This window comes from Vibrio sp. QJM3NY_39 (genome assembly GCF_057785895.1).
In genome coordinates this window covers 230,686-288,356 of the sequence record NZ_CM173505.1, presented here as the reverse complement: position 1 = coordinate 288,356, position 57,671 = coordinate 230,686, and the positions used below count along the sequence as shown (strand labels likewise).

53 protein-coding genes (1 of these 53 running past the window's edge) are annotated in these 57,671 nt (G+C 45.6%); 23 read left to right on the top strand and 30 right to left on the bottom strand.

The annotated features are described in order from the left end of the window. Positions 1-38: 38 nt before the first annotated feature. From trpS to pilM, 12 genes are all read right to left on the bottom strand, one after another. Positions 39-1,055 (bottom strand): tryptophan--tRNA ligase, encoded by a 1,017-nt coding sequence (gene trpS, locus AC3CHU_RS01295; RefSeq protein ID WP_017103608.1) that lies wholly within the window; start codon positions 1,053-1,055, stop codon positions 39-41. Between the two features lie 176 nt (positions 1,056-1,231). Beyond that, the gene (locus AC3CHU_RS01290; RefSeq protein WP_488524964.1) at positions 1,232-1,918 is read right to left on the bottom strand and encodes a phosphoglycolate phosphatase; all 687 of its coding nucleotides are present in this window, start codon (positions 1,916-1,918) and stop codon (positions 1,232-1,234) included. A 102-nt stretch (positions 1,919-2,020) separates the two neighbouring features. After that, positions 2,021-2,695 (bottom strand): ribulose-phosphate 3-epimerase, encoded by a 675-nt coding sequence (gene rpe, locus AC3CHU_RS01285; protein WP_029222055.1) that lies wholly within the window; start codon positions 2,693-2,695, stop codon positions 2,021-2,023. Positions 2,696-2,895: 200 nt separating this feature from the next. Then, on the bottom strand, positions 2,896-3,744 hold the full coding sequence (locus tag AC3CHU_RS01280) for a Dam family site-specific DNA-(adenine-N6)-methyltransferase (protein WP_488524963.1): 849 nt from the start codon (positions 3,742-3,744) through the stop codon (positions 2,896-2,898). Between the two features lie 69 nt (positions 3,745-3,813). Next, positions 3,814-5,331, bottom strand: a complete 1,518-nt coding sequence (locus AC3CHU_RS01275; protein ID WP_488524962.1) for an AAA family ATPase — start codon at positions 5,329-5,331, stop codon at positions 3,814-3,816. A gap of 79 nt (positions 5,332-5,410) precedes the next feature. Beyond that, positions 5,411-6,499 carry a 3-dehydroquinate synthase gene (gene aroB / locus AC3CHU_RS01270; RefSeq protein ID WP_004729663.1) on the bottom strand — a complete coding sequence of 363 codons (1,089 nt, stop codon included), beginning with the start codon at positions 6,497-6,499 and terminating at the stop codon, positions 5,411-5,413. 25 nt (positions 6,500-6,524) lie between these two features. Next, entirely contained in the window at positions 6,525-7,043 is a 519-nt protein-coding gene (gene aroK / locus AC3CHU_RS01265; protein ID WP_004729664.1) for a shikimate kinase AroK, read from the bottom strand. Between the two features lie 176 nt (positions 7,044-7,219). After that, positions 7,220-8,914, bottom strand: a complete 1,695-nt coding sequence (locus tag AC3CHU_RS01260) for a type IV pilus secretin PilQ (protein WP_371706764.1) — start codon at positions 8,912-8,914, stop codon at positions 7,220-7,222. A 59-nt stretch (positions 8,915-8,973) separates the two neighbouring features. Further along, on the bottom strand, positions 8,974-9,495 hold the full coding sequence (locus AC3CHU_RS01255; RefSeq protein ID WP_488524961.1) for a pilus assembly protein PilP: 522 nt from the start codon (positions 9,493-9,495) through the stop codon (positions 8,974-8,976). Further along, entirely contained in the window at positions 9,479-10,108 is a 630-nt protein-coding gene (locus AC3CHU_RS01250) for a type IV pilus inner membrane component PilO (RefSeq protein WP_488524960.1), read from the bottom strand. The genes AC3CHU_RS01255 and AC3CHU_RS01250 overlap by 17 nt, the downstream gene beginning before the upstream one ends. Beyond that, positions 10,101-10,715 carry a PilN domain-containing protein gene (locus tag AC3CHU_RS01245; RefSeq protein ID WP_488524959.1) on the bottom strand — a complete coding sequence of 205 codons (615 nt, stop codon included), beginning with the start codon at positions 10,713-10,715 and terminating at the stop codon, positions 10,101-10,103. Before AC3CHU_RS01245 ends, AC3CHU_RS01250 begins: the two co-directional genes overlap by 8 nt. After that, positions 10,699-11,724, bottom strand: coding sequence for a type IV pilus assembly protein PilM (gene pilM / locus AC3CHU_RS01240; protein WP_102481611.1), 1,026 nt, complete (start codon positions 11,722-11,724; stop codon positions 10,699-10,701). The genes AC3CHU_RS01245 and pilM overlap by 17 nt, the downstream gene beginning before the upstream one ends. A 151-nt stretch (positions 11,725-11,875) precedes the next feature. Here pilM and AC3CHU_RS01235 point away from each other — a divergent pair, with 151 nt between their 5' ends. Then, positions 11,876-14,437 carry a penicillin-binding protein 1A gene (locus AC3CHU_RS01235; RefSeq protein WP_488524958.1) on the top strand — a complete coding sequence of 854 codons (2,562 nt, stop codon included), beginning with the start codon at positions 11,876-11,878 and terminating at the stop codon, positions 14,435-14,437. A 112-nt stretch (positions 14,438-14,549) separates the two neighbouring features. Here the strand turns inward: AC3CHU_RS01235 and oxyR are convergent, their stop codons facing one another. Then, complete coding sequence (oxyR, locus tag AC3CHU_RS01230) at positions 14,550-15,443, bottom strand: DNA-binding transcriptional regulator OxyR (RefSeq protein ID WP_017080198.1); 894 nt, start codon at positions 15,441-15,443, stop codon at positions 14,550-14,552. Positions 15,444-15,646: 203 nt separating this feature from the next. Here oxyR and AC3CHU_RS01225 point away from each other — a divergent pair, with 203 nt between their 5' ends. Both AC3CHU_RS01225 and AC3CHU_RS01220 read left to right on the top strand, forming a co-directional pair. Next, positions 15,647-16,375 (top strand): glutathione peroxidase, encoded by a 729-nt coding sequence (locus tag AC3CHU_RS01225; RefSeq protein WP_004729672.1) that lies wholly within the window; start codon positions 15,647-15,649, stop codon positions 16,373-16,375. A gap of 324 nt (positions 16,376-16,699) precedes the next feature. Beyond that, positions 16,700-18,166, top strand: a complete 1,467-nt coding sequence (locus tag AC3CHU_RS01220) for a dihydrolipoyl dehydrogenase (protein ID WP_372244119.1) — start codon at positions 16,700-16,702, stop codon at positions 18,164-18,166. A gap of 157 nt (positions 18,167-18,323) precedes the next feature. Here AC3CHU_RS01220 and AC3CHU_RS01215 read toward each other — a convergent pair whose 3' ends face one another. Then, a complete protein-coding gene (locus AC3CHU_RS01215) occupies positions 18,324-18,671 on the bottom strand; it encodes a RidA family protein (RefSeq protein WP_004729674.1) in 348 nt (115 codons plus the stop codon). 87 nt (positions 18,672-18,758) lie between these two features. On the opposite strand from AC3CHU_RS01215, the gene AC3CHU_RS01210 reads away from it, so the two are divergent. Continuing rightward, on the top strand, positions 18,759-19,007 hold the full coding sequence (locus AC3CHU_RS01210) for a DUF3624 family protein (RefSeq protein WP_372244120.1): 249 nt from the start codon (positions 18,759-18,761) through the stop codon (positions 19,005-19,007). A 243-nt stretch (positions 19,008-19,250) separates the two neighbouring features. Here the strand turns inward: AC3CHU_RS01210 and argH are convergent, their stop codons facing one another. The 4 genes from argH to argC all read right to left on the bottom strand — a co-directional run bounded on the left by argH (position 19,251) and on the right by argC (position 24,604). Next, on the bottom strand, positions 19,251-21,125 hold the full coding sequence (gene argH / locus AC3CHU_RS01205) for an argininosuccinate lyase (RefSeq protein WP_004729676.1): 1,875 nt from the start codon (positions 21,123-21,125) through the stop codon (positions 19,251-19,253). 347 nt (positions 21,126-21,472) lie between these two features. After that, positions 21,473-22,684, bottom strand: coding sequence for an argininosuccinate synthase (locus AC3CHU_RS01200; protein WP_009848894.1), 1,212 nt, complete (start codon positions 22,682-22,684; stop codon positions 21,473-21,475). Between the two features lie 114 nt (positions 22,685-22,798). Further along, on the bottom strand, positions 22,799-23,587 hold the full coding sequence (argB, locus tag AC3CHU_RS01195; protein WP_102498696.1) for an acetylglutamate kinase: 789 nt from the start codon (positions 23,585-23,587) through the stop codon (positions 22,799-22,801). A 12-nt stretch (positions 23,588-23,599) separates the two neighbouring features. Then, positions 23,600-24,604 carry an N-acetyl-gamma-glutamyl-phosphate reductase gene (gene argC / locus AC3CHU_RS01190; RefSeq protein ID WP_372244121.1) on the bottom strand — a complete coding sequence of 335 codons (1,005 nt, stop codon included), beginning with the start codon at positions 24,602-24,604 and terminating at the stop codon, positions 23,600-23,602. Between the two features lie 153 nt (positions 24,605-24,757). Here argC and argE point away from each other — a divergent pair, with 153 nt between their 5' ends. From argE to AC3CHU_RS01175, 3 genes are all read left to right on the top strand, one after another. After that, positions 24,758-25,894 (top strand): acetylornithine deacetylase, encoded by a 1,137-nt coding sequence (argE, locus tag AC3CHU_RS01185; protein ID WP_372232576.1) that lies wholly within the window; start codon positions 24,758-24,760, stop codon positions 25,892-25,894. Positions 25,895-26,145: 251 nt separating this feature from the next. Beyond that, positions 26,146-28,782, top strand: a complete 2,637-nt coding sequence (gene ppc, locus AC3CHU_RS01180; protein WP_488524957.1) for a phosphoenolpyruvate carboxylase — start codon at positions 26,146-26,148, stop codon at positions 28,780-28,782. A 373-nt stretch (positions 28,783-29,155) separates the two neighbouring features. Then, entirely contained in the window at positions 29,156-29,695 is a 540-nt protein-coding gene (locus AC3CHU_RS01175; protein ID WP_065207413.1) for a PadR family transcriptional regulator, read from the top strand. 115 nt (positions 29,696-29,810) lie between these two features. On the opposite strand, the gene metF is transcribed toward AC3CHU_RS01175, so the two are convergent. The 3 genes from metF to AC3CHU_RS01160 all read right to left on the bottom strand — a co-directional run bounded on the left by metF (position 29,811) and on the right by AC3CHU_RS01160 (position 34,581). Continuing rightward, positions 29,811-30,710 carry a methylenetetrahydrofolate reductase gene (gene metF / locus AC3CHU_RS01170; protein WP_004729683.1) on the bottom strand — a complete coding sequence of 300 codons (900 nt, stop codon included), beginning with the start codon at positions 30,708-30,710 and terminating at the stop codon, positions 29,811-29,813. Between the two features lie 275 nt (positions 30,711-30,985). Next, positions 30,986-33,397, bottom strand: coding sequence for a bifunctional aspartate kinase/homoserine dehydrogenase II (locus AC3CHU_RS01165; protein ID WP_473576382.1), 2,412 nt, complete (start codon positions 33,395-33,397; stop codon positions 30,986-30,988). A 2-nt stretch (positions 33,398-33,399) separates the two neighbouring features. Then, the gene (locus tag AC3CHU_RS01160; protein ID WP_029224093.1) at positions 33,400-34,581 is read right to left on the bottom strand and encodes an O-succinylhomoserine (thiol)-lyase; all 1,182 of its coding nucleotides are present in this window, start codon (positions 34,579-34,581) and stop codon (positions 33,400-33,402) included. Positions 34,582-34,789: 208 nt separating this feature from the next. Between AC3CHU_RS01160 and metJ the strand changes: the two genes are divergently transcribed. Beyond that, positions 34,790-35,110, top strand: a complete 321-nt coding sequence (metJ, locus tag AC3CHU_RS01155; protein WP_004729686.1) for a met regulon transcriptional regulator MetJ — start codon at positions 34,790-34,792, stop codon at positions 35,108-35,110. Positions 35,111-35,309: 199 nt separating this feature from the next. On the opposite strand, the gene AC3CHU_RS01150 is transcribed toward metJ, so the two are convergent. Both AC3CHU_RS01150 and rpmE read right to left on the bottom strand, forming a co-directional pair. After that, positions 35,310-36,599, bottom strand: a complete 1,290-nt coding sequence (locus tag AC3CHU_RS01150; RefSeq protein ID WP_054548226.1) for a malic enzyme-like NAD(P)-binding protein — start codon at positions 36,597-36,599, stop codon at positions 35,310-35,312. 332 nt (positions 36,600-36,931) lie between these two features. Continuing rightward, on the bottom strand, positions 36,932-37,150 hold the full coding sequence (gene rpmE, locus AC3CHU_RS01145) for a 50S ribosomal protein L31 (protein ID WP_004729688.1): 219 nt from the start codon (positions 37,148-37,150) through the stop codon (positions 36,932-36,934). Between the two features lie 332 nt (positions 37,151-37,482). Between rpmE and priA the strand changes: the two genes are divergently transcribed. The 7 genes from priA to rraA all read left to right on the top strand — a co-directional run bounded on the left by priA (position 37,483) and on the right by rraA (position 45,410). After that, positions 37,483-39,684 (top strand): primosomal protein N', encoded by a 2,202-nt coding sequence (gene priA / locus AC3CHU_RS01140; protein ID WP_054548227.1) that lies wholly within the window; start codon positions 37,483-37,485, stop codon positions 39,682-39,684. 240 nt (positions 39,685-39,924) lie between these two features. Next, positions 39,925-40,929 (top strand): DNA-binding transcriptional regulator CytR, encoded by a 1,005-nt coding sequence (gene cytR, locus AC3CHU_RS01135; protein WP_488524956.1) that lies wholly within the window; start codon positions 39,925-39,927, stop codon positions 40,927-40,929. Between the two features lie 122 nt (positions 40,930-41,051). After that, positions 41,052-41,585, top strand: coding sequence for a cell division protein FtsN (ftsN, locus tag AC3CHU_RS01130; RefSeq protein WP_065207417.1), 534 nt, complete (start codon positions 41,052-41,054; stop codon positions 41,583-41,585). A 215-nt stretch (positions 41,586-41,800) separates the two neighbouring features. Beyond that, positions 41,801-42,349 (top strand): ATP-dependent protease subunit HslV, encoded by a 549-nt coding sequence (hslV, locus tag AC3CHU_RS01125; RefSeq protein WP_004729692.1) that lies wholly within the window; start codon positions 41,801-41,803, stop codon positions 42,347-42,349. A gap of 58 nt (positions 42,350-42,407) precedes the next feature. Further along, on the top strand, positions 42,408-43,748 hold the full coding sequence (hslU, locus tag AC3CHU_RS01120) for an ATP-dependent protease ATPase subunit HslU (RefSeq protein ID WP_171316653.1): 1,341 nt from the start codon (positions 42,408-42,410) through the stop codon (positions 43,746-43,748). A gap of 155 nt (positions 43,749-43,903) precedes the next feature. Then, on the top strand, positions 43,904-44,821 hold the full coding sequence (locus AC3CHU_RS01115; protein WP_479278376.1) for a 1,4-dihydroxy-2-naphthoate polyprenyltransferase: 918 nt from the start codon (positions 43,904-43,906) through the stop codon (positions 44,819-44,821). A 73-nt stretch (positions 44,822-44,894) separates the two neighbouring features. Beyond that, a complete protein-coding gene (rraA, locus tag AC3CHU_RS01110) occupies positions 44,895-45,410 on the top strand; it encodes a ribonuclease E activity regulator RraA (protein WP_102569462.1) in 516 nt (171 codons plus the stop codon). A 112-nt stretch (positions 45,411-45,522) separates the two neighbouring features. Here the strand turns inward: rraA and zapB are convergent, their stop codons facing one another. After that, on the bottom strand, positions 45,523-45,765 hold the full coding sequence (gene zapB, locus AC3CHU_RS01105) for a cell division protein ZapB (RefSeq protein ID WP_004729696.1): 243 nt from the start codon (positions 45,763-45,765) through the stop codon (positions 45,523-45,525). A 324-nt stretch (positions 45,766-46,089) separates the two neighbouring features. Here zapB and glpX point away from each other — a divergent pair, with 324 nt between their 5' ends. The 3 genes from glpX (at position 46,090) to AC3CHU_RS01090 (ending at position 48,330) form a co-directional block, all read left to right on the top strand. After that, complete coding sequence (glpX, locus tag AC3CHU_RS01100) at positions 46,090-47,097, top strand: class II fructose-bisphosphatase (protein WP_004729697.1); 1,008 nt, start codon at positions 46,090-46,092, stop codon at positions 47,095-47,097. A gap of 162 nt (positions 47,098-47,259) precedes the next feature. After that, a complete protein-coding gene (locus AC3CHU_RS01095) occupies positions 47,260-47,880 on the top strand; it encodes a helix-turn-helix transcriptional regulator (RefSeq protein ID WP_488524955.1) in 621 nt (206 codons plus the stop codon). Positions 47,881-47,982: 102 nt separating this feature from the next. Then, positions 47,983-48,330 (top strand): DUF3135 domain-containing protein, encoded by a 348-nt coding sequence (locus AC3CHU_RS01090; protein ID WP_488524954.1) that lies wholly within the window; start codon positions 47,983-47,985, stop codon positions 48,328-48,330. A 116-nt stretch (positions 48,331-48,446) separates the two neighbouring features. Here AC3CHU_RS01090 and AC3CHU_RS01085 read toward each other — a convergent pair whose 3' ends face one another. Together AC3CHU_RS01085 and AC3CHU_RS01080 are read right to left on the bottom strand one after the other, a co-directional pair. Further along, the gene (locus AC3CHU_RS01085) at positions 48,447-48,869 is read right to left on the bottom strand and encodes a DUF805 domain-containing protein (protein WP_010435371.1); all 423 of its coding nucleotides are present in this window, start codon (positions 48,867-48,869) and stop codon (positions 48,447-48,449) included. An 86-nt stretch (positions 48,870-48,955) separates the two neighbouring features. Beyond that, entirely contained in the window at positions 48,956-49,303 is a 348-nt protein-coding gene (locus tag AC3CHU_RS01080; protein ID WP_017077592.1) for a 5-carboxymethyl-2-hydroxymuconate Delta-isomerase, read from the bottom strand. Between the two features lie 249 nt (positions 49,304-49,552). On the opposite strand from AC3CHU_RS01080, the gene tpiA reads away from it, so the two are divergent. Together tpiA and AC3CHU_RS01070 are read left to right on the top strand one after the other, a co-directional pair. Beyond that, positions 49,553-50,323 carry a triose-phosphate isomerase gene (gene tpiA, locus AC3CHU_RS01075; RefSeq protein WP_004729704.1) on the top strand — a complete coding sequence of 257 codons (771 nt, stop codon included), beginning with the start codon at positions 49,553-49,555 and terminating at the stop codon, positions 50,321-50,323. A gap of 151 nt (positions 50,324-50,474) precedes the next feature. Next, on the top strand, positions 50,475-51,668 hold the full coding sequence (locus AC3CHU_RS01070) for an ISL3 family transposase (RefSeq protein ID WP_488524348.1): 1,194 nt from the start codon (positions 50,475-50,477) through the stop codon (positions 51,666-51,668). A 64-nt stretch (positions 51,669-51,732) separates the two neighbouring features. Here the strand turns inward: AC3CHU_RS01070 and AC3CHU_RS01065 are convergent, their stop codons facing one another. Both AC3CHU_RS01065 and AC3CHU_RS01060 read right to left on the bottom strand, forming a co-directional pair. Continuing rightward, positions 51,733-52,326 (bottom strand): uracil-DNA glycosylase family protein, encoded by a 594-nt coding sequence (locus AC3CHU_RS01065; RefSeq protein ID WP_488524953.1) that lies wholly within the window; start codon positions 52,324-52,326, stop codon positions 51,733-51,735. After that, a complete protein-coding gene (locus tag AC3CHU_RS01060) occupies positions 52,326-53,252 on the bottom strand; it encodes a D-2-hydroxyacid dehydrogenase (protein ID WP_488524952.1) in 927 nt (308 codons plus the stop codon). Before AC3CHU_RS01060 ends, AC3CHU_RS01065 begins: the two co-directional genes overlap by 1 nt. Before the next feature lie 71 nt (positions 53,253-53,323). Here AC3CHU_RS01060 and AC3CHU_RS01055 point away from each other — a divergent pair, with 71 nt between their 5' ends. Then, entirely contained in the window at positions 53,324-53,911 is a 588-nt protein-coding gene (locus AC3CHU_RS01055) for a YjaG family protein (RefSeq protein WP_054548251.1), read from the top strand. A gap of 80 nt (positions 53,912-53,991) precedes the next feature. On the opposite strand, the gene AC3CHU_RS01050 is transcribed toward AC3CHU_RS01055, so the two are convergent. Continuing rightward, complete coding sequence (locus tag AC3CHU_RS01050) at positions 53,992-55,143, bottom strand: CNNM domain-containing protein (RefSeq protein WP_017077566.1); 1,152 nt, start codon at positions 55,141-55,143, stop codon at positions 53,992-53,994. Between the two features lie 270 nt (positions 55,144-55,413). On the opposite strand from AC3CHU_RS01050, the gene hupA reads away from it, so the two are divergent. Beyond that, complete coding sequence (hupA, locus tag AC3CHU_RS01045; protein ID WP_004729753.1) at positions 55,414-55,686, top strand: nucleoid-associated protein HU-alpha; 273 nt, start codon at positions 55,414-55,416, stop codon at positions 55,684-55,686. Between the two features lie 47 nt (positions 55,687-55,733). Continuing rightward, the gene (locus AC3CHU_RS01040; protein WP_054548250.1) at positions 55,734-56,432 is read left to right on the top strand and encodes a DUF1481 domain-containing protein; all 699 of its coding nucleotides are present in this window, start codon (positions 55,734-55,736) and stop codon (positions 56,430-56,432) included. A 170-nt stretch (positions 56,433-56,602) separates the two neighbouring features. Here the strand turns inward: AC3CHU_RS01040 and purD are convergent, their stop codons facing one another. Then, positions 56,603-57,671, bottom strand: partial view of a phosphoribosylamine--glycine ligase gene (purD, locus tag AC3CHU_RS01035; protein ID WP_488524951.1) — the 3' portion only. It continues 221 nt past the right edge of the window; the window shows 1,069 of its 1,290 coding nt (coding positions 222-1,290); its start codon lies beyond the right edge, outside the window; it ends in the stop codon at positions 56,603-56,605.

The window sequence follows — 57,671 nt, the reverse complement described above, 5'->3', positions numbered from 1 at the left end:
TTGGGCTTAAATTCTGAAACGAGTGGCTTTAGCTCACCCTACGGGCGAGTAACAAAACCGACTGCTTCGTATGCTTTTTTCAGTGTCACGGCTGCGCGCTCAGAGGCTTTTTCAGCACCCGCTTTCATTACTGCATCCATATAAGCACGGTCAGCACGGATACGGTGGTATTCAGATTGAATCGGCTCAAGCATCTCAACCAATGCTGCGCCTACATCTTTCTTAAATGGACCGTACATTTCAACGCCTTGGTATTGCGCTTCGATCTCTTCGAACGTTTTACCCGTCGCTGCAGAGTACAGACCCATTAGGTTAGAGATACCCGCTTTGTTTTCCCAATCGTGAGCAATACGTGGTGGTGTTTCTGCGTCAGTCTGCGCTTTGTTGATCTTCTTGATGATCGACTTAGGCTCTTCTAGCAGAGTAATCACGTTCTTACGGTTATCATCAGATTTAGACATCTTCTTAGTCGCATCTTGCAGGCTCATCACACGTGCATTCACTGTTGGAATGTAAGGTTCTGGTACTTGGAAGATTGGCGTTTCAGGGCCGTAGATGTTGTTAAAGCGATTTGCGATATCACGAGCTAGCTCTAGATGTTGTTTCTGGTCGCTACCTACTGGCACTTGGTGAGCACCGTAAAGCAGGATATCTGCAGCCATCAACACTGGGTAGTCGTATAGGCCTACGTTTACGTCATTTGAGTGACGTGCAGACTTATCTTTAAACTGAGTCATACGGCTCAGTTCACCCATTTGTGTGTAACAGTTAAGAAGCCAACCAAGTTGAGCATGCTCTGGTACGTGTGACTGAACAAATAGCGTGCTCTTCTTTGGATCAACACCGACAGCAAGACAGATTGCTAATGCGTCTAGAGTCGCTTCATGCAGTGCTTTCGGATCTTGGCGAACCGTAATTGCGTGAAGGTCTACAACACAGTATTGGCAATCGTAATCATCTTGCATCTGTTGCCATTGACGTAGAGCACCCAAGTAGTTACCGATACTTAGTTCACCAGATGGTTGAACACCACTCAATACGATGGGCTTGCTCATGGTTTTAATTCCTTTGCTTGTTCGCTAAGCTCGTTAACTTAGTTTCTTAACGTAGTATCTGAAAAACTTAGCTTCTTAACTTTAAAATAGAAAAGCCGCACAGCTCTTCTGTACGGCTCATCCAGTGTACTCATTGATAAGTATTTTGCTAGTAGGTTAGCTAACTTTTGTCCGCTTTATGCTGAAACTAGAACGACATCTAGTAATTGTGCAATGTTGTCTGCGACATAGTCAGGGTTTGATACTGAAATCGGCTCACCGTGGTTATAACCGTAAGTCAGACCAAACGAGTGGCAGCCTGCGTTCTTAGCCGCTTTGATGTCGTTGCTTGAATCGCCTACCATCAGCATCTCTTCAGCCTTCACATTATGCTTTTCCAGCAACCAGTTCAGCGCTACTGGGTTCGGTTTCTTCTCTGGGAAAGAGTCGCCACCCAACACATCAACAAAGTACTTATCGATACCGTGCTGCGCCAGAACATCTGGTACAAATTTCGAAGGCTTGTTGGTGACAAGAGCCATGGTGAAGCCCGCTTTGTCTAGCTCAGCTAACGTCTCTTTAACCGATGGATAAAGGTGACTCAGCTTATGGCCGCCCTGCTCGTAGAAATCATCAAACAGGATACGCGCTTTCTTCAAAAGATCAGGCTCAAGGCTTGGATCAACCGTAAGATTACGGCTCAATGAACGTCCAATAAGAACATCAGCACCATTACCCACATAGTCGCGAACTTGTTCTTCGCTTACTGAAGAAAAACCCAGTTCCTGACAAGCTTGGTCAGCGGCGATAGCCAAATCAGGCACGCTATCTAACAAGGTTCCATCCAAATCAAAGGCAATCAGTTTTATTGAGCTTAATGACATCTTACTTTCCTATTTATTATGTTCGTCTTATGAGTTGAGCTCCAAGACGTAAAAAAGGGGCCAATGAGCCCCTTAATATTCAATCTATCTGTAGTTTTACGATTATGCGTTTACTTTTGCAAGCTCTGCGCGCATCTCATCAATCACTTCTTTGTAATCTGGTTGATTGAAGATAGCTGAACCGGCAACGAACATATCTGCGCCCGCTTCTGCGATTTCACGGATATTATCTACCTTCACGCCGCCATCAATCTCTAGGCGGATATCACGGCCTGATTCATCAATAAGTTTACGAACAGCGCGCAGCTTATCAAGAGTATGAGGAATGAAAGATTGACCGCCAAAGCCAGGGTTCACTGACATCAGTAGAATCATGTCGACTTTGTCTAGGATGTAATCAAGGCAAGAAAGTGGCGTTGCTGGGTTCAATACTACGCCTGCTTTACAGCCGTGTTCTTTAATTAGCTGTAGAGTACGATCAACGTGCTCAGACGCTTCAACGTGGAAGGTAATCATTGATGCACCGGCTTTAGCAAACTCAGGTACGATGCTGTCTACTGGCTTAACCATTAGGTGAACATCGATTGGAGCTGTGATGCCGTAGTCTCGCAGCGCTTTACAGATCGGTGCACCAAAAGTCAGGTTGGGTACGTAGTGGTTATCCATCACATCGAAGTGCACAACATCGGCACCGGCTGCGAGTACTTTTTCTACGTCTTCACCAAGACGAGCAAAATCTGCAGACAAAATCGATGGAGCGATTAGAAAATCTTTCATACCAAACCTCTTAAGAGTGAGTAAATTGCGAATATCACCGCCTTGTGACATCTCGTACACGAATACAAGACTCAATCCCAAGACTATTTGGTGTGCAATTCTACCTAAGCACCTAAGCAGATTCTAGCAGTTCGAAAGATTAGTTTATGAAAGTACCCGTTGGTCACTCAATTTAATGAGTTTGGGGATTATGCTGACGACTACAATTCTGTTGGAACGTGTTGCTGGTTTTTCTCTTTATGAAAAAGTGCCAGTAACTCATCAACTTTATTACGCCCTGCGCCATTACGGCTAATGGTGCGCTTAACTTTGACCACGTTCAGTTCCGCACCATGGTATAAACGGCGCGTTAAGGTCGTATCATGGTTTGAAATCAAGACAGGAATGCCTCGTTCCATTGCCGCTCTTTCTGCAACATCAGCCAAGGCCGCTTGATCATCTAAGCTGAAGCCATTACCCGCATAAGAGGTAAAGTTAGCAGTACTAGACAATGGCGCATAAGGAGGATCACAATAAACCACACAGCCTTTACGGGCGCGGCTAAAGGTCTCGCTATACCCTTCACAAACAAACGTCGCTTTCTTCGCTTTCTCAGCAAAAAACTCCAACTCAGCTTCTGGAAAGTAAGGTTTTTTATAAGAACCAAATGGAACGTTAAAACCGCCCTTCTTGTTGTAACGACACAGGCCATTGAAGCCAAATCGGTTCATGTACAAGAAAGCTAACGAGCGATACATGACGTTATCTGTACCATTGAACTCAGCGCGAACATCTAAGAACACCTCTCTACGGTTATTCTCCGGACAGAACCAACGCTTCGCTTCAGTGATATAGGTTTCAGGATCGGTTTTAAGTAGATTGTATAGGTTGATAAGATCGGGATTGATATCTGCAAGCAGGTACTGTTCAAAATCAGTATTCAGAAATACTGAGCCGGCACCGACAAACGGTTCTACCAATTTACGAGCAGGTGGCAGGTGACGTTGGATGTCTTCAACTAGGCCATATTTACCACCAGCCCATTTTAGAAAGGCACGCTGCTTTTTCATTTACTGCTCTATCTATCAACTCAAAAATAAGGCTGCGGAATGTAACATATTTTGAGGCTAAGCTCAGGGTTATTTCGCACGTTCTATCTCTCGATGCACTTGATTCATCGATTTTGCCCAAGGTTCCAACTGCTGAAGTGGTTTTGATAACGCACTTACAGCATCTCGCGCGACTTGAATCGTAGGATAATCTTGATAAGTGATAATAAACCACTTGGTGTCATTGCGAAGTGTTGGGTAAATACGAACCTTGTCCTCGACGTCATATTCTTCAATAAAAGACTGAACATCTTCTAATGACGTCATCGCGCTCAGCTGTAAGGTATAAGCGCGTGGCGAGATAGCTTGTAACTCTTCACGAGCAAATGAGAAGGTGATCTTTTTCGTCGGCGGTGTTGATTCCGTTAGGTCAGTATCTTCATCAACTGAAGCTTGTGACTCGTTTTTCGCCGCATCAGGTTGCGCGCTAACCGCGGCACCTGTGTTTTCTTCTACGGCAGCATCAATCGCACTGGTATCGGCACTTTTCGGCTTGTCATCAAGCAAGGCATCAACCACATCAGAAGTAATCACAACACGTTGCTGCTCTTGTTTCACCTCGCCAACACTGGCTGTACCTTCCACCACAACCGGTGGTAATGATGAACTGTCATCGTCAGCACCTTGATAGCTCATGTCAGCTTCGGCTTGAGAATCTGAAGATCCGTCGACTCCGGCTTGCTCGGTACCACTTTCCACTTCAAACGTTGGGATAGCTGTTTGTTCAATGGGAGCGATAAGTGATTGCGCTTTATCGTCAGGGGTTGGTTGACTGAACATCCACCAATAGCCACCACCAATTAAAACCAACAACAAGGCCACCACCATCGCGATATTGATGGGTGAGCCAATGATTGAGCGAATAATAATCCTTTTTTCCACTTTCAATTCTCCTAAAGCCATTAACTCACCGGGCAAAGGTTGTGCTTTATTAAACGCACGTCGCACGCGAGTTTCAGACTCATCATCAACATATCGAATCACTAGGGATTCAAAGAAATGTTCCGCTTCTGGTTGAGAAAGATCATCGATCTCGAGGTCGATAGGCTTGTGTGGTTGCCCGTAACTAAGACGTGTTAGTAGCGTGTCTAGATGGCCAATTTCCGAGAAGAGAACGATATTGATCGTCCATTGAGGGTTTGATTGAGCTTCAAGTACCAACATCCATAATTCGGATACCAATAGCTCAGACAGTCGATGGGCATCATCTACAACGATAACCACATTACACGACTCTCCATCCAGTAGCCTTGCAAGGCTATCTGATAAAGAATCATGTTGATTAAACAGGGGATCAGAAACAATTTGGCTAAGAATAAGCACGCGACGTTGTTGATCGTCTTGGCTTGGGTGACAAAGCAGTAAACACTGATTTTTTTCTGTCGACCATGCTTCAAGGTAACGTTGAGCCAACCAAGATCGGCCAGAGCCAGCTTTGCCCGCAACCGTTACAAGGTTTGAACCAAAGTTAGTCAAAAGCTGTAAGCGCTCTAGCAGCTCAACTTGAGATTCTAACTCTAATACTCTTAATTCATGAGCCAAACTCATTGGGGATCCCTACTGATAAGATCGATCAGTAAAACGCTTCAGCTGCCTAGAGTTTAGCTAGGCAACCTCACAACCAAATTTAAAGAGTACGGCAGAAATCAATCGCTTGTTTTATGATGTCTTGAGGCACATCAGCGACCACTTCAGCGGTACCAATACTTGTTGGTAATACCAAACGTAACTGACCAGACAGCACTTTTTTATCACGCATCATGTGCTTCATAAAGTCTTCAAAAGACATGCTTTCTGGCGTATGGATTGGCAGTTTCGCATTCTTGAGTATAGAAATAATTCGCTCAAGCTGCTGCTGAGAGATCAGTCCCTGTAATTGAGCGGTTTTCGCTGCCATTACAGTGCCTGACGACACAGCTTCACCATGTAGCCAATTACCATAGCCTAGTTCTGCTTCGATCGCATGACCAAATGTATGACCTAGGTTCAATAACGCTCTGATTCCTGACTCTTTTTCATCTATAGCAACCACTTCAGCCTTAATTGCACAACAACGAGCAATCGCGGTAATCAGTGCATCTTCATCAAGTTGATAAAGTTTCTCTAGATTCTGTTCCAACCAATCAAAGAAGACTTCATCGTAAATGATGCCGTATTTGATCACCTCAGCAATGCCCGCTGCGAACTCACGCTCAGGAAGCGTTGATAGGCAGTTAGTATCGATGATGACAGATTTTGGTTGGTAAAAAGCGCCGATCATATTCTTGCCAAGGGGATGGTTCACTGCAGTTTTACCACCTACAGAGGAGTCCACTTGAGAAAGAAGGGTCGTCGGGATTTGAATGAAATCAATACCGCGCTGGTAGCAAGAGGCAGCAAAACCGACCAAATCACCGATAACACCACCACCCAAAGCAATCACCACCACATCGCGGCTGTAATTTCCTTCAAGCATGTAGCTCATCACTGAGTTGAACGTTTCAAGTGTTTTGTATTGCTCACCGTCTGGCAACTCTAAAAGAGAAGTTTGACAGCCTACTTGATCCAACAACGATAAAATTTTATCGGCATAAAGAGGCGCTACTGTCACATTACTGATAACAACAACTTTCTGTTTACCTGATAAAAAAGAAAGGTACGCCGGGTCTTCAAATAACCCGGCGCCAATAGAGATAGGGTAGCTACGCTCAGCTAGATTGACCGTAATCCGTTCCATGGGTTTGCTCTCCGAAAAAATGAACTTAACGTTCTTCTAGCATTTTTACGATCTGGTTGGCTACCACTTTTGCACTTTGATCGTCGGTACGAACTGTGTAGTCCGCCACTTCGTCGTATAGTGCGTTGCGAGATACAGCTAGATCTTCTAGCACATCACGCGGGTTGTCTGTTTGAAGTAGAGGGCGTTTCTTGTCGCGGTTAGTGCGAGCAAGTTGCTTTTCAATTGTTGTTTCTAGGTATACAACAATGCCTCGTGCAGATAGACGGTTACGGTTTTCTTTGCTCAGCACTGAACCACCGCCTGTCGCAAGAACAATACCTTGTTCTTCTGTCAGATCGTTGATTACAGATTCTTCGCGCTTACGGAAACCATCTTCGCCCTCAACATCAAAAACCCATGCGATGTCTGCGCCAGTGCGCTCTTCGATCACAGTGTCAGAGTCTAGAAACTCCATATGAAGTTGGGAAGCTAGGTGTCTACCAATTGTACTTTTGCCGGCGCCCATTGGGCCAACAAGAAAAATATTGCGTTTCTCAGCCATGTTTTTAGCAGTAATTTACAACGTTAATTCAATGACATCGCCACAAGGTAGGTCAGTACAAGTACTGAAATTAAAAGGCCCGTGGCACCGATTCCTCACAGATAATTCGTGATAAGACCCGAAATTATCAAGGTTAGGTGCCACTAATGCAACTTTATTTTTAATCTAATTGTTCATTACTGAATCACAACTTTGGGTGTAACAAAAATAAGTAGTTCACTTTTACCCACATTTTCATAGCTACGACGGAATAATGCACCCAAAACTGGCAGGTCTCCTAACAGAGGAACTTTGTCCACTGTACTGCTCACACTGTGCTGGAATATCCCGCCAAGTACGACTGTTTCACCATTATTAACAAGCACTTGCGTCCCTATGCGTTGAGTGTCAATGGCAACAGCCTCACCCGTTCCCGTTTTCACTACTTGCCCTGGCCTATCTTGCGTCACGCTTAAATCCAATACCAAACGATTGTCGGGCGTGATTTGTGGTGTCACCTTAAGACTCAACACTGCTTTCTTAAATGCGACCGAAGTAGCACCACTTGAAGACGACTCTAAATAAGGAATTTCAGTACCTTGCTCAATATAAGCGGGCTTTTTATTGGTGGTGATTAAACGTGGGCTGGAAATAATCTCAGCTTTTGACTCTTGTTGTAATGCCGACAATTCAAGATCAAGCAAGGTATCTGAACCCAGTTTGGCCACCTGAAACGCAATGCTTGATGCATTAGGAGATGTCGCCCCTAGATTAACGTTGAGGAAATCGTCAATCGCACTATTCCCACCATTATCGTCATACGGCGTAATTTGCGATGGGTGGTTGCCCTCTATCGATCCGCCAACTTTAAAGCTACCGTTGGTGGAAGAAACACCCCAACGCACCCCTAACTCATCAAGGTTACCCTCGGTAACGGTTACGATGCGCGCCTCTATCTGGACTTGCTTCACGGGGATGTCCAAAGATTCAATGATGCCTCGTATCACGGCAATGTTTTCTTCCAGCTCACGAATCAATAGGGAATTGGTGCGTTCATCAATGGTGATCGAGCCACGATCGGACAACATGCTCACCGCCCCTTCACCGCCAATCATGTCGGCAATGTCGGTGGCTTTAGCAAAATTAATCTTGATGATTTCCGACTTAAGCTCTCCTAACTCCTCTTCCAAGCGAGATTTCTCTAACGCTTGTTGCTCTCGAAGATCGAGTTCTGCTTTTGGCGCCACCAAAATAACATTGCCATCAACGCGCTTATCTAGTCCTTTAACTTGCAAGATAATGTCGAGAACTTGCTGCCAAGGTACGCCATCTAAACGTAAAGTTAGGTTACCAGCTACCGAGTCAGACACGACGAGATTGAAATCGTTGTAGTCAGCAATCAGCTGAAGGACATTTCGTACCGGGATATCTTGGAAGTTAATCGATATCAGTTTGCCCTCTTTTTCTAAAACGCTTTTCTCTTTGGTCGCTTCATTGATAACAGGCTTGCTGATCACCACCTCTATGAAACGACCTTTTAGGTTATATTCATACTGATAGTCACCAGCGATCGTCGCCAACAATCGTGTGCTGGGCGTCTCTTTATAGACTTCAATACCTTCCACTAGGGTCGCGAAATCCTTCACATCCAAAAGATAAAGCTTATCGTCATTAACTTGAGTATTGAGTAATTCGATACTTAACCCTTCCTGAGCACGTTGAACATCCACCACAGCGGTGCTGGTTGCCAGCTCAATAATAATGACGGCGTCTTTATCCTTATTTACCCTAAAATCAATATTCTCTAATTTATTTGGTAGGCTTTCTGCATAACTGAATACGCTAAAAACCAACATCACAGACACAGCAAAACCTTGTAGAGCCTTGCTCACTAATCTACTTATTCCTTTAATCATATTTACATCTCATATCCACATCATGTGACATTGGTTTACTTCAGAGCCAGTCTAACGTTGCGCTTATGCCAACAACCTAAGCCATCTGGAAGAGTTTCATTAACCTGAACGTACTGGCTCGTCACTTTAGTAACTCGGCCATTGTTTAAGCCGATAAACTGGCCTTTTTTGACGTTTACCACGTTCCCTTTGGGTGTTTGCACTAACCCAAACACACTTGTGCCGCTTCCCATGAAGCCTCTTAAACGAAGCTTACTCAACGGGTACTTCTCTAATTTCCCATTACGAGAACGCGCGCTAGGTTGCCAACAGTCTTTCTTAACTAAAGGCTGATTTTGCACGATGGCTTCTTTAGGCAGTTCAAACGGAGGACGAAAGGCGCGGCGCTGATAAGTAGCGGCCAAAAATTCAGTCGCAGGAACCAGTTGTTCCACCTCTTTTCTCGCTTTGGCCTCAACTTGCACTACAAAGTCTTCTAACGAATCTTCATTCGCTTTACAGCCCGTGAGCACAAGCAATAGTAATGTTGAATAAAACACGCTATTGGGTTTCATCATTGACCTCCGATTTAAATTGGTAGGTATAAGCTCGAACCCTGAAGTGCAGCGTGCTACTTTCTTGACTGACTCGCTGCCAATTCACGTCATCAAAGCTGATGATGCACGGCAGCTTAGCAATGGCCGCAGAGAAATCACCAATCTCGTGGTAGTCACCCGTCAGCTCGATGTTGAGCGGTAAACGATAGAGAAACTCTTTGTTCTGCTTCTGCCCCCAGTCAATTCGCGTAAATGTCAGCTTATTATCCAATCCAAGCTCGTTCACAGAGGCCAACATACTGGCTAGCTCTTTTTGAACGGGCAATTGCTCCAATAGATAGTCATAACGGCTAGTTAGCTCATCCAGCTGGCTCTGAAGCTTAGGTAAGGCCGCAACCTTATTGGCCTTTATTCTCAAGGTCGCTTTTAAGGTCTGCTCTTGTTGCTTCATCTGCTGTAGCTCATCGTCCAAAGGCAGCACATACAACCAAGTGCCCACTCCTTGAATAAGTATCACCAACACTAGAATCACCAGTAATTGAGGCAGTAACGGCCATTCGGTGATCTCATCAACATCAAGATCTTGCAAGCTCATCCTATTTTGCCAACTAATCCGATTTTGAACGTTAGCCATGATTCGCCCCCTTCTCTTTTATGTTCGCAGTTGTGCTCTCTGCGGTCGTGTTTTCTAAAGAAATAGGGCTAAACACAAAAGAGACCTTGAAGGTCTGAAACTCTTTATTGAAGCGCTTGCGGTTATGAACGATGGAGTGCATCTCGACCCCTTCCAGAGAATCAGAACGCTCTAGATTGTCCAACATGGTGGCGAGACGAGCGGTGCTGTCGCTGATGCCCGACATTTCAATCTCCTGACCATTCATCTTTATTTTGTCGACATACACACCCTCAGGAATAAGCTTCGGCATCAGGTTCATAAAGTCGGTGGTCTTGTTGCGACCAAGCTGCAATGATTCGACTACATCAAGCCTGCTCAGAATCGCTTTATGCTCCTGCTCCGCGACCTTTAATGACTGAATTTGTCGGTCGAGCTCGGTAATATATCGATTGAGGTAACTAAGACGTGCTTGCTGCTTGGCTTGTTGGTCGTAAAAATAGTGACCAACCGCCCATTGCCCTGCAAGCGCGATGATGACACCAAGAATGACCAGATGAATAAAGCGCTTTTTGTGCTGAGCGCGAATATCATCACGCCACGGCAGCAGATTAATTTGATGCAACATGCTTTTCTCCCTGCCACTTGAGTCCACTCATCGCCATACCCGCCGCAATACCGAAATGTTGCCAGTTCGTTGGTAATCGACGTCGCTTCGCCACCTTATTCTCAAATAGAGACAAAGGGTTCAGTGACTCGCAACTCATCTGAAAATGACGTTCTAGCTCTTCGGTTACCATAGGAATGCTGGCGCCCTCGCCCATCAGCCAGATCCCTGAGATAGGTTGCTGCGCATTTCCCGAGGAATAGAGCTGCAATTGACGCTTGAGCTTCTCAATCAGGTTAACAATGAATTGATGTGTATCTTCAGTGGTGGCGAACACACTCTCGATATCACTTGCCGCACCATTGCTGCGAAGATCTTTGGTACCAAAAGCGATATCTTTATAAAACGGTGCCAAACCTTGTGGAATAATGCCTAACGACGTTTGGTCGATTCCCACATCCACCAGCAGCCAGTTTTTCTTTTCGGGGTACAGGCGCGATGCCATTTGCCAGATGTTAAGCAACCCATGCGCCTGCGTGTCTACCACCACAGGTTTAAAACCAGCTTTGGTCAAAGCATCCGCTCGGCTATCCACCACTTCTTTACGAGTGGCGTATACCTGATAACTGCTTGTCGAACCTTTACCAAATCGTTTGTCTTCTAGCTTTACAAAATCTAAACTCAGCTCCTCTATCGGAAAGGGAGATTGATGAGCAAAGGTTTGATAGATCGAAAACTCTTTTTCTCTGTCTTCTAACTCACTCTCTATTTGCAGTACTTTGCTGATCACCGTGTTATCAGGTACTGAAATGGCGACGTTGCAACAGCCAAAAGGCAGCCCTTTCCTAAGTTCTTTAAGTTTCTTAACAGTTTTCTGATACTCCAAAGTATGGTTAGCTGTAAAAATGTCGTCCGAAATCGGCAGCTCTTTGTATCCCACTAGGGCATACAACTCCCCCACGGGTTTTAGTACCACGGCTTTGATGCTGTGATGATTTATATCTATACCTGTAATTAATGATGAACCCATGTGACCTAGCTCCTGAAGTGCCAAGCATTTCGTTGATTATCTAGGGGTTGTGATTATTAGTTAAATAAGCGTTAATAAACGAAAGCTAAGTTTTTAGCCTAGAGTACAAGGGTTTGCTGCTTATCAGCCTTAACTAATCAGGGATTATCCGGTGAAGTTCATAAAGCGATTATTCATATTTACATTGATTTGCATGATTCTTGGAGTCAGTACAATTTTTGGGTTTTATTATTACGTAAAACCAGAGTTGCCTGATGTTGCCACTTTGCGTGACGTGAAGCTCCAAACGCCAATGCAAGTCTTCAGTCAAGACGGTAAGTTGATCTCTCAATTTGGCGAAAAGCGTCGTAACCCAGTGACTTATGACGAGATCCCTCGCCACTTAGTTGAAGCTCTGATTGCCACCGAAGATAGCCGTTTTTACGAACACCCAGGTATTGACCCAATCGGTATCACCCGTGCAGCGCTCGTCGTTGCAATGTCGGGTTCAGCCAAACAAGGGGCGAGTACCATTACTCAGCAGCTTGCGCGTAACTTCTTCTTATCTAATGAGAAAAAGATAATGCGTAAGATCAAAGAGATCTTCATTGCGATCCATATCGAGCAACTGCTTAGCAAAGAAGAGATCATGGAGCTTTATGTAAATAAGATCTTCCTTGGTCACCGCTCGTACGGTTTTGGCGCGGCAGCGCGTGTTTATTTCGGTAAAGATCTCCCCGAGCTCACCCTGAGTGAAATTGCTACGCTAGCGGGTATGCCGAAAGCACCATCCACGATGAACCCTATCTATTCGATTGAGCGCGCGACTCACCGTCGTAACGTGGTATTACGTCGAATGTTAGACGAGAAATACATCACTCAAGCAGAGTTCGATGAAGCTCGTAGCGAGACATTGATATCGAAATACCACGGTGCAGAGATTGAACTGAGCGCGCCGTATGTTGCTGAAGTAGCACGTGCTTGGATGGTTGAACGCTATGGCGAAGCCGCTTACACATCAGGAATGAAGGTTTACACGACCGTTGATTCAAAACTGCAAAAAGCAGCGAACCAAGCGGCGATTAAGAACCTACTTGGCTACGATGAGCGTCACGGCTACCGTGGTGCAGAAAAAGTATTATGGCAGACGGCACAATCAGCTTGGGATCAGGAACAAATCGTTAAACACCTTAAGTCTCAACCAACCTATGGTGACTTAGTCCCTGCTGTTGTTACCGCGGTTGATTCGAAAAGCGCTCAAGTTTGGGTTAAAAACCAAGGCGAAGGTACTATTGAGTGGCAAGGCATGAACTGGGCGCGTAAATTCTTAACGGATAATCGCCAAGGACCAGCACCCTCTCAAGCGAAAGAGATTCTTGCTGTTGGTGAGCAAGTTTGGGTTCGCCATGAAGTAATTACAGGAGACGAAGTATCTGAAGAACCGACAGAAGAGTCAGCAGAGGCGAAGTCAGAAACACCTGTTGAATGGCGACTAAGCCAAGTACCCAATGCGAATACTGCTTTTGTTGCAATGAACCCGAACAACGGCGCGGTATTGTCGATGGTGGGTGGCTTTAACTTTGTTCACAACAAATTCAACCGTGCGACGCAATCTATTCGTCAGGTGGGTTCTGGTATCAAACCATTTATCTACTCAGCGGCCATTGATAAAGGCTTAACGTTAGCATCACTGATCAACGATGCGCCTATCAATCAATGGGATAAGAGCCAAGGTACCGCATGGCGACCAAAGAACTCACCACCGACCTACGTGGGTCCTACGCGTTTACGTATTGGCTTAGCTCAATCTAAAAACGTAATGGCTGTGCGTGTGCTGCGTGAAGTTGGCTTAGATGATACTCGTAACTACCTAACTCGTTTTGGTTTTGATATTGACGAAGTACCTCGTTCTGAAACTATTGCTCTAGGTGCGGGTAGCTTAACGCCAATGAAGGTAGCTCAAGGTTACTCAGTATTCGCTAATGGCGGCTACTACGTTGAACCTTTCTACATCAGCCGTATTGAAACGCCATTTGGTGAGACTGAATTCGAAGCGACACCGAAAGTGGTTTGTAAGGACAATTGCGATCATAAGGTTGCCACAGACCCAATGGCCGATGAGTTTGCAGAGCAAGATGTGGATGCCAAAGTACAATACGCACCTCAAGTCATCTCTGAGCAGAACGCATTCCTTGTTCGTGAAATGATGTACAGCAACATCTGGGGCGGCGGTGACTGGAGTGCTGGCACAGGTTGGAATGGTACAGGTTGGCGAGCTCAGCCGTTGAAGCGTCGTGACATTGGCGGTAAAACCGGTACAACCAATGACTCGAAAGATACATGGTACAGCGGCTACGGCCCTGGCATGGTGGCAACGGTATGGGTTGGTTTTGATAACCACAACCGTAACCTAGGTCGAACTAAAGCGAACTCTAACCTTGGCAAGAGCCAGATTACCGGTGCCGAAGCGGGCGCTAAAACGGCAGAGCCTGCATGGGTTGATTTCATGGGTACGGCGTTAGCGGGCGTTCCTGCTGAGCGTAAAGAGATTCCGGAGAACATCGTTCGTGTTCGTATCGACCGTGAAACTGGCTTACTGACTAATAAGTTCGATAGCTCATCAATGTTCGAGTACTTCGAGAAAGGCACAGAGCCAACTGAGTACATCACTGAACGTTTCAATGATGACATCTACTCAACGTCATCAGGCGAAGCAGTAGAAGAGCTATTCTAGCTAGGGTTTGTTGAACTTAGTAAGATGAACCAACAAAAAAGGGTTGATATGAATTCATATCAACCCTTTTTTTATATCTACATCTGAACAAACTCCACTCTAAACTCGAGTGCTAAGCCGTTTTTTCCAATTGAGTTCGGATAGCCTCAGCCAGTTGTTCAAAACGCCCCTTTAGCGGAGAGCCCGGTCGGTAGGCAACAACAATGCGACGTGAAGGTGTTGGATTCACCGCTGGCACGTAACACACACCATCTTTTTGTTTTTCCTTTGGAACCGATAACTGAGGTAACAAGGTAATGCCCGCCCCTGCCGCTACCATGTTACGCAGCGTTTCTAAGCTGGTCGCTTTAAAGCGCTCATCATCTTTTGCACCCGCAGCAAAACAGAAGCCCAAGGCTTGGTCTCGTAAGCAGTGACCATCGCCCAGTGCAAGCACGGTTTGTCCATTTAATTGCAACATATCGACAGCGTCCTGCTGTGCCCATTCATGATCACACGGTACGGCAACGCTTAATGGTTCGTCATAGACATCAATCTCTTTGAACGCAGCCGTTTCATCTACCGCAGCCAGCACCAAGCAATCAAGCTTGCCATCTTCTAACTGGCTCACTAACTGATGTGTCTGCGCTTCGTGCAGATAAAGCTCAAGGTCTGGGAAACTCTCTTTTAGATAAGGAATGATCTTAGGCAAAATGTACGGGCCAACGGTCGGGATAAAACCAATGTGCATCGGCCCCGTCATCGCTTCACCGTGTCCACTTGCCATATCTTTAAACGTCTTTACCTCGTTGAGAATGCGCTTGGCTTGCTCAACAAGTTGTAAACCTGATTCTGTAAATATTACCTTCCTTGGGCTACGCTCGGTTAACTGAAGTCCAATTTCATCTTCCAGTTTGCGTATTTGACCGCTCAATGTCGGCTGACTTACAAAGCACGCTTCTGCTGCTTTTCGAAAATGTTTGTGCTCAGCGAGCGCCACCAAGTATTCAAAGTCACGAATGTTCATGCTCAGTCTCTTACCTCAGGTTTTAATAGAAACATTTAAAAGAAAAATGCTCTTGATAGAATTTACCTATCAAAACCATAACATCAAACGATTAGAGCTATCAAAGGATTTATCTAATAATGGGCTCAACGAAACGAAACAGAGCAAAGAAAAACGTTAAGCTCTGATAGAACAAAATTAAAATACTATTTAAGGAAATCAATATGTTTGCATCTAAAGAAGGTCAATCAATCCCTCAAGTAACATTCCCAACTCGCCAAGGTGATGCATGGGTTAACGTAACGACGGAAGAGCTATTCAAAGACAAGACAGTTATTGTATTCAGCCTACCAGGTGCGTTTACACCAACATGTTCTTCAAGCCACCTACCTCGTTACAACGAACTGCACTCAGTGTTCAAAGAAAACGGCGTTGATGACATCCTTTGTGTTTCTGTAAACGACACGTTCGTAATGAACGCGTGGAAAGCAGACCAAGAAGCTGAAAAAATCACATTCATCCCAGATGGCAACGGTGATTTCACAGACGGCATGGGTATGCTAGTTGAGAAAAACGACATCGGCTTTGGCAAACGTTCATGGCGCTACAGCATGCTGGTTAAAAACGGCGTGGTAGAAAAAATGTTCATCGAAGAAGACGTACCAGGCGACCCGTTCAAGGTTTCTGATGCTGATACTATGCTTAACTACCTTGCTCCTGAACACAAAGAGCAAGAGTCAATCACAGTATTCACTAAGCCAGGCTGTCCTTTCTGTATGAAAGCGAAACAGAACCTAATCGACAAAGGTCTAAACTACGAAGAAGTGGTTCTAGGTAAAGACGCAACAACAGTAAGCCTACGTGCAATATCTGGTCGCACTACCGTTCCTCAAGTATTCATCGGTGGCAAACACATCGGTGGTAGCGAAGAACTAGAAACTTTCCTAGGTTAACCACTTAGTCGCTAATAAACACTTAGCAATTAAATAACCTAAGTAATTAAATAGCTTAGTAATACCAGCTAACCCACCCTCTTGTGGGTTAGCTATTCCAAACCACTCTTATCTGAGCTTTGGAAAAAGATACAGCTTCTGACTGGCCAATTTTTAGCTAACCTATAGTTAGTAACAAGAAGCAGTTAGTAACAAAAAGCTGAATCACAAGCTAAACCTAATAAAACAGAATCACAAAACTGACCCGCAATCCTGACTCTCAAAAAATCACCAGAGTTGGAGGGGTTCGTTCACACTAAATTTAGCCATTGCGAGAAAATTATTATGAAACAAGTCAATGTAGATGTAGCAGTTATCGGGGGCGGTACAGCAGGTCTAGGTTCTTACCGCGCTGCAAAAGCACACACTGACAGTGTCGTGATGATTGAAGGCGGCCCTTACGGTACAACCTGTGCTCGTGTTGGTTGTATGCCATCTAAACTGCTTATTGCAGCAGCTGAAAGCGTACACCAAATCGAGAAAGCTCCGGCTTTTGGCGTTCACCCACAAGGTGATATCGTAATTAACGGCCGTGAAGTGATGGACCGAGTGAAGTTTGAACGTGACCGTTTTGTTGGTTTTGTTTTAGAAGGTGTTGATGAAATCCCAGAGCAAGACAAGATCTCTGGCTACGCAAAGTTCTTAGATGACAACACGCTACAAATCGATGACCACACGGTTGTCACCGCTAAGCGTATTGTTATCGCGACCGGCTCTCGCCCTGCATACCCTGCAGTTTGGAATGAGCTTGGTGACCGTCTAATCATTAACGATGACGTATTCAGCTGGGATGATTTACCAGAGTCGGTTGCGGTATTTGGCCCAGGTGTTATTGGCCTAGAACTTGGTCAGTCAATGCATCGCTTAGGTGTGAAGACCAAACTGTTCGGTTTGGGTGGTCAAGTTGGCCCAGTGACCGACCCAGAGATAATGGCGTATGCAGATAAAGCGTTCAATGAAGAGTTCTACCTAGATGCAGACGTAAAAATCGAAAGCATGAAGCGCATTACCTCAGAATCAGGTGAAGCTCGCGTCGAAATCCAGTTCATAAATAAGCAAGGTGAACTAGAAACCAACATCGTTGAGTATGTGCTGGCAGCAACAGGCCGTCGTCCTAATACAGACAAGCTTGGCCTAGAGAATACCTCTCTTGAGCTTGATGAGCGTGGTGTGCCAATCGCCGACCACTACACACTGCAAACATCACTGCCATCGGTATTTATTGCCGGAGATGCAAGCAACCAACTGCCTCTACTACATGAAGCAGCAGACCAAGCGCGTATTGCGGGTGATAATGCAGGTCGCTTCCCTGAGATTCGCGCAGGCTTACGCCGCTCTAAAATCTCTGCGGTATTCTCTGATCCACAAATCGCGATGGTGGGTGAAACATACAAAGAGATCATAACCCGCTTAGGCACCTGTGGTTGTTTCGCAACGGGTGAAGTGTCTTTCGAGAACCAAGGTCGTTCACGAGTGATGCTACGCAACAAAGGTATTCTGCACGTTTACGGCGAGCAAGGTACAGGCCGTTTCCTTGGTGCTGAGATGATGGGACCAAACGCAGAACATTTGGCTCACTTACTCGCATGGGCACACCAGAAAAAGATGACGGTTTCTGAAATGTTAGATATGCCGTTTTACCACCCAGTAATTGAAGAAGGTGTACGAACAGCGCTACGTGACCTCAACGCGAAACTGCACCTTGGTCCAGAGATGGTGAAACACTGTCTAGATTGTGGCCCGGGTTGTTAATTTCAGACTATCGTTAGCAGTTAGCAAACACTAGATACTAAAAAGGAAAGCCATTGGCTTTCCTTTTTTTTTGGCTTCGAGCATCGTCATTCCAGAACCGAGGGACGAGGTATCTGGAATCTCTTGAAGCCATTGCTTGTCGCTAAAGGCTTAGCGATTACTTCTCAGCAGCAATCACAGAGATCTCAACAAGTAGCGCTTCGCGAGCCATATCACCAGTCACACATGCGCGAGCTGGAGCGTGACCTTCTGGAACCCATGCATCCCAAACCGCATTCATTTCTTGGAAGTCTTTCATGTCTTTCAAGTAAATCGTTGCTGACAGCATGTGCTCTTTATCGCTGCCCGCTTGCTCAAGTAGGGCTTCCACTTTATCTAACATCGTTTGTGTTTGTTCTGTGATGTCTTTTGTTGCATCAGCACACACTTGGCCACATAGGTAGATAGTGCCGTTGTGTTTAACAATACGGCTCATGCGTTGTTTGGTTTCTTGGCGCTCAATCATCGACTTTCTCTCTCTGTGTCACCGTGATCCAATATCTTGTGACGTGTTATTATCAAGGCAACAAGCATAACGCGAATCAAACCCAAGATGACATGCATTCATTGCAATAAAAGTGAAAAAATCCGTAACAAACTCGGCCGCTGTCAGCGCTGTATGAATCAGCTAATGGTGTTGTCGATTTTAAGTTGGGGAATATGGTGGTTGTTTTTCAAAGAAGACCCAAAAACCATCAATGCCATCGCTTTGATGATGGCTGCTTTCGCATTCAGTGGTTTGCTGTCGTTACATTGGATAATGAAGTTTGTGGTGCTGCCTTTAAGGAACAAAAAGCGTTAACAGAGAGACTTTGCTAGATAAGTGATAAAGGCTAGATACCCAATAAAATGACCCGACTTAGCAAGCCATCATCATTTCCCAAACAGCAGATAGAAAAAAGCCCCAGAACCAATCGATTCTAGGGCTTTCTTAGAAAATTCTAAGAAAAAGCAGTGGTACTTTAATAGACCGGACTTTTCCTAATTTGTTCCCAAAAAAGATCAATTTTTTGATCTTTTTTTTAGGGGCTATAAAATCAATGCTTTATGCAACATTAACCTTAGCGATGATCTGCTCTACCAAGTTCACTTCCAAGGCCACTTCATCACACGCGTGTTGACGCGGACACTGGTCACAATCTTTCAGCACCTTCTCTGGCAGCAGAGATTTTGATGTCGGTAAGAAGTCATGCTTCATAAAGAACTCTGGAGTACGAGTCAGTACAAACACCTTCTTAATGGCCATTTGTCGTGCTTTATCAACCAAGTGCTGCACAATCGCTGTACCCTGCCCTTGACCTTGCCATCCAGCCTCAACACCGAGCGAGCGAATTTCCGCTAAACCAGAATCATACACATAGAGTGAGGCGCAACCTGTCACCTCACCATGATGTTCTGCGACAGCAAACGAGCCAATATCACGCACCAGTTCATTACGAGAACGAGGTAGGTTTTCACCCATGTTCGCCCAGTAGGCCACCATGCCTTCCAACGCTTCAATATCCGTCAGACGAGCAGGACGAACCTTCACGATGGAAGTGTCACGCTGTGATAAACGCTTCTCAGCTTGGTCAACCGCGTAAGCCACTTGCTGTGGTGATACACCGCCTAGCGCGCTACGTTTTTCAAGACACGATTCAATGGTCAGAATGTCATATACATCCTCTTCAATCACCTCAGAGAACTCTTTCATCTCTGCGATGGTTAACTCTTCTAATGCACAGCCTTTAGCAATCGCCGCCACTACCGTCACACCAACAATATGGTGAGCTTCACGGAAAGGAATGCCTTTCGCTACTAGGTAATCAGCCAGCTCAGTTGAGTTCGCGTAGCCTTGTTTCGCTGCTTCAAGTGTACGTTCGCCGTTCACTTTAATGCCGTCAAAACAAAGAGCAGCCATTTCCATACAATCATTCCAAGTGTCTAAAGCGTCGAACAGACCTTCTTTATCTTCTTGCATGTCTTTGTTGTACGCCAAAGGCAGGGCTTTCACTGTCATCATCATTGCGGCTAATGAACCATAAACACGGCCAGTTTTGCCACGGATAAGTTCGAGCGCATCAGGGTTTTTCTTTTGTGGCATCAGAGATGAACCTGACGTCACAGTATCCGCTAACTCGATGAAGTTCGATTCACCTGAGTTATAGAAAATCATATCTTCTGCAAGACGTGAAAGGTGAAGCATAGAGATAGATGCAATCGACATCAGCTCCATCACATGATCACGGTCAGAGACTGAATCTAGAGAGTTGCGTGTTGCACGACGGAAACCTAAGTTGTGAGCTAACTCTTCACGGTCCATCGGGTAAGCAGTTCCTGCAAGGGCACCAGAACCCAGCGGACATGTATCTAGGCGCTTAATCGCATCATTCAAACGAGAATAATCACGCTCAAGCATTTCAACGTAAGCCAAGCACCAGTGAGCAAAAGTTACCGGCTGAGCACGTTGCAAGTGAGTGTAGCCAGGAAGCACGGTTTCTTGATGCTGAGAAGCGACATTCACCATTTGGCTTTGCAGACGATCAAGCGCTAACAGCAGCTGATTACCTTGTTGACGACACCATAGTTTAAGGTCGGTCGCTACTTGGTCATTACGAGAACGGCCAGTATGAAGTTTTTTGCCCAAATCACCGACTTTGCCGATAAGTTGTTGCTCAACCCAGCTGTGAATATCTTCTGCATCAGAACGTAAGATCTGTTCAGGATCTTCCATCACCTCGAGTTTTAGCTCGTTCAGTGCAAGCTCTAGTCTTTGCTGTTCTTCTTCTGTTAGAACGTTGACCGATTGTAGAGCCTTTGACCAGGCAATAGAGCCCACAATGTCTTGCTCAGCCAATCGGTAATCAAAACGAAGAGAATCGTTAAAATCTTTGAACCGGGTGTCTGCTGCTTGGGTAAATCTACCGCCCCATAATGCCATTGTGTATCTCCTAATTGCACAGTGCTCACTGTTTTTGCAAATGATAATTCTGATTAAGATTCAGTATTTTTCTGATGGTTTAAACTTACGGCAATTCAAAATGAAAATAAAGTATTAATTCATTATTTTCACATATTTATTCATCACAAGTTCATTCCATTGATTATTTTCAGCGTGGAGCGCGAATTATATGCCATTCGACAGTAAAAACCGAAGCTGATTTATTAAACAAACAAAAAGCAAAAAGCCCACTCACTAATCAATAGTAAATGGGCTTTGCATAATGATGTCTGTTTACTGGCCTTCAACCTTTCGCTAAAGGCTAGCTCACTAACTCATTGTTCGGATTACTTTTGGCTATTCAGAGCACGGATACGGCTTGATAGCGAGTAAAGACGAATGAAACCTTCAGCGTGGCTTTGGTCGTAAACTTCATCTTCGCCAAAGGTTGCAAACTCTTCTGAGTACAGGCTGTTGTCAGAACGCTTCTGAGTCACCGTTGCATGGCCTTTGTAAAGTTTGATAACCACTTCACCATTCACGTCTTGTGCTAGCTCATCTGTTGCTGCAAGAATTGACTTACATAGCGGAGTGAACCAACGGCCATCGTATACAAGGTGAGAAGCCTTAACACCCAGCTCTTCACGGAATTCGAATGCCGCTTTATCCAGAACCAGTTGCTCTACTGCACGCAGTGCTTCCATCATGATCGTGCCACCTGGAGTTTCGTAACAACCACGAGACTTCATGCCAACAAGACGGTTTTCTACGATATCGATACGACCAACACCGTGCTTCGCACCCTTCTCATTTAGGTAAACCAGTGCGTTGTATGGCGTCATTGTTTCGCCATCAACCGCTACCACTTCGCCTTTTTCAACTTTAAGCGTCACTGTTTCAGATTCGTTTGGCGCTTGCTCTGGGTCTACAGTCCAAGCCCAGCAATCTTCATCAGGGGCATTCCACGTATTTTCTAGTACGCCACCTTCTGTAGAGATATGCCATGCGTTTGCATCACGCGAGTAAATCTTAGTTAGAGAAGCGGTACAAGGGATGTTACGCTCAGCTAGGTAGTCTAGACACTCTTCACGGCTCACTAGATCCCATTCACGCCAAGGTGCAATTACGTGTAGGTCTGGTGCTAGTGCAGCAAATGCACCTTCAAAACGAACTTGGTCATTACCTTTACCAGTACAACCGTGACATAGCGCGTCTGCACCTACTTTACGGGCAACTTCAACCTGAGCTTTCGCAATGATTGGACGAGCCATTGAAGTACCTAACAAGTATTTACCTTCGTAGTAAGCACCTGTTTTAAGCGTTGGGTAGATGTAATCTGCCACCATCTCTTCTTTAAGGTCAGCGATGTAACACTCAGACGCACCAGAAGCTTTTGCTTTCTCTTCGATTCCAATCAGCTCTTCATCGCCTTGGCCTACATCAGCAACAAATGCGATAACTTCGCAGTCATAGTTCTCTTTCAACCATGGGATGATTACTGATGTGTCTAGACCGCCAGAGTAGGCTACTACAACTTTCTTTACGTTAACTTTGCTCATTTTCTTTCTCCTAGTTTCCATACTGCACATGGCGGTCAGCGTTGGAAATGACTTTAATAGTTATTATTTAAATTTATTTGTCTAAATTCTTTAAGTAGTGACTCGTTGTGAGGCCTACTGAGGTAAAAACTGTGTTCCTATGCTTTTACCTGAAAAAAGTTGTGTCAGTTTGTCTGGGTATCGCCAAGTGGCGACTTCGATTGGTCGTCCAAGGTCGTTAGCCGCTTCTAATGCGGCTTTGACCTTAACGATCATGCCGTCAGTAATGACTTTACCTTTAATAAGGTCATCGGCTTGTTGCTGATTAAGGCTTGGAATCAGGTGGCCTTTACCATCCAATACACCACTGACATCAGAAAGCAGTACCAGTTCAGCATCAAGCGCGCCAGCTACAGCTACAGCAGCTTGGTCTGCATTGACGTTCATCAGTTGGCCTTGCTCAGTCAAACCAATCGAGCTAATGATTGGCAGTGCGCCAGCATTAAGAATGGCTTGCAGGACGGTTGAGTCGCCCGGCTCAGCTTTACCTACTGCACCTAATTCAGGGTTCAGCTCGCTGACTTTACATAGACCACCATCAGCTAGGCTCAAACCAACAGCGTTGATACCGTCTTTAATCGCCTGACCTTGAAGCAATTTGTTGGCCGTGCCCGCTAGCGCACCAGCGATCAAAGGAATCTGATCATAAGGAGTAACACGTAGCCCTTCTTTCTTAACGGTTTCAAGGTTCAACTTATTCATCAAATCATCAACAAGGTAACCACCGCCGTGAACAATCACGATTGGTCGCTGTGCCTGCTGTTGGTAAGCTGAAATCGCACCAAATAACTTGCTAAGTGTTTCACCACAAGATAGCGCAGCGCCACCTAACTTTATGATTAATGGTTGATTATTAAGGCTCATATCTAGATTTCCTTACACTAACGCAGTTAATGGTGCAAAACCATAACGTAAATTCAAACACTGCATCGCTTGACTAGATGCACCCTTTAATAAGTTATCAATCGCTGAAACAACGATGATGTGCTGACCTTGTACCTTCCAACCTAAATCGCAGAAAGGTGTTTGTTCTACATCTTGAATTCTTGGCAATGTTTCTTCGAGTAATCTCACAGCTGGTTTACCTTGATAAGCTTGCTCGAAGGCTTCTTGTATCTGTTGTTCTGTCACACCGTCAGCTAGTTTCATGGTAATGGTCGCTAAAATGCCACGCTTAAAGTTGCCTAGGTGTGGGGTGAAAATCACATCACATCCTAGATGTACAGCCATTTCAGGTTGATGACGATGGTTGAATACACCATAAGCTTGCAGGCTTACTTCGCAGAAGCTGTTGACCATACTCGCCTTGCGGCCTGCTCCAGTAACACCACTGGTCGCGTTAATCACTGGCCATTGGTTTGTATCAAGTAGCTTTGCTTCAACCAAAGGCTTAATCGCTAATTGAGAAGCTGTTGGGTAACAACCCGCGACTGCAACAAGCTGAGCCTCTTTGATTTCTTGTTCGTTCCATTCAGCTAAACCGTAAGCAGCTTTGTCTAGCCATTGTTCGTGTTGATGTTCAAAACCGTAAAACTCTTGATAGAAGTTTTCGCCTTTAACTCTGAATGCACCCGACAGGTCGAACACTTGGCAATCGTTCTCAAGGAAGATTGGCGCTAGGTCGTGACTTACCTCGTGTGCAGTGGCTAAGAAAATCACATCAGACTGTTTAGCCACTTCTTCTGGATTCGTTAAAGGTTGCACTGGCATATCAATCAGGCCAGCTAACTTACCGTGCAGTGCAGCGATAGGTTTGCCTGCATCTACACTATTGGCTGAGACATATAAACCTGATAGCGTGAGCTCAGGGTGTCTGTTTATCATTAGAGCCAGTTCTGCTCCTGTGTAGCCGCTTGCGCCAATGACCGTGGTTTTCAACATCTCAACACATCCATTCTTGAGGTAAGTTACATTTCAAATTTGACTATTCATACTTAATTTTTAGCTTTATTTGATTTCTTATGCATTAAATATGATTTAATATGTGTTTTACCGACTTATGGTTTTCCTGTCAATAGTAGAAGTGAAGTTATTATGCAATTACCGAGTTTTCTTGAGGTCTATAAAGGCCTAATTTCCACCGACTCCATTAGCTCAACCGATCCAAGCTGGGATCATGGCAACGAGAAAGTGATCGAAAAAATGGCTCAATGGTTTAAAGACGTAGGCTTTAGTGTTGAGGTGGTAGAGATCGAACCCGGCAAGCATAATATGGTCGCAAAGATGGGTTCTGGAGAAGGCGGCTTATTGCTTGCAGGACACAGCGATACGGTGCCATTCGATGAAGGACGTTGGAATTTCGATCCTCACGCACTAACAGAACACAACAACCGCTTCTACGGATTAGGCACGGCCGATATGAAAGGCTTTTTCGCTTTCGTTTATGAAGCCGCGAAGAAGATGGATTGGAGCAAACAGACCAAGCCGCTCTATGTATTAGCAACCTGTGACGAAGAAACCACTATGTTGGGTGCTCGTCATTTCACTGAGAATGCGCCGTTTAAACCGGATTACTGCATCATTGGTGAGCCAACCAGCCTCGTGCCGATTCGTGGTCATAAAGGCCATGTTGCCAATGCCGTGAGAGTAACGGGTAAGTCAGGCCACTCTTCTGACCCGGCATTAGGCGTCAACGCCATTGAGATCATGCATGAAGTGCTGTTTGCTTTAATGCAGCTGCGTGACAAGCTAGTCAAGGAGTACCATCACCCGGGTTTTGCAATTCCAAGCCCGACCCTAAACCTTGGTCATATCCACGGTGGCGACAGCGCCAACCGTATCTGTGGGTGTTGTGAGCTGCACTATGATGTTCGTCCTTTACCGGGCATTAGCTTAGATGGCTTGGATAACATGCTGCGTAGCGCGCTTAAAGAAGTAGAAGCAAAATGGCCGGGCAGAATTGAGATTACTCCCCTGCATGAGCCAATCCCGGGTTATGAGTGCCAGCACGACCATCCATTTATTGGTGGCATGGAATCAGTTTGTGAAATTGAATCGCAAACCGTGAACTACTGTACTGAAGCACCTTTCCTTCAAGAGTTATGTCCAACCTTGGTGTTAGGTCCAGGCTCAATTGACCAAGCTCACCAACCGGATGAGTTCTTAAGCTTCGATTTTATTGACCCAACAATTGATGTTCTGAGTAAATCTATTCGTAAATATTGTTTCTAGTTATTACTTCCTTTCCAATATTTTCGTATATAAGCCACCCAAAAAGGTGGCTTTTATTCTGTTATCCCTGACACAGCCTGATCTTGTAATTAAATTTCACTTTTTCTCTAAGTTTTGAAAAATTTACTTCTCCCGCATTTTTAAACCTAATAATTGCAAACTTAGAATGCTTTATTTGACTAGATACAGCACTTTTCGCTAGATTGTGTACTTAACAAGGAACAATGGATGTAATTTTTTTACGAGGCAGGATGACAATGAACGAGAAATACGCCGCTCTCAAGAGTAACGTAAGCATGCTGGGACGCTTGCTAGGTAACACAATCCAAGATGCACATGGTGACGTTATCTTAGAGAAAGTGGAGACTATCCGTAAACTTTCCAAATCCGCCCGCGCAGGCAACAAAGCTGACCGTGACAGCCTAGTTGAAGAAATCAAAAACCTGCCGAACGAACAACTCACTCCTGTTGCTCGTGCATTTAACCAATTTCTTAACCTCACCAACATGGCAGAGCAATACCACACAATCTCTCGCCACTGTGAGGAGCATGTTTGCGAACCAGACGTGCTGCAATCTCTATTTTCTAAATTAAATCAAAATGACATCAGCAAGCTAGACGCGGCTCAAGCCGTTCGTGACCTGAACATTGAACTCGTTTTGACCGCTCACCCAACAGAAATCACTCGTCGAACCATGATCAACAAACTGGTTAAGATCAACGAGTGTCTGTCTAAATTAGAATTAAGCGACCTATCACACAAAGAACGCGTGAAAACCGAACGTCGCCTAGAGCAGCTTATCGCTCAAGGTTGGCACTCTGATGTGATTCGTCAGCAACGCCCGACACCACTTGATGAAGCTAAGTGGGGCTTTGCGGTTGTAGAAAACTCTCTATGGGAAGCCGTGCCTGATTTCCTACGTGATATGGATGGCCGACTAAAAGGTTACCTTGGTGAGGGCCTACCAATCGATGCGCGCCCGGTTCACTTCTCATCTTGGATGGGTGGCGACCGCGATGGTAACCCATTCGTAACGCACACCATCACCAAAGAAGTACTGCGCCTATCTCGCTGGAAAGCCGCTGATCTGTACCTAGGTGACGTGAACGAGCTGATTACCGAACTGTCGATGACGAAGTGTAATGATGCCGTTCGTGAATTGGCTGGCGATGAGCACGAAGCTTACCGTGCAATCCTTAAGAGCCTACGCACTCTGCTGAACAACACGCTAGAAGTGCTTGACGCAAAACTGCATGATGCCGAAGTACCGAAGAAAGAAACACTACAGAATATCGACCAACTTTGGACACCGCTTTACGCGTGTTACCAATCGCTGCACGAATGTGGCATGGGCGTCATCGCAGACGGTTCTCTACTTGATACCCTGCGCCGCCTAAAAGCATTCGGTGTGCACTTGGTTCGTCTCGATGTTCGTCAAGAAAGTACACGTCACTCAGATGTCCTATCTGAACTGACTCGCTACCTAGGCATTGGCGATTACGACCAGTGGAACGAGCAAGACAAGATTGCTTTCTTAACCAATGAATTAAGCTCAAAACGCCCACTGCTACCGCGCGACTGGGAGCCATCTGAACAAGTCAAAGAGGTTTTAGACACTTGTAAGGTCGTTGCTGCTCAACCTCGCGAAGCCTTTGGTGCTTACGTAATTTCTATGGCTCGTACAGCATCGGATGTGCTGGCTGTTCACTTGCTGCTGCAAGAATGTGGTTGCCCGTACCGCATGGACGTATGTCCATTGTTCGAAACGCTGGACGACTTGAACAACTCAGAAGCAGTAATGAAACAGCTGATGAGCATCGATTTATACCGTGGCTTTATCCAGAACCATCAAATGGTGATGATCGGATACTCTGACTCAGCAAAAGATGCTGGCGTAATGTCTGCAGGTTGGGCGCAATACGACGCAATGGACAAACTGGTTAAGGTTTGTGAAGAAGAAAGCATTGAACTGACTCTATTCCACGGTCGTGGTGGTACGGTTGGTCGTGGTGGTGCTCCAGCGCACGCAGCCCTACTTTCTCAGCCACCTAAGAGCTTGAAAGGCGGCTTACGTGTAACAGAACAAGGCGAGATGATCCGCTTTAAGCTTGGCTTACCAGATGTTGCCGTAAACAGTTTCAATCTGTACGCAAGTGCGATTCTAGAAGCGAACCTTCTGCCGCCACCAGAACCAAAGCAAGAGTGGCGCGACCTAATGGAAGTGCTTTCTCAAGTTTCTTGTGAGGCTTACCGCAACGTAGTTCGTGGCGAAGAGAAATTTGTACCTTACTTCCGTCAAGCGACACCAGAGCTAGAGCTCGGCAAACTGCCACTCGGTTCTCGCCCAGCAAAACGTAACCCGAACGGTGGCGTAGAAAGCTTACGTGCGATTCCATGGATCTTCTCTTGGAGCCAAAACCGTTTGGTACTTCCAGCATGGTTAGGTGCAGGTGAAGCTATCCAATACTCAGTCGATCAAGGCCATCAAGCGCTACTTGAAGAGATGTGTCGTGAATGGCCATTCTTCTCTACTCGTCTAGGTATGTTGGAAATGGTGTACTCTAAGTGCAACATGGAAATTGCGAAGTACTACGACCAGCGTCTTGTTGATAAAGAACTACTGCCATTAGGTGAGTTACTGCGTGAACAGCTGCAAAAAGACATCAAAGCGGTACTAAATGTAGAGAACAACGAGAACCTGATGCAGAGTGACCCTTGGGGACTTGAGTCAATTCGTCTACGTAACATCTATGTTGAGCCACTAAACATGCTTCAAGCAGAACTGCTTTACCGTACTCGTAAGTGTGAAACACCACCAGCAGAGCTAGAAGAAGCACTAATGGTGACGATTGCAGGTATTGCAGCAGGTATGCGAAATACTGGTTAATTAGTGATTCCTACTATAACTTAATCAGCATTTACATCTACAAAGAGAACAAAAGGTCGCCATGTGTGGCCTTTTTATTTCACCAGATAACCACTAGTAAGTATTTTGTCAGTTTTTTGGGTTATTTTGTCCATGTATTCTACTTTATGCTTATTATTTAGATATACTACTGCTCCGCTGCGGAAACACTCCAAAAAAATAATCTGCAGCAACTTGACCTATAAACTGGTCAACCTAGGTGATAAACGGCTTTGTAAGGTGACATAACCAACCGCCGAGTTGGTGCTACTTAGACATAACCAATATAACGTGCCATTAGAAGCACACTTGTTGTCTAAGTATTTGTTTACTGTTTACCATTTGGATTTCAGACATGTCATTACCACACGTAATTCTAACCGTTTTAAGTACACGCGATGCTACTGGTTACGATATCACAAAAGAATTCTCTTCAAGCATTGGTTACTTCTGGAAAGCTAGCCACCAACAAGTTTACCGCGAGCTAAATAAAATGGCTCAGAACGACCAGGTAACTTGCGTGCTTGAGCCTCAAGAAGGCAAACCTGATCGTAAAGTTTACTCTATCACTGACGCAGGCCGCAGCGCGCTAGGTGAATGGTTTGAACAACCAACTGCACACCCAACCGTTCGTGACGAGTTCTCAGCTAAGCTAATGGCTTGTGCTGTACAACCTGCTGACGCTTACCGTGTACAACTTGCTGAGCTAGTTGAAGAGTCTCGCAAACTGGTTTCTCACTACAAAGAAATTGAAGCAGCGTACTACGCAACGCCATCTACACTAGACAAGCAAGCACGCCTTGAGCGTTTAACGCTTCGTCGTAACCTACTTATCCGTGAAGCATGGATTGTTTGGGCGGACGAAGTACTGCTTGAACTTGGTGCTCTTGCTTAAGTTAAGCTAGACGCTAGAAAAGCAAAAGGCTTGAACTCTTAGAGTCCAAGCCTTTTTTGTATCTATCGGACTTGAGATTTACAGCAAATAGCGCTTTAACAAGGCTGAAGCTTAATTACAGCGCAGCAACTTGTGGGCGAACACCTAGAGTATGGCAAAGTGCGTAGGTCATTTCTGCACGGTTTAGCGTGTAGAAGTGGAAGTCTTTCACACCTTCACGGCTCAGCGTACGAACCATATCGATCGCTTGGCTCGCACCGACTAACTGGCGGGTCGTTGGATCATCATCCAAGCCTTCGAATTGCTTCGCCATCCAGCCCGGTACTTTTACGTTATTCATCGCAGCGAAACGAGACGCTTGCTTGAAGTTAGAGACTGGCAAGATACCCGGTACAATCTCAACATCCACACCTGCCGCTACACAACGGTCACGGAAACGTAGGTAGCTTTCTACATCGAAGAAGAATTGCGTAATAGCACGGTTCGCGCCCGCATCCACTTTACGCTTTAGGTTAATAAGATCAGATTGAGCGCTTTTTGCTTCAGGGTGAACCTCAGGGAATGCCGCTACTGAGATATCAAAATCGTGGCGAGATTTAAGTAGCTCGACTAGATCAGATGCGTACATCTCTGGCGCGCCGCCGCCTGCTGGAATGTCACCACGCAGCGCAACAATACTCTCGATACCATTCGCCCAGTAATCGTCGGCAATTTGAATCAGCTCTTCGCGACTCGCATCAATACACGTTAGGTGTGGCGCTGCCACTAGGCCAGTTTGGTTCTTAATTTCTTTAATGATTGAGTGGGTACGGTCACGTTCGCCCGAGTTTGCACCGTAAGTTACCGATACAAATTTTGGTTGAAGTGTTTTAAGACGGTGAACAGAGTTCCACAAGGTCTCTTCCATCTTCTCACTGCTTGGTGGAAAAAACTCAAATGACACATTGATGTTGTCAGAAAGCTCAGCGATATTCTGATTTAAAGCGTCGATATGACTAGCGTGTGTGTATCCCATCTTACTCTCCCTGTGGCAAAAGCAACCACTAAAACTCAAATCCTTAAACGACGTTTAGACGTCTATATGTCTGTAGAATGTATTGAATACGATTTAATGTCAACAGATCCATTATGAATTTTTCTCAAGTAGATCGTGAGTAAAACTCAAGTCGTTAGATGGGTCGCAAAGCAGAAATAATGTAGAAAAAAGGCTGACAAACACATCGTGCTTTCAGCCTTATTTATCTTAGTGAATAGTATGCTATTTAGACACTAAACCAACCGATCTGAAAATCAAAACAGGCTAGACATTCTGTTTAAGTCAGATTGAATTGCACCAGCAGTGACTTCACGTCCTGCACCTGGGCCACGGATAACTAATGGATTATCTTTGTACCATTTACTCTCAATCGCAAAGATATTATCGCAGGGCAGTAAGTTCGCCAGTGCGTGCTCTTTCGATAGTGCTTCAACGCCTACGGTTGCTTTACCATTCTTCTCCAAACGCGCTACGTAACGTAGAACCTTTTGTTGAGAGTGCGCTTTTTCCAAACGCTCAGCTAACTCTTCGCTTAGAACAGAAGCTTTATCGAAGAAGTCATCCACTGATAGATCTTGCAGCTCTGCAGGTACGAGCGATTCCACTTTTACGTTTTCAGGTTCGATATCCAAACCGGATTCACGCGCCAGAATCACCAGTTTACGCATCACGTCTGAGCCATCTAGGTCAGCACGCGGGTCCGGTTCCGTCAGGCCTTGTTGCCACGCTAAATCAACCAGCTCGCTGAATGGCACCGTGCCATCAAACTGTTGAAACAACCAAGATAAAGTGCCAGAGAAAATACCAGACAGCGCAATGATATCGTCACCGCTCTCACGCAGGTCTCGTACTGTGTGGTTGATAGGTAAGCCTGCACCCACTGTCGCGTTGTACAACCAATGACGGCTGATCTTAGCGAAAGCATCTTGTACCTGATGGTAATACTCGCTCGATGCAGATCCTGCCACCTTGTTAGCCGAGATCAGGTGGATACCTTGTTGTGCAATTTGCAGATACTTTGCAGCAAGCACTGGGCTAGCAGTGACATCGAGTACTACTGCTTCATCGTAACCCTGAATAGAACCTAAACGCTCTAGCCAGTCGTTACCATTGTTGGCAATCGCTTCATCATCAAAACGTTTACCAACTGAAGTCGCATCAATGCCTTGATCGTCGAACCAATAGGTTTGGCTATCAACCACCGCAACCAATTCAAAGTTCATCCCACGACGCTTTTCAAGTTCCGCTTTTTGCTCGGAAAACAGGCTTAACCAACTTGAGCCAATGTTACCCTTACCACACAAGGCAATCGCAACACGCTTCTGAGCTTGGAACAGTTGAGAGTGAATGCCTTTCACTAGGCTTGATGTTTCACTCTTACGAATCACGGCCACCAAGCTTAAGCCTGAGCTCGCTTCTGAGATGAACTCCACTGGCGAGCTCTTGAGCTGTTGGTAGAAACCGTAGCAATGGTTCGGGTTCTTAGTCACACCCGCCCCCACAGCAGCAATCAGAGAAAAACCTTCTTTCAGTTTAATCTCAGCTTCAATCGCGTGGTCTTGTAGATATTCTAATGCACCACCAGCGATCTCTTCCGTGTAAGCAAGGCGCAAGCAGTGTTGATCTGGTTCTAATTCATAAGCAAGCGGCTCTAATTGAGCACGCTTAAGCCCTTCAAGGACTTCACTCTCCAGACGGTCGAAATCATGGCCGTGACCAAAGGTCAGTTGCACGATAAGAACTTCATCCAAAGAGGTAATGATTTTTGCACCACGCCCCGATGCCAGTACTCGCTCTATCTGTGTAGAGCCTGCCTCCGGCTGGTAGCTGCAGCGCAAGCTGAGATCCATGGCACTTTGAGCGACAGGCTGTAGCGTTCGACTGTGTAGCACTGGAGCCGCAAGACGAGCTAATTCACTGGCTTCATCAAGGCGAAGCAGAGGTAATAAACACGCATCCGAAACCAAACGAGGATCTGCGCTGTATACGCCCGCCACATCACTCCAGATTGTCACGCGTTCAACTTCAGCTAGAGCACCAATAACAGTTGCAGAGTAATCCGAACCGTTACGCCCAAGCAGCACCGTTTCGCCTTCGCAGTTCTGAGCCATAAAGCCAGTAATTACCACGCGACAATGTGCATGCTGCGCCAAGGCTTCTTTAATCAGAGGATAAGAGCGTGCACGGTCAACTTCAGGTTGAGCACCCGCTTCTGCACGTAAAAAGGCACGTGCATCTTGAGCAACTGCTTGTAAGTCATGCTGGCACAACAACGTCGCCAACAAACGTGAAGACCAAACCTCACCATGACCCAGTACTTGTGCTTTTTGTGCTTCACTCAAGGGAGCCGTTAGCTCACCCAAAGCGGTAAATTCTTGTTGGATGGTTGCCGTTAGTTGCGAGGCGGCTTCACCTTCAAGCAGAGCCTCAATCAGTTCAAGTTGAAACTGACGAAGGGTTTGCAGGCATTCATGAGCAATACGACCATCTTTGTCGAGCGCTTCGACAAACTCAATTAAGCGGTTGGTTGTTTTGCCTGCGGCCGATACCACCACCAAATCCGTCGCTGATGAGTATTCTCTAAGAATGTTGACCACGCGTTGGTAACATTCAGGGTTCGCTAAACTGCTGCCACCAAATTTATGTAGCTGGCGAAAGGTTGCCATTATTAAGCCTCCCCTTCAGCAATAAAGCGTTGTGTTTTTTCAAACGCTTGCTTGAGATCGTCGATTAGGTCTTCCGCATCTTCAAGGCCAACAGAAAGGCGCAGTAATTGTTGAGAAACACCCGCTTCTGCCAATGCTTCTTCGCCCATCGCACGGTGAGTCATCGACGCAGGGTGACAAATCAGGCTTTCAACACCACCCAGTGATTCAGCCAAAGAAAATAACTCTAACTTATCTACAAAATATTTAAGTGCTTCAAAAGAGCCCGCAAACTCAAAGCTCAACATGGAACCAAAGCCCAACTGCTGTTTCTTCGCGATCTCGTGACCTGGGTGTTCAGGAAGGCTTGGGTGGTAAATAGTGCCCACCAGATCTTGTTGTTGCAGCGCCGTCAGAATTTCACGTGAACTCTCTTCGTGAACACGCATACGCGCACCTAGCGTACGAATACCACGTAGAGTCATGTAACTATCAAATGGTGTGCCGGTCGCACCAATACAGTTGCCCCACCATGCAAGCTCTTCAGCGTGCTCTTCAGTTTTCGTCACTACAACGCCACCAATAACATCTGAGTGTCCGTTGATGTATTTGGTGGTTGAGTGGATAACAAAATCAGCACCCAGCTCTAAAGGCTTTTGGAACACAGGCGTCAAAAACGTGTTATCGACAGCAACCAGAGCACCTACCTCTTTCGCTTTACGGCAAGTCTCTGCAATATCAACCACACGAACCAACGGGTTCGATGGCGTTTCTATTAAGATCAACTTTGGCTTGAGCGCGATCGCCGCATCCAACGCTGCTTGATCCGATTGATCAACGAACAAAACCTTGAAGTCACCTTTTAACGAGCGGGTATTAAACAGGCGGTAAGTACCACCGTAGCAGTCGTGTGGTGCGATAATAAGATCATCACCGCCTAAGAAAGCGGATACCCACAAGTTAAGTGCCGAAGTGCCGCAGTTAGTCACCACTGCACCTTTGCCAGATTCAAGCTCAAACAATGCCGTTTCTAATAAACCACGATTTGGGTTACCAGAACGGGTGTAATCGTACTTTGGCACTTCACCAAAAGCGGGAAACCCATAGTTAGTCGAAAGATAAATGGGTGGGACAACGGCATGGTGTTGCGTGTCTGACTCGATACCAGTACGTACTGCGATTGTTGCTGGCTTCCGGCTGCTCATAGGTGCTTCCTTACAAGTTTTGCGTCTGAGAATCACAGCGGCTTGTCGGCATTCTGCGGCTGTGTTAGATATATGTTATTCACTTTACTTTCATAAATGTGAGACGTCAACACTTCTGGACGTCTATATGTCTTTGCTTATGGCGGTAAATCCCGCTAAAATCACCACTATTAATTTATTCTAACAACTAAAGTGATGAAGGTACGCAATGGCCGACTGGAATGGTGAATACATAAGCCCATATGCTGAGCATGGAAAGAAAAGCGAACAAGTAAAAAAAATTACAGTTTCTATCCCTCTAAAAGTGTTAAAGGTTCTTACTGACGAGCGCACTCGCCGCCAGATTAATAACCTACGCCATGCAACAAACAGTGAGCTACTGTGCGAAGCCTTTCTACATGCGTACACAGGCCAACCACTGCCAACGGATGAAGATCTCCGTAAAGACCGTCCAGACGACATCCCGACTGAAGTGAAAAAGCTGATGACAGAGATGGGTATCGAATTCGAAGCGTTTGACGAAGAATAAAAACAACTCAGTCACTGCCTTCAATATTGATTCGCTATAGCTGAACCTTATTTGTCGCATCACCCACTACGTTACCGGTAGCTGCTCAGTGAATGATAGACATAAAAAAACCGACTCCTATGAGTCGGTTTTTTATTATTCTTTTTCGCTCAATAGAGCAACCGCTATTAAGCTATTAAGCTATTAAGCCATTAAGCCATTAAGCCATATAGTTAGCAGGCATCTCAATACGAGCTACGCCAGATTCAACGGCCGCTACTGCAACCGCTTTTGCTACGCGAGGAAGTAGACGTGGGTCCATTGGCTTAGGAATGATGTAGCCTTTACCAAACTCCAGTGCAGTCTCACCTGCAGCAGCGAGTACTTCAGCCGGAACTTCTTCTTTCGCTAGTTCACGAATCGCTTTAACCGCAGCCAGCTTCATCTCATCATTGATTTCGCTCGCACGTACATCAAGCGCACCACGGAAAATGAATGGGAAACAAAGTACGTTGTTTACTTGGTTCGGGTAATCGCTACGGCCTGTACCCATGATAAGGTCAGAACGAACTTCATGAGCAAGCTCTGGCTTGATCTCTGGATCTGGGTTTGAACATGCAAACACAACTGGCTTATCAGCCATCAGCGTAAGTGCTTTAGCTGGTAACAGATTAGGACCAGATACGCCCAAGAACAAGTCAGCGCCTTCGATAACATCTTCAAGCGTGCGCTTGTCCGTGTTATTTGCGAATAGCGCTTTGTATTCATTCAGGTCTTCACGACGAGTGTGGATTACACCTTTACGGTCAAGCATGTAAATCTTCTCACGCTGAGCGCCACACTTGATCAGCAGTTCCATACAAGCAACCGCCGCTGCGCCAGCACCTAAACAAACGATCTTACACTCTTCAAGCTTCTTACCTTGAAGCTCAATCGCGTTCAGCATACCTGCAGCCGTTACAATCGCTGTACCGTGTTGGTCATCGTGAAAAACAGGGACATCACAACGCTCAATCAGGCGACGCTCAATCTCAAAACAGTCAGGTGCTTTGATGTCTTCTAGGTTAATACCGCCGAATGTATCTGCGATATTCGCAACCGTATCAACGAACTCATCGATTGTGCGGTGTTTCACTTCAATATCGATAGAATCTAAACCAGCAAAACGCTTAAACAGTAGCGCTTTACCTTCCATAACAGGTTTAGAAGCAATAGGGCCAAGGTTACCTAGACCAAGAATCGCTGTACCGTTAGAGATAACTGCAACCATGTTGCCTTTACCTGTGTACTTATAAACGTTATCAACGTTCTGTGCGATCTCGCGAACAGGCTCAGCCACGCCTGGGCTGTATGCAAGTGCTAGGTCTTCTGCAGAGTTTGCAGGCTTCGTCAGTGCTACGGCTATTTTGCCTGGAATTGGGAACTCATGGTAATCAAGAGCTTGCTGACGGAATTGTTCTTGAGGCGATAACGCTTGAGAGGATTGATCTTGGCGGCTGTCTTCAGACATAGGTGTAGGTTCCTAGGATATTATTATTTGGGGGATCTTGTTCATGTTAATAGATGTACTTCAAAGTTCCTAGGTGGTTAAAGCCTCTGTCTCATTAAAAAACGAGATTTCACTACTAATAAGACCAGTGAGCAGTTGAAATTACTGTCGCTTGTTGAACTTTCGAGCGGATTTCGAGAATGGAGTATTGGGTGTAAGTTATGAAACAAAACTCAAGCGGTTTGCCTGTCGTTTTCGAGAAGTTGATGGTTGAATATGATTCAGCATTTTCTTAAATTTCAGGCAACAAAAAAGGACACCGAAGTGTCCTTTTTATGTCTAAATAGCGAGAATTACTTCTTGCTAGAAAGAGCACCGAAACGCTTGTTGAAGCGATCAACACGGCCGCCAGTATCTACGATACGTTGCTTACCAGTGTAGAATGGGTGACATTTGTCACATACGTCTAGGTGGATAGATTCTTTTGCAAGCGTTGAGTTGAACTCAAATGTGTTGCCGCAAGAACAAGTTGCAGAAACTGCTTTGTATTCTGGGTGGATACCAGTTTTCATGGGATAACCTCAAGTAGGCCGTGTCGCTATACGATTCTAAGCCGTACACCACACGTAGTTAAAAAATAAAATAAAGACACCGCTGCATCACTAAACTGCGATAAAGCCATACCTTTAAGGCGCAGTATAGTAATGAATCTATAAGGCAGGATCAACTGATTTGATACATTTTTCACCAATAGCCTCTTTTATTTCCTTTGTCGGCCTGAGATTTCGGGCTCTCGTTATCTTCCTGCGTTAACTCGATACTCTCATCCAAACTGCTCCTCGAATTTAACGCCCTTATCCATTAGACTGTTCGCTCTCGTCAACTCAGATAAAGCTGTCCCTTTATGCGTCCAATGATTGCCCGCGTGGCACTGCCTGTTCCACTAGACAAGCAGTTCGATTACAAGATTCCTAACCACCTATTCCCGATTATTGGTGGACGAGTCTCTGTGCCTTTTGGACGACAAACCTTAACAGGTATTGTTACAGCTCTGGTTAACGAATCTGAATTCGATCTAGACAAGCTCAAGCCCATTAAAGCCTTATTAGACAACCAACCTGTTTGGCCAGAATCGGTCTACTCACTCTTGGTATGGTGCAGCCAGTTCTATCAGTATCCACTGGGTGAAACCTTGGCTAATGCTCTACCAAGCGCTTTACGAAAAGGCAAAGCTGCCGACTTCGCAACGCTTGTCGAGTGGCAATTGACCCCATCAGGCAGAGATCAACTGATGCAAGGCTTTGGTCGTGCGGTTAAGCAAGCCAAAGTGATGCACATGCTTGAACACGGCCCTGTTCCTCATCAAGAGTTCATTGACGAGGAAGTAGGCAGCGCGGTGCTTAAGACTTTGGAAGAGAAAGGTTGGATTGAGTCGGTAGAGAAAAAGCCAAAGCGCCAGCCGTGGCCCGTTGAACTTGAAAACGAACAAGACAAGCCGAAGCTCAATGCTGAACAAGCGATCGCGATTGCGACAGTAAATAGCCAAACCGATTTTAGTTGCTTCTTGCTAGAGGGGGTTACCGGCTCAGGTAAAACCGAAGTCTACCTCAATATGATCAAGCCGATTCTCGAGCAAGGTAAACAAGCATTAGTCTTGGTACCGGAAATAGGCCTCACTCCACAAACGATTAATCGCTTTAAGCGTCGTTTTAATGTGCCTGTTGAGGTGATTCACTCTGGGTTAAACGATTCTGAACGATTGAATGCTTGGTTATCAGCACGTGACAAAATAGCGGGCATTGTGATTGGTACGCGCTCGGCTCTGTTCACGCCGTTCGCTGATCTGGGAATTATCATTGTCGATGAAGAGCACGACGCCTCTTATAAGCAGCAAGATAGCCTACGCTACCACGCTCGTGATGTCGCGATCATGCGTGCTCATAAAGCACAGATTCCGGTTGTGTTAGGCTCGGCGACTCCGGCCTTTGAAACGCTGCACAACGCTCAGATCGGTAAATACAGTTACCTCACCCTGACCTCACGTGCGGGTGTCGCGCTGCCGACCACCAATAAAGTGTTGGATGTGAAGGGTGAATATCTAGAAAGTGGCTTGTCTGCTTCTTTGATTGCTGAAATGCAAAGACACCTCAAAGCGGGCAACCAAGTGATGTTGTTTCTCAACCGCCGTGGGTTCTCTCCCGCATTGATGTGTCACGATTGTGGTTGGACAGCGGAATGTAAGCGTTGTGATGCCTACTACACCTATCACCAATACAGCAATGAGATGCGCTGTCACCACTGTGGTTCTCAGCAGCATATCGTGCACAATTGCCAAGGCTGTGGTTCAGCGAACTTAGTGACGGTGGGTGTAGGTACCGAACAGTTAGAGGCTCAACTTGGTCAGCTATTCCCTGAATACAAAACCATTCGTATTGACCGAGACAGCACCCGCCGCAAAGGCAGCTTAGAAAGCGCGCTAGAGTCGATTCGTAAAGGTGAATACCAAATTCTTATCGGTACACAGATGCTTGCTAAAGGTCACCACTTTCCTGACGTGACACTTGTGGCGTTATTGGATGTGGACGCCTCTTTATATAGTAGTGACTTCCGCGCCTCTGAACGGTTGGCGCAACTGTTTACTCAAGTCGCTGGTCGAGCAGGCCGTGCCAGTAAGCCGGGTGAGGTTATCTTACAAACTCACCATCCAGAGCATGGGTTGCTGCAAGCACTACTCCACAAAGACTATAACCACTTTGCCCAAACTGCATTGGCCGAGCGTAAACAAGCGATGCTGCCACCTTACACCTTTATGACTCTGTTTAGAGCGGAAGCCAATGACACACGTTTGGTGGAAGAGTTCTTGCGTCAGGTTCGTCATACATTAGAATCGCACCCCTTGTTTGACCAATATTGCATGGTTTTAGGCCCCACCCCAGCGCCACTGGCCAAGCGAGCGGGTAAATCACGCTGGCAGTTGATTCTACAAACTCAGACTCGTTCGTTAATGCAGAAGTTATTAATGAGTGCGAAGCCGGCAATTAATATGTTACCTGCTGCAAAAAAAGTCCGTTGGTCACTCGATATTGAGCCGCAAGATTTAAGCTAAACCTACTTGGGTTAAAACTAATGATAAGTTTGTTCACAAATATTTCATATTTCTCGTGAGCAACCTCACACTAGTCATGTGATTTTTGTTAATCTAGCCGTAACTTTACACGGATGAAACGAATAAAATATTGCAATAAAAAAAGTGTTAGCAACACTTTCATAATATCTATCCGATTGTATTAATTATTCACGCCTTAAATGCTTAGGCGACAAAGGAACTTAAAAGAGGGTTTAATTTATGGCGACAATGAAGGATGTTGCCCAGCTAGCAGGCGTCTCAACGGCAACGGTATCACGTGCATTGATGAGCCCTGAAAAAGTCTCGGTTTCTACTCGTAAACGAGTTGAGACAGCAGTACTTGAAGCTGGATACTCACCCAATACATTAGCTAGAAATTTACGTCGCAACGAATCAAAAACCATCATCACTATCGTTCCTGATATCTGTGACCCTTACTTCGCCGAAATCATTCGTGGTATCGAAGATGCCGCTGTAGAGAATGACTACCTCGTTCTACTGGGTGACAGTGGTCAACAAAAGAAGCGTGAGTCTTCATTTGTTAACTTGGTCTTCACAAAACAAGCAGACGGTATGCTACTGCTTGGCACTGATCATCCGTTTGATGTCAGTAAGCCTGAGCAAAAGAACTTACCGCCAATGGTTATGGCGTGTGAATTCGCACCTGAGCTTGAACTGCCAACGGTTCACATCGACAACCTAACCTCTGCATTTGAAGCTGTGAATTACCTCGCTCAATTAGGTCATAAGCGCATCGCTCAGATCTCTGGGCCAACGACTGCAACCCTATGTAAGTTCCGTCAACAAGGCTACCAACAAGCATTGCGCCGCGCTGGAGTATCAATGAACCCAGCTTACAGCACGGTGGGCGATTTCACCTTTGAAGCTGGTGCGCAAGCGGTTCGTCAATTACTAGCACTTCCTGAACAACCTACAGCGATCTTCTGTCATAACGATGCGATGGCGATTGGTGCGATTCAAGAAGCGAAGAAGCTAGATTTACGTGTTCCTCAAGACCTATCGATTGTTGGCTTTGATGACATCCAATTCGCTCAATACTGCGATCCACCACTAACCACTATTTCTCAGCCTCGTTATGAGATTGGACGCCAAGCGATGTTGATGATGCTTGACCTATTGAAGGGCAACGATGTGCAAGCAGGTTCGCGTCTGCTTGAAGCTAAATTAGTCGTTAGAGGCAGCACCGCACCACCTCGAATGTAACCCTCAGAAATACCCTTATAAATCTGCGGCACATTTTGATGTGCCGCTTCCATTTCTGCACTATTATCCTCGCGCAATCTGGATTACCATGAGGACAGAATCAGCAACTATTGAATTGTCTTGTGGCTAATAGAGATTATGTAAAGCGCGGTCGTGGCACGAAAAAACCGACCAAGAAACAAGCCCCTCGCCGTAAACCTTGGCGCAGTGGTCTTTTGGCGATCCTCCTTGCCGGTGGTTTTGGTTATGGACTTTACTTATTGAGTAATGATCCTGAGCCGCCAACTCCAGTGGTAACCAAACCAAAACCTAAGCCAAAACCAGCGAAAGTGATTCCACCGCCTCCTGAAGAGAAGTGGGACTACGTTGAAACGCTGCCAAGCCGCGAGATTGAAGTTAAAGCCAAAGAACAAGAGATCTCTAAGATCCCTTACGTGATGCAGTGTGGCGCTTACAAAACGTCAGCACAGGCAGAAACGCGCAAGTTAGATATTGCGTTCCAAGGTATCTCGAGTGAAATCCGTAAAAAAGACGGCAGTAGCTGGTACCGTGTGGTTCTAGGGCCATACAAATTGAAGCGAGATGCAGAGCGAGATCGCCATAAGCTGCAACGGGCGAAAATCGAACCTTGCGCTATTTGGAAAGACACCGATTAGATTTAGCGATAGTCGCAGCCTTAATCTTAGCAAAAGCCAAACACCGAAAGCCTCCCATTGTGGAGGTTTTCTTTTATTTACTCCCTTTAGTCAGTTTTCCTTACAACTTCCGCCGATAAGTTGCGCGACATCACTCGCCCTTCCTTGAATTATCCGAGCACCATCCTCATATACTTTTTATACCCAAAGATAAGAAATATTAAGAGGCCCTACTCGTGACTACCATTGTATCTGTACGTCGTAATAATAAAGTCGTCATCGCGGGTGATGGACAAGTATCTCTAGGCAATACTGTAATGAAGGGCAATGCCCGTAAAGTACGTCGCCTATACAACAACAAAGTACTGGCTGGTTTTGCTGGCGGTACGGCAGATGCTTTCACGCTATTCGAAAAATTTGAAAGCAAGCTGCAAATGCACCAAGGCCACCTAACCAAAGCTGCCGTTGAGCTGGCGAAGGATTGGCGTAGCGACCGTGCTCTACGTAAATTAGAAGCACTGCTAGCAGTCGCGGATGAAACCGCTTCGCTGATCATTACTGGTAACGGTGACGTCGTTCAACCAGAGAACGACCTGATTGCGATCGGTTCGGGCGGTAACTTCGCTCAAGCAGCAGCGACTGCACTATTAGAAAATACTGATTTAGATGCGCGTGAAATCGCAGAAAAGTCGCTGAACATAGCTGGCGATATCTGTGTATTCACCAACCATCACCACACTATTGAAGAACTAGAAAGCACCGTTGAGCTGCCAAAGCCAGAGTAACGACCGCTTCCATCAATAACGTTGTATTCAACAGTGATTAAAGAATTAAGGAAAAACCATGTCTGAGATGACTCCTCGCGAAATTGTTCACGAACTCAATCGCCACATTATCGGCCAAGACAACGCTAAGCGTTCAGTGGCTATCGCTCTACGTAACCGCTGGCGTCGTATGCAGCTTGAAGAAAGCCTGCGTGTTGAAGTTTCGCCAAAAAACATCCTGATGATTGGCCCAACGGGTGTGGGTAAAACTGAAATTGCTCGCCGTCTAGCGAAACTCGCTAATGCGCCGTTCATCAAGGTAGAAGCGACTAAGTTCACCGAAGTTGGCTACGTTGGTAAAGAAGTTGAGACCATCATCCGTGATCTAACGGACGTTGCGATCAAGATGACGCACCAACAAGCGATGGAAAAAGTACAGTACCGCGCTGAAGAACAAGCTGAAGAACGCATTCTTGATGCCCTTCTACCACCAGCACGTGATGCTTGGGGTCAGAACGAGCAATCAACGGAAGACACCACCTCTTCAAACACGCGTCAGATTTTCCGCAAGAAACTGCGCGAAGGTAAGCTAGACGACAAAGAGATCGAAGTCGATGTAGCCGCACCGCAAATGGGCGTTGAAATCATGTCACCTCCTGGTATGGAAGAGATGACCAACCAGCTGCAAGGCATGTTCCAAAACCTAGCGGGCGACACCAAGAAAAAGCGTAAGATGAAAATCAAAGACGCATTCAAAGCACTGACGGAAGAAGAAGCTGCGAAGCTTGTGAACCAAGAAGAGCTAAAAGAGAGCGCGATCTTCAACGCTGAAAACAACGGCATCGTATTCATCGATGAGATCGACAAAATCTGTAAGCGTGGCGACAGCTCAGGCCCAGACGTATCTCGTGAAGGTGTTCAGCGCGACCTACTGCCTCTAATTGAAGGCAGCACAGTATCAACGAAGCACGGCATGGTTAAAACTGACCACATCTTGTTTATCACATCAGGTGCTTTCCAAGTGGCTAAGCCATCTGACCTGATCCCTGAACTGCAAGGTCGCCTACCAATCCGCGTAGAACTTGAAGCACTATCAGCACATGACTTCAAACGTATTCTTACTGAACCAAAGGCGTCACTGACAGAACAGTACATTGCCCTGATGAAAACAGAAGATGTTGACATTGAGTTCACTGAAGATGGCATCAACCAAATTGCAGACGCAGCATGGCGTGTGAACGAAACTACTGAAAACATCGGTGCGCGTCGTCTACACACCGTCATGGAGCGCCTAATGGATGAAATTTCATTTGACGCAACAGACCGAGCAGGCAGTAAATTGCTGATTGATGAAGCTTATGTAATATCTAAGCTTGGCGAGCTCGTGGAAGACGAAGACCTAAGTCGCTTCATCCTGTAGCACACAAAACTCCAACTTATTGCTCTATCTCAAAGAAATAGCAGCTAATAAGCGAATTCAAGGCCCACTTTCGAGTGGGCTTTTTATTACCCGAAAAATGGGCGTATACTCAAATCACAGTTTGAAACGAAGACTTACAAAGAAATAGACCTACGATGAAACAATCTCTACTGATTTGGCTTGATGCCGCACGACCAAAAACTCTGCCTCTCGCACTCGTCTCTATTCTTACAGGAAGTAGTTTAGCGTTCGCCAGCGGTCAGTTTTCTCTATCAATAGCCCTACTGGCTTTTTTAACTGCCACCTTATTACAAATTTTATCGAACCTAGCCAATGACTATGGTGACGCAGTAAAGGGCACAGACAACGAAAACCGTCTGGGGCCAACACGCGCAATGCAATCCGGCGCGGTGACCGCGAAAACCATGAAGCAAGCGATCATCCTCAACATCGTGTTTACCATGCTCGCTGGGCTGATTCTTATTTTTCATGCCTTAACCTCGATTGAAAGCATCTTATCTTTCATCGCGTTAGGCGTATTAGCCATAATGGCTGCCATCGCTTACACCGTGGGCAATAAACCTTATGGTTATATTGGCCTTGGCGACTTATCGGTATTTATCTTCTTCGGTTTGTTAGGCGTTTCAGGCACATACTTCCTACACACTGGTCATGTTGAACCAAGCCTATTTCTTCCGGCCTTAGGCTGTGGATTAATGGCGGTTGCGGTACTCAATATCAACAACATGCGTGATATAGAGAACGACAGCGAATGTGGTAAGCGCACCATGGCGGTTCGCCTAGGGCAACGCAAAGCCAAACACTATCATTTTGCACTGCTTGGGCTCGCCCTTGCTTCTTTCGCTATCTACCTACTGATTCAAGAAAAACCGGTCTGGATCAGCCTGCCGTTTTTATTGAGCATTGTTATTGTTTATAAACATGGCAAGGCCGTTTGGGAAACCGAAAAACCAGCGCAGATTGCACCAATGATGCCAGTGATTGTGAAATGCTCACTGGTCACTAACCTATTGTTTGCAGGGGTTGTCGTAGCTCAAACTCTATTGAGTTAAATGAGACTAATCATTGCAAAGGGATCAAGCACCGATATACTCAAAGTAAGCTCATTGTTCAAAAGGTATACTAATGGAATACAACACTTCAGCACTGTGCGACATATATTTGGATCAAGTTGATGTCGTGGAGCCCATGTTCAGCAACTTCGGTGGACGTGCATCCTTCGCAGGACAGATCACGACATTAAAGTGTTTTGAAGACAATGCTTTGATTCGCTCTGTACTCGAGCAAGACGGTCTGGGACGAGTGTTGTTAATCGATGGTGGCGGCTCACTACGCAAAGCGCTGATCGATGCTGAGATTGCCCTACTTGCCGAAGACAATGAGTGGGAAGGTATTGTGGTTTACGGCTGCGTTCGTGAAGTCGATGAGCTAGAAGACATGAACATTGGTATTCAGGCTTTGGCTTCTATCCCTGTTGGTGCGAGCCAAGAAGGTGTCGGCGAATTGGACGTACCGGTCAACTTTGGCAGCGTAACCTTCTTACCGGAAGATTACCTCTACGCTGACAACACCGGCATTATTCTTTCGGCAGAGCCTTTAGATGTAGAACTTGATCTGGATGTTGAAGAAGAGGTCGAGTAACTCTCACTCAGCTTCAAATAATAAAACAAACCATAAGAACACGAAGCATAAGAACACAAACAAAAACGCCCGCTACTCAGTAGCGGGCGTTTTTTTTAATCTGAAGAGTCAATTACTCTACGTCATCCATTTTACCAAGAAGGTTACGGATGCGATCTTGCCACGCTGAATGTTCTTCCTGCATTTGCTGAGTTTTTTGCTCTAGCTCGTGACGGCTTTCTTTAAGCTCACCAGCTTCTGTTGCTAGTGCTTGTTTCTCTTCTTTAAGCTCTTCCACTTCCATTTGAAGAAGTGCAATTGTATCTACTGCTGTTTGAATTTTTGCTTCTAGCTGCTCTAGTACTTCAAAAGACATTCTGGCCTACCTTTAAGTTATCCGTTTGATGGTGAAGGTCTACTCCACTTATTTCCCCATTCTACTCAGCAGAGCAAGGATAAACACTCAATATATTCGATATTTTGCGCCATTCGATGAAAAAAACAGCGCTTTTTACCGAATATTGACGTGAATTATTACTACCGCGACAACAGACTGATTATTTTGATGAATATTACCTGTTTTCACCCGCAAATTGATCAAGAGCAATCCCAAAAAAACAAAAAGGCAAACGTTTCCTTTGGGATATGGTAAAATTCGCCGCGAAATTTCTATTCCCCTTTTGAAAATTTTGGAGTCCGCATGAAACGCGATTTAGCAATGTCATTCTCTCGTGTCACTGAAGGTGCAGCACTAGCTGGTTACAAGTGGCTTGGCCGCGGCGATAAAAACGCTGCAGATGGCGCTGCTGTAGAAGTAATGCGTAGCCTACTGAACAAAACCGAAATTAGCGGCGAGATCGTTATCGGCGAAGGTGAGATCGATGATGCACCTATGCTATACATCGGTGAAAACGTCGGTATTGGCGGTGATGCAGTAGATATCGCCGTTGACCCAATTGAAGGGACACGCATGACAGCAATGGGTCAATCAAATGCATTGGCTGTCTTGGCTGCAGGCGAAAAAGGTAGCTTCCTAAAAGCACCTGACATGTACATGGAAAAATTGGTTGTTGGTCCTGGCGCAAAAGGCGTGATTGACCTAGAACTGCCGCTGACAGAAAACCTAGAAAACATTGCGAAAGCACTAGGTAAAACACTCGATACACTGGTAGTAACGACACTGGCTAAGCCACGCCATGATCAAGTGATTGCCGACATGCAGGCGATGGGCGTTCGTGTATTCGCAGTGCCAGACGGTGATGTTGCTGCTTCTATCCTCACGTGCATGCCAGACAGCGAAGTCGACGTAATGTACTGCATCGGCGGCGCACCTGAAGGCGTGGTTTCGGCTGCGGTTATTCGCGCACTCGACGGCGACATGCACGCACGCCTGCTTCCTCGCCATGAAGTAAAAGGTGATACAGAAGAGAACCGCAAGCACGGTGAGCTTGAACTAGAGCGTTGTGCTGAAATGGGCGTAACGGCCGGTATCGTGTTGAAGATGGAAGACATGGCTCGTAGCGACAACGTTGTGTTCTCTGCAACCGGCATTACTAAGGGTGACCTTCTAGAGGGCATCACACGTACAGGTAATATCGCAACCACAGAAACACTGCTTATCCGTGGTCGCTGCCGTACGATTCGCCGCATCAAATCTATCCATTACCTAGAGCGTAAAGACCCAGAAGTAATCGGTCACATCCTATAGACCTAAACTCGCTCAAGCAGAACATTCGAAGGCTGATACCAAGTATCAGCCTTTTGTTTTATTGGTCATCAATAATCTGTGCATTTCACCTGCACCATAGTAAATGGTTTGCTTTATAAACACCTTGCCTCATAATAGTAAGGTTCATGAGGTAGAGATAGTATGAAAACAAGCGACAAAATCTTACAGACCATTAAGCGTCAAGGCGCGGTAACCGCGAAACAGTTGTCAGAAGAATTTGGCATGACGACAATGGGTGCAAGGCAACATCTGCAAAGTCTGGAAGATGACGGTATTCTTGCGTTTCATGATGTTAAAGTAAAAGTGGGTCGCCCGACTCGCCACTGGTCCCTGACTCAACAAGGCCATGGTCAATTTTCAGATCGACACGGTGAACTCACCATTCAAGTGATCGATGCTGTCGAGAACCTGTTTGGTAAAGAGGGGTTAGCTAAGGTTGCGGCCGAGCGCGAACAACACACCCTTAAGCAATATCAAACCGCGCTGTCTGATTGTGAATCGCTGAGCAGCAAGCTTAAAAAACTCACCCAGCTGCGTGAAGACGAAGGCTACATGGCTGAACTTCAAGAGCATGGCGATCACTACATCTTGATCGAGAACCACTGCCCTATCTGCAAGGCTGCGACTCGCTGCCCTAGCCTGTGCCAATCTGAGCTCAATGTTTTCAAAGAATTACTCAAAGATGAATGTCATGTGAGCCGCACTGAACACATCATTACTGGCGAGCGTCGTTGTACTTATACCCTAACGCCAAGTTACTGATCCTGTCTCAATATTGAGAAAACACCAATAGATTAAAATTTGTACAAATTTCTTTCTTAAGCTTAAAGCATATGAAACATGCTTAATGCTAAGGAAGGAATCATGGCACATCCACAGCCCAATCAAAAACTGCCCCCTTTTGATGAACTGGTCCAACTCGCGAAAAGCGATCCGAAAGCATTCGATCAATTCAAACACGAGATGTGCGAACAGATGATTTGCTCAGCCTCAGAGACCATGCAAAACAGGCTTCGCGCTCAACAAAGTCATATCGATTTAATCGTCAGCCGCTGCAAGAATCCACATCACGCTAATGTTGTTCTGATGCAAGAGCTGCGCTGTCAGGTCTGTAAATTCCAAGATGCACTCAAAGGCCGCTGCGATTTTGAAGAATCTCTGCCTGAAAATGTCGTGCCTTTCAGGCCAAATACAGAGCCAAAAATGTACTAGCTGTTTAAATGTACTAACCGTTGAAATGGACTAGCGACAACAACCCATTAAAAGAAAAACGCCTTAAAAAAAAAGGGAGCACAATGCTCCCTTCTTATTTCTCAATCATTCAATCTTTACACTGGGTCGTCACCGTAATCATTACGGCCTTCTGTTCCCTTGAGCAATCCACATTCAATCAAAATCCATAAACCACATACTAATGCTGCAACCGTTGCTGCCATGTGAACTGGTGATACCGACTCTGTTGTCGTTGCTACCATTGGCGAAGCCAAACGCCCAAGCACGAGTGGCACGTTCAACAACAACCAGTAGTTCGATTTATTGCGGTCGTGCCAGCGTTTAGCGGTAATTGCAAGATCTGGGATAACCAGCAACAGTAGGAAGATTGGTAGCAGGATATAGGAATATGCAGGGAACAGAACAGAAATACCGGAAGCAAAACCAGTAATCGCTACATAGTAGAAAACATTCCAAATCCAGTAAGTCTTACGACCAATTCTCCCCTTGAAAGAGAGCAGTAAATCTTTCATCGACATCTTAAATACTCAAAAAATTAATACGCTACCAAAAAGTTAGCAGCAAATAGTCAGTTAATCACTTTTAGTTAGTTGATTCTTTTTAGCTAGTTCATCACTTTCTGAAAGCAACTTTTATCCATATCTCGTATGTTGACCGTTAGGCTACGGATATGGCTTGCCTGTTCTTGTAGGGTTTGCATCAACAAACGCGACAATTCTCTTTTCTGTTCTTCGGTACGTCCTGAAAGTAACTCAAAGCTAATATGAACAAAATCCACATTGTCCTCTTCATCACCGACCAACCAGTTATGGCAGCGCAGTGAACGAGACTTCACAGAAGGTACATCAAACAAACCACAGTTTAATGTAACTTGATGAAGATCTTCTAGTAAACCTTGGATATTCACTCGCTCATCCACTGAATTTGAGTACTCTAGAACTAGATTCGGCATTATTACTTCCTATTGTTAACGCAATCGTTTGTCCCTTAATAGCAACTAACGATGAAAAATCCGAGAAGTTAGCTATTATTCTGTCTGCCGGATCACTGATATATGCTCAAAATCTACTCTGACCATTGAGTAAGATCCAAGAAAGTCATGACCACAGTCATGATCTGTTGATATTATTCTGTTATATTATTTCGTAATAAAGTTTACTTTTTTACATTCGATTTATTTAAATACTTTGGAGATATTCCTATGCGTCATCCTGTAGTTATGGGTAACTGGAAACTAAACGGCAGCAAAGAAATGGTTGTTGATCTACTAAACGGTCTTAACGCTGAACTTGAAGGCGTAACAGGCGTAGACGTAGCAGTTGCTCCACCAGCACTTTTCGTTGATCTTGCTGAGCGTACGCTTACTGAAGCGGGCAGCGCGATCATCCTAGGTGCTCAAAACTCTGACCTAAACAACAGCGGTGCATTCACTGGCGACATGTCTCCAGCAATGCTTAAAGAGTTCGGCGCATCTCACATCATCATCGGTCACTCTGAGCGTCGTGAATACCACGCTGAGTCTGACGAATTCGTTGCTAAGAAATTCGCATTCCTAAAAGAGAACGGCCTAACTCCAGTTCTTTGTATCGGTGAGTCTGATGCACAAAACGAAGCAGGCGAAACTGTTGCTGTATGTGCTCGTCAACTTGACGCTGTTATCAACACTCAAGGTGTTGAAGCTCTTGAAGGCGCTATCATCGCTTACGAACCAATCTGGGCTATCGGTACTGGTAAAGCAGCTACAGCTGAAGATGCACAACGCATCCACGCTCAAATCCGTGCACACATCGCAGAGAAATCTGAAGACGTTGCTAAGAAAGTTGTTATCCAATACGGCGGTTCTGTTAAGCCAGAAAACGCAGCAGCTTACTTCGCACAACCAGACATCGACGGTGCTCTAGTTGGCGGCGCAGCTCTAGACGCGAAAAGCTTCGCAGCTATCGCTAAAGCAGCAGCTGAAGCAAAAGCTTAATTTAAACGTCACCGTTTAAATTGAATGAAAGGTCAACTTAGGTTGGCCTTTTTTATGGTTCATCGCGGATTAGCGGGAACTAAAAACAAAAACGGTAGTAAGTGATATGGTTTAGTCGCCAAACAAAAATCATACACAAACTACCGTTTCTATGCCGAATCATACTTTCCTATCTTCATTCTGGGAAGGCTTTCAAATAGTAAAGTCTCTCCAGACAGCATCACTTATTACCCTGACTCTTAAACCTAGCTCTGAGGCTAAATGCCTTTGTGGTCTTGAGGCCGAGGCTATCCATGAGTATCAATGGCGTCACGTAAAGGATGCCATGTTGCTCGGTGTGCCTGTTGAACTTTCCGTTCAAACTCGAAGGATTAAGTGTCGTGACTGCGGCATAAAAACAGAATCTCTCTCTTGGTTAGAGCCTTATGCTCGTATAACAAAGCGCCTAAAAAGCTATATAGAACAACTGCTACCCCTGCTTCCCATTAAGCATATATCCCAAATTACGGGCGTTCATTGGCACACCATTAAAGAAATAGATAAACGCCGACTTCGACAAGTGGTGCCGCCAGTGAAATGGGGTGAGCTAAAGCAGCTCGTGATGGATGAGTTCGCCATCTTTAAAGGGCATCGATATGCCACCGTCATCGCTGATGCGAAGACTCATCAAGTCATTTGGGTTGGATTAGGCCGCAGCCGCAAGGACATACGGCCGTTCTTCGAGCAGCTAGGCGAGAATGGGGTAAATATCGAAGCAGTAGCGATGGACATGAATACGGCTTTTGACCTTGAAGTTCAAGCGCACTGCCCGAACGCAAAAATCGTTTACGACTTATTCCATGTTGTTGCTAAGTTCGGTCGCGAGGTGATGGATAGAGTCAGAGTCGACCAAGCCAACAAACTCAAGCAAGATAAAAAAGCGAGGCAATGGGTGAAGCGCTCACGGTGGGTACTGCTGAAAAATAGAGGCAACTTAAATACACGTCAAGATAGCTATCTTACTGAAATATTGAATATCAATAAGGACTTAATGACCACTTATATACTCGGAGCCCAACTCAAAGAGCTTTGGTATTGTGAATCCGAAGGGCACGCGAAGGGGCTCTGGGACACGTGGTGGGAACAAGTGCAAGAGAGTGGAATTAAGCCATTGAAAGAGTTCGCACGAAAACTGAGTCCTTATCTTCACGGCATTATCGCATCGGCAAGTTATCCGTTGAACACCTGCACACTGGAAGGGATAAACAACAAGATAAAGTTAATCAAGCGAATGGGGTATGGGTATCGAGATACAGACTACTTCTTCTTGAAGATAAAAGCGGCTTTCCCCGGAAAGCCGCGATGAACCTTTTTTATTACCTTTTTATCCGCATCCAATATCGGCTTCATCATCGTGGATGTGCAGCTAATTAGGTATTTGGATCATGGTAGGCCAAATGCTCCGAGATGTGCTTTTGGATGTAAGGAATAACGTCACTCTCAAACCAAGGGTTCTTCTTGAGCCAGATATTATTGCGTGGCGAAGGATGAGGTAGAGGCAAAAACTCAGGCGCCCACCTTTGCCAATCACGTACGGTTGCGGTCAGTGTGCTGATGGTTTTGTTTGTTAGGTAATGGTTTTGTGCGTACTGACCAATCAGCAGTGTCATTTGGATGTTGGGTAGCGATTTCAGCACTTTGTTATGCCAAAGCTCCGCACACTCCTTACGTGGTGGGAGATCGCCACTCTTTCCCTTTCCCGGATAACAAAACCCCATAGGAACAATCGCGACTTTTTGTTCGTCATAAAACGTATCGCTATCTATCCCTAACCATTCTCTTAATCGTTCGCCACTGGCATCATTCCAAGGGATCGATGACTCATGAACCTTGATGCCGGGTGCCTGCCCAATAATAAGCAAGCGCGCGTTTGGATGCGCTTGAATCACCGGGTTAGCACCGTGTGATAGGTGAGGCTCACAAGCTCGGCATTGTCGAATCTCTTTGAGTAACGATGAGGACATCAGTAGCCTTTATCAAAATCGATGACATGGTTCAGTTTAAAGCCATCTCGCCACTGTTGGTAATTCTCGGCGAAAATCTCAACCACCTGCCTTGGCTCACTCAGCGCTGCAATGTGCGGGGTGATGGTCACTTGCGGCAATGTCCAGAAAGGGTGTTCCTGCGAGAGGGGCTCATTTTCAAACACATCCAAGAAAGCGTGCTCAACCCATTTATTCTTAATCGCAAGCAGCAAGGCTTTGTTATCTAAGCTCTCTCCTCTGCCAACATTAAAGAACAGCACATTCGAGCAGTAACTTAAGGTCGTTTGATTGAGTAATTGATAGGTTTCAGCTGTTGATGGCAAGGTGTTAACCACAATATCCGCTTGCTTAAGGGCAGCCTCTACCTCATTGATGTGGAAAGTGTCTTTAAAGGTCTCTTGCTTTGATGGAATGCCGGTACGGTTGACTCCAATGGTATGAATACCAAAAGCAGCTGCGGTTTTCGCTAAATGACTACCGATTGAACCTGTCCCTAAAATCACCATGGTTTTGTCAGTTAGGCTAGTATATAGCTGTGGTTGCCAGCTTCGTTGTGCTTGTTGCTGGTGGTAGTGAGGGAAGTGTCTACAGTGGCTGATAGTGTAACCTAACACGTATTCAGCAATCGCAGGGCCGAAGATGCCTTTGACGTTGGTCAGCGTATAATCTTGACGCAGATCCGGCTGAGTGAGTTTATTGATTCCTGCGTAGGTACTCTGCACCCAGTCTAGATGTTTAAACTCATTAAGTCGCTCCGCGATTAAAGGAGGAGAAGCCAGCACGATCTCAGCTAATTCGGGGTTTTGAGTGATTTCGAGGTCAGGTAACCCTTGGTTTAGAATCAGTTGCGTATAAGTATCGTCATGCTCAGTAAGAATATAGAGCTTATTCGTAAAATTGTTCATCGGCCTACCTTTTCCATCCTAGGTTTATCAAGTACACTTTCGCTGTCTTTTTCTGCAATTATTGAGTGACTATGCTTCAGAATCCACTGCAGGTTCGTCTAGAAAAGTTAGAACCTTGGCAACAAATTACCTTTATGGCGTGTCTATGTGAGCGTATGTACCCTAACTATGCCATGTTTTGTGAGAATACAGAATTTGCGGAAGCTCGAATCTATCGTGATGTTTTGGATAGCATTTGGGAAATCCTAACCGTTAAAACGGCAAAGGTGAATTTTGAGCGTCAACTTGAGAAAGTCGAAGAGCTATTCCCAAGTGGAGATGATTTTGATTTTTACGGTGTTTACCCTGCGATGGACGCGTGCCAAGGCTTGGCAACGTTAATTCATGGCTTACTTGATCGTGAACATCTGCTTGAAACTGTAATTAAAGTGAGTCAACAATCGGTGAAGACGGTTGCTGAGCTTGAGTTTGCTCAAGGCGCTGAAGAAGTGACAAACGAAAACCAGAAAGAAAACGAAGCGGTGTGTGAAGAGTGGGACGTTCAGTGGGCCATCTTCCGACCTCTACGTGAAACGACTGAGCGTGACCTAGATCTGATCAAAGATCTACGCCACGAACTGCGTGAAGACCCAGTAAGTAACATTGGTGTAGCGTTATAATTCGCTATAGCACCAAAGTACGAATAAAAACAAAGGCTCCCTAGGGAGCCTTTGTTGTATCTGACGGTATCAAATTGAGATTAAGCGTCTTTTTTGTCTTCTTTTTGAACCTTGTCTTCATCCGCTGACTTTGAGTCTGAGGTGTCGTTGTCTGTTAGAGTTTTTTCCTCTAGCTCGTCCTCTTCATCGCGGTTTTCGATAACACCGTGTGTTTCTTTCCATTGTTCCCAACGTTGAAATGCCAGTTCTTGCATGTCAGTTGTCTTATCTGCCTCGTCGACGATCTCTTCGCCCACTAGGTGCTCAAAGATATCTTCTAGGGTGATGATGCCCTGAATCGTACCGTATTCGTCAACCACTAAGGAAAGCTGCAGGCGGTTTGCCATCATTTGGTCAAAGGCTTTAGCCAAGCCCATATTGTTCAGCAACACGTGGATAGGGCGCATTACTTCACCCAGAGCTTTCTCGCCACAACCCGCTTGTTGTAATCTAAACAGCTCCAGACGGTGTACAAAACCAATGATGTTGTCAGTTTGCTCGCTGTAAACCAATGGGCGCGAGAATGGTGTGTCTTTGTGTTGCTCTAGGAACGTATTCACGCTCATTTCGGCATCGACGCGGAATACAACAGGGCGCGGCGTCATTACTTGAGTCACGGGCACATCTTGAATGCCTAATAGGTTGCTCAGAATTTTTGATTCGCCTTCAGCAAATTCACCACTTTCTTTTGCCAAAATAGCCATTGCAGACAGCTCATCACGCATTTTTGGTGCTTGGTGGCCACGAGCAAGACGTTTGGTGATCTGTTCTGAGAACCAGACAAACGGTGTTAGAAAGAAAACCATCCAGCGAAGTACGTTTGATGATGCTGGAGCAAGTTGGCGCCAGTAGGTTGCACCAATGGTTTTTGGAACAATCTCAGACAAAACCAAAATACCCAAAGTCAGTACGGCAGAGAATACACCTAACCATTGGCTACCAAAAACCACAGCCGCTTGTGCACCTGCCGTCGCAGCACCGATTGTGTGCGCGATGGTGTTGAGCGTTAAAATTGACGCGAGTGGGCGGTCAATGTCTGTTTTCAGTTTGTCTAAAGACTCTGCTGCAGGGTGCCCATTTTGTTTTAGTTGAGCAATATAACTCGGACTAATACTCAAAAGTACAGCTTCTAAAACAGAACAAATGAAAGAAACTCCAATAGCAATGGAGACGTAAATAGTTAGCAGCAGCATGTTTGCCCTTAAATTAAATTGTACGCTTTAGCAGCGATTCAGCGTGGATTATAGAGATAAAGTAGTGGCTAGGTCATCATTAATTTGCCTCTCAGCCCCTTTTAAACAAGGGCTTGCTCAATAAAATCAGTAACAAATTGTGAGTTATTACTCATATTATGGCTAAAACTACGGCATTAGAGCTAAAGATCGACGACAAACCTTTGCCAGATGGGGCATTTATGTTTTAGAGTAAATTGAATTCAAAAATACAAAGAAGGGAAACCTAAAATGAACAAGACTCAATTAATCGACTTTATTGCTGAAAAAGCGGACCTTTCTAAAGCACAAGCTAAAGCTGCTCTAGAAGCGACTCTTGGCGGTGTTACAGATGCTCTTAAAGATGGCGATCAAGTTCAGCTAATTGGTTTTGGTACTTTTAAAGTAAACCACCGTGCAGCTCGCACTGGTCGTAACCCAAAAACTGGTGATGAGATCCAAATCGCTGCTGCAAATGTTCCAGCATTTGTTGCAGGTAAAGCGCTGAAAGATTCAGTGAAATAATCTAAACTGTACCGAGGTAGTCGTATTCCACCTCGGTACAGGTTTTTATGAAAAAAGCATTTCTTCTCGTTTCACTATTATCTACATTCCTCATTGGCTGTTCATCAACCAGCCCCAGCAAAAACCTAGAGCAATTTGAAACTCACACCGGCGGCCAAGTCATGGGCGACGCGACAAGTTTCTACTGGGTCACCAACAAGCTAACACAACCTCATACTTCTGCTGACTATGTCACCATGGGCGATTACGGCTGGTACAAAACTGACTATGTTTGGTCGGAAGATGTGCTTCGTGAATTTGTACGTGAAGGTGAGCTACGCGATGATTCACTTGCGTTGGTTCCATATCGTGTACATGTGCGCTTTAATCAGTCTGGTGAGGCTGTGTATCAACAGTATCGTATTGGTAAAAAAGTATTACCGTTACAGTCAGTTCAACTCGACAGATATAAACAGGAAGCGACATCCGTTCTCGATGTTACCGAGAAGCAAAATGATGAAGGGTTAGAACTTTTGCAGGGCTATTGGAATGGCAAAACGTTTCAGACTTGTTCTGGTAAACAGTTTGATGACTTTGAGTTCAACCAAACATTGCCTAATTTTGTGATTAACCGTTTATCGTCTGTAGAGAGCTATGGTGCTTTTGTCGGTAAAGCGTCTTTGAGAAAATTGTCGGTTGCTGAGTTTTTGATATTGGCAGATGAAAATCATGAGTGTGTATCAAGGCCCTCATTGCTGAAAGAATAGAGATCGCTTGAACAGTATCAGAGTATTTGGCCTACTATAGGCAAAGTGCTGATTAGTCAGTACAAGTTCCACTAATCGATAAAAAAGGCGCCTGTTGAGGCGCCTTTTCTTTTATTCAATTGCAGTCATTCATTTGCTGATATTCGAATCTAGCCGAATGATGATGTTGATTACTGCTCTTGCTCGCGCGCAATCGCACGGTAACCGATGTCATTGCGGTGGAACATACCATTCCAGTTAACTTGCTTAGTTAACGCGTAAGCGCGCTCTTGAGCCTCAGAAACCGTATTGCCCAGTGCTGTTGCACAAAGTACACGACCGCCGTTTGTCACAACGTCGCCAGCTTCATTATTTGTGGTACCCGCGTGGAAAACCTTTTGGCCTTCAACTTCGCTTGTTGGTAGTGAAATAACGTCACCTTTTGCGTAGTCAGCAGGGTAACCACCAGCCGCAAGAACAACACCGATAGAAGCGCGTGGATCCCACTTCGATTCTGCTTCGTCGAGCTTCTCGTCGATAGCCATTAGGCAAAGTTCAACAAGGTCTGACTCCATACGCATCATGATAGGTTGCGTTTCTGGATCACCGAAGCGGCAGTTGTATTCGATAACTTTAGGTGTGCCGTCAGCATCGATCATTAGGCCAGCGTAAAGGAAACCTGTGTAAGGTGCGCCTTCCGCGTCCATGCCACGTACCGTTGGGTAGATAACTTCCTCAAGGATACGGTTGTGGATTTCTGGAGTTACCACTGGAGCTGGAGAGTAAGCACCCATGCCACCTGTGTTAGGGCCTGTATCTTTGTCGCCAACACGTTTGTGGTCTTGGCTGGTGGCCATAGGAAGGACGCTAGAACCATCAACCATTACGATGAAGCTTGCTTCTTCGCCTTCAAGAAATTCTTCGATAACCACGCGGCTGCCTGCTTCGCCAAAGGCGTTGCCCGCTAGCATGTCTTTGATTGCGTCTTCTGCTTCTTCAAGTGTCATCGCAACGATAACGCCTTTACCCGCGGCAAGACCGTCAGCTTTCACTACGATTGGAGCGCCTTGCTCGCGAACGTAAGCGATAGCTGGCTCAATCTCAGTGAAGTTTGAGTAGTAACCTGTTGGGATCTCATGACGAGCTAGGAAGTCTTTAGTGAATGCTTTAGAGCCTTCAAGCTGTGCTGCGGCTTGAGTAGGGCCAAAGATTGGCAAACCTACTTCGCGGAATGCATCAACCACACCGATAACCAATGGT

Excerpts from the sequence above, each read along its gene's own strand:
- cytR (WP_488524956.1), top strand. The coding sequence starts at position 39,925 with ATGGCGACAATGAAGGATGTTGCCCAGCTAGCAGGCGTCTCAACGGCA.
- AC3CHU_RS01225 (WP_004729672.1), top strand. The coding sequence starts at position 15,647 with ATGTTTGCATCTAAAGAAGGTCAATCAATCCCTCAAGTAACATTCCCA.
- trpS (WP_017103608.1), bottom strand. The coding sequence starts at position 1,055 with ATGAGCAAGCCCATCGTATTGAGTGGTGTTCAACCATCTGGTGAACTA.
- argH (WP_004729676.1), bottom strand. The coding sequence starts at position 21,125 with ATGGCATTATGGGGCGGTAGATTTACCCAAGCAGCAGACACCCGGTTC.
- AC3CHU_RS01250 (WP_488524960.1), bottom strand. The coding sequence starts at position 10,108 with ATGGCTAACGTTCAAAATCGGATTAGTTGGCAAAATAGGATGAGCTTG.
- AC3CHU_RS01080 (WP_017077592.1), bottom strand. The coding sequence starts at position 49,303 with ATGCCGAATCTAGTTCTAGAGTACTCAAATTCAGTGGATGAGCGAGTG.
- AC3CHU_RS01210 (WP_372244120.1), top strand. The coding sequence starts at position 18,759 with ATGACATGCATTCATTGCAATAAAAGTGAAAAAATCCGTAACAAACTC.
- AC3CHU_RS01085 (WP_010435371.1), bottom strand. The coding sequence starts at position 48,869 with ATGTCGATGAAAGATTTACTGCTCTCTTTCAAGGGGAGAATTGGTCGT.
- AC3CHU_RS01290 (WP_488524964.1), bottom strand. The coding sequence starts at position 1,918 with ATGTCATTAAGCTCAATAAAACTGATTGCCTTTGATTTGGATGGAACC.
- AC3CHU_RS01070 (WP_488524348.1), top strand. The coding sequence starts at position 50,475 with ATGCCGAATCATACTTTCCTATCTTCATTCTGGGAAGGCTTTCAAATA.
- hupA (WP_004729753.1), top strand. The coding sequence starts at position 55,414 with ATGAACAAGACTCAATTAATCGACTTTATTGCTGAAAAAGCGGACCTT.
- AC3CHU_RS01255 (WP_488524961.1), bottom strand. The coding sequence starts at position 9,495 with ATGATGAAACCCAATAGCGTGTTTTATTCAACATTACTATTGCTTGTG.
- argB (WP_102498696.1), bottom strand. The coding sequence starts at position 23,587 with ATGAGCCTTAATAATCAACCATTAATCATAAAGTTAGGTGGCGCTGCG.
- AC3CHU_RS01060 (WP_488524952.1), bottom strand. The coding sequence starts at position 53,252 with ATGAACAATTTTACGAATAAGCTCTATATTCTTACTGAGCATGACGAT.
- AC3CHU_RS01050 (WP_017077566.1), bottom strand. The coding sequence starts at position 55,143 with ATGCTGCTGCTAACTATTTACGTCTCCATTGCTATTGGAGTTTCTTTC.
- AC3CHU_RS01115 (WP_479278376.1), top strand. The coding sequence starts at position 43,904 with ATGAAACAATCTCTACTGATTTGGCTTGATGCCGCACGACCAAAAACT.
- zapB (WP_004729696.1), bottom strand. The coding sequence starts at position 45,765 with ATGTCTTTTGAAGTACTAGAGCAGCTAGAAGCAAAAATTCAAACAGCA.
- AC3CHU_RS01280 (WP_488524963.1), bottom strand. The coding sequence starts at position 3,744 with ATGAAAAAGCAGCGTGCCTTTCTAAAATGGGCTGGTGGTAAATATGGC.
- rraA (WP_102569462.1), top strand. The coding sequence starts at position 44,895 with ATGGAATACAACACTTCAGCACTGTGCGACATATATTTGGATCAAGTT.
- tpiA (WP_004729704.1), top strand. The coding sequence starts at position 49,553 with ATGCGTCATCCTGTAGTTATGGGTAACTGGAAACTAAACGGCAGCAAA.
- AC3CHU_RS01215 (WP_004729674.1), bottom strand. The coding sequence starts at position 18,671 with ATGATTGAGCGCCAAGAAACCAAACAACGCATGAGCCGTATTGTTAAA.
- AC3CHU_RS01220 (WP_372244119.1), top strand. The coding sequence starts at position 16,700 with ATGAAACAAGTCAATGTAGATGTAGCAGTTATCGGGGGCGGTACAGCA.
- AC3CHU_RS01175 (WP_065207413.1), top strand. The coding sequence starts at position 29,156 with ATGTCATTACCACACGTAATTCTAACCGTTTTAAGTACACGCGATGCT.
- AC3CHU_RS01200 (WP_009848894.1), bottom strand. The coding sequence starts at position 22,684 with ATGAGCAAAGTTAACGTAAAGAAAGTTGTAGTAGCCTACTCTGGCGGT.
- aroB (WP_004729663.1), bottom strand. The coding sequence starts at position 6,499 with ATGGAACGGATTACGGTCAATCTAGCTGAGCGTAGCTACCCTATCTCT.
- AC3CHU_RS01245 (WP_488524959.1), bottom strand. The coding sequence starts at position 10,715 with ATGTTGCATCAAATTAATCTGCTGCCGTGGCGTGATGATATTCGCGCT.
- metJ (WP_004729686.1), top strand. The coding sequence starts at position 34,790 with ATGGCCGACTGGAATGGTGAATACATAAGCCCATATGCTGAGCATGGA.
- argC (WP_372244121.1), bottom strand. The coding sequence starts at position 24,604 with ATGTTGAAAACCACGGTCATTGGCGCAAGCGGCTACACAGGAGCAGAA.
- AC3CHU_RS01160 (WP_029224093.1), bottom strand. The coding sequence starts at position 34,581 with ATGAGCAGCCGGAAGCCAGCAACAATCGCAGTACGTACTGGTATCGAG.
- glpX (WP_004729697.1), top strand. The coding sequence starts at position 46,090 with ATGAAACGCGATTTAGCAATGTCATTCTCTCGTGTCACTGAAGGTGCA.
- oxyR (WP_017080198.1), bottom strand. The coding sequence starts at position 15,443 with ATGAACATTCGTGACTTTGAATACTTGGTGGCGCTCGCTGAGCACAAA.
- AC3CHU_RS01095 (WP_488524955.1), top strand. The coding sequence starts at position 47,260 with ATGAAAACAAGCGACAAAATCTTACAGACCATTAAGCGTCAAGGCGCG.
- AC3CHU_RS01090 (WP_488524954.1), top strand. The coding sequence starts at position 47,983 with ATGGCACATCCACAGCCCAATCAAAAACTGCCCCCTTTTGATGAACTG.
- AC3CHU_RS01165 (WP_473576382.1), bottom strand. The coding sequence starts at position 33,397 with ATGGCAACCTTTCGCCAGCTACATAAATTTGGTGGCAGCAGTTTAGCG.
- metF (WP_004729683.1), bottom strand. The coding sequence starts at position 30,710 with ATGGGATACACACACGCTAGTCATATCGACGCTTTAAATCAGAATATC.
- rpmE (WP_004729688.1), bottom strand. The coding sequence starts at position 37,150 with ATGAAAACTGGTATCCACCCAGAATACAAAGCAGTTTCTGCAACTTGT.
- AC3CHU_RS01150 (WP_054548226.1), bottom strand. The coding sequence starts at position 36,599 with ATGTCTGAAGACAGCCGCCAAGATCAATCCTCTCAAGCGTTATCGCCT.
- pilM (WP_102481611.1), bottom strand. The coding sequence starts at position 11,724 with ATGGGTTCATCATTAATTACAGGTATAGATATAAATCATCACAGCATC.
- ppc (WP_488524957.1), top strand. The coding sequence starts at position 26,146 with ATGACAATGAACGAGAAATACGCCGCTCTCAAGAGTAACGTAAGCATG.
- argE (WP_372232576.1), top strand. The coding sequence starts at position 24,758 with ATGCAATTACCGAGTTTTCTTGAGGTCTATAAAGGCCTAATTTCCACC.
- AC3CHU_RS01040 (WP_054548250.1), top strand. The coding sequence starts at position 55,734 with ATGAAAAAAGCATTTCTTCTCGTTTCACTATTATCTACATTCCTCATT.
- AC3CHU_RS01275 (WP_488524962.1), bottom strand. The coding sequence starts at position 5,331 with ATGAGTTTGGCTCATGAATTAAGAGTATTAGAGTTAGAATCTCAAGTT.
- AC3CHU_RS01065 (WP_488524953.1), bottom strand. The coding sequence starts at position 52,326 with ATGTCCTCATCGTTACTCAAAGAGATTCGACAATGCCGAGCTTGTGAG.
- priA (WP_054548227.1), top strand. The coding sequence starts at position 37,483 with ATGCGTCCAATGATTGCCCGCGTGGCACTGCCTGTTCCACTAGACAAG.
- rpe (WP_029222055.1), bottom strand. The coding sequence starts at position 2,695 with ATGAAAGATTTTCTAATCGCTCCATCGATTTTGTCTGCAGATTTTGCT.
- hslU (WP_171316653.1), top strand. The coding sequence starts at position 42,408 with ATGTCTGAGATGACTCCTCGCGAAATTGTTCACGAACTCAATCGCCAC.
- aroK (WP_004729664.1), bottom strand. The coding sequence starts at position 7,043 with ATGGCTGAGAAACGCAATATTTTTCTTGTTGGCCCAATGGGCGCCGGC.
- AC3CHU_RS01055 (WP_054548251.1), top strand. The coding sequence starts at position 53,324 with ATGCTTCAGAATCCACTGCAGGTTCGTCTAGAAAAGTTAGAACCTTGG.